The organism is Streptomyces sp. SAI-170 (assembly GCF_049739565.1).
Taxonomy (GTDB): domain Bacteria; phylum Actinomycetota; class Actinomycetes; order Streptomycetales; family Streptomycetaceae; genus Streptomyces.
The window spans coordinates 1-57,671 of the sequence record NZ_JBMGQD010000002.1 but is presented as its reverse complement, the minus strand read 5'-3'; the positions used below and the strand labels follow the sequence as shown (position 1 = coordinate 57,671).

The window sequence follows — 57,671 nt, the reverse complement described above, 5'->3', positions numbered from 1 at the left end:
CATTCCTGCTCCAGGCGGGGGGCCTGCTCGGCGCGTAACTCCAGCGCGGCGCGCCAGTAGGCGATGGCGTCGTAGGAGGCCCGGTCGACCAGGACCACTTCGGCCCCTGCGGCGAGGACACTGATCTCGTCGGCATGCCCTGCGTGATGATCCACTCGGTGGACTCGGCCGTGTGCCGTTCCATTTTCGGCAGTCCGGCCGCAGCGGCGCGCTTGCCCAGCCGACCGGTGCGAGCCACGGCGAGACCGTGTCCGCGCAGCTCCATCTCGATGCGCTTCAGGAGTGTCGTCTTGCCCGTGGAGTGGGCGCCGAGTACGCCGATGCGGACCGGCGAAGAAGGGGTGGTCACCACAGGATGGGGTCCTTTTCTGGTTCGGGGGCGCCGGGCAGGCCGGGCGGCACGGCCGCGGCGACCAGCTGATCCCAGGTGTCGTAGCGGGAGGCCATGTTGATGAGGAGCTGCGCCGTGGCGAAGGCGTCGAAGGTGGCTCGGTGCCGGGTGCCGGGGGCTTCACTCAGGTCGGGCTTCACGTGCTCGATGAGCTTGTCCAGGGTGTACTTGCCGAGGTCGGGGAAGGCACACCTGGCCAGCCGGAGCGTGTCCAGGACGCCGGCGGGCTCCCAGCCGGGCAGATGCGCGCTGAGCACGCGGTAGTCGGTGTGCGCGTTGTGCGCGCAGATCCAGGTGCTTCCGAGGAAGGCGCGCACCTGGTCTTCGACGTCGGCCCATCCCGGCTTGTCGTCCAAATAGGCGTTGGTCAGGCCGTGCACCCGGGCGGCGAAGGGGGTGACGGGGCGTTCGGGGCGGGTCAGCCACCAGCCCGCGGTGCTCTTGTCGGGGCGTCCGTCCCTAACGGGCAGCGCAGCGACTTCGACGAGGTCGGGAGGATTGTCGCCGTTGCCTTCGACATCGACGACGAGCAGCGCGGGAAAGGTGGCGGGGTTCATGGCGTGTCGGGTCCGTCCTCCGCCTCCCAGCCGATGGGGGCCCGGCCGTGCTGGCGGTAGTAGTGGGGCTTGCTCCGGTCGTGGCACTGGAAGCCGAACCCGTGCTGCAGGAAGTAGCGGGGCGGCTCGTCCAGTCCCTCCACGACAATGGCACGGTCAGTGACCTCAACGGCGCCGACCGCACCGACGGCCCGCGCTTCGCGGGTGACTTCGTCCAGGTCGGGCTTCCTCCACGCCCCCGCGCACAGGGCGACGTGCTGGGACGGGCAGATGTCGCAGAGCTCCCGGATGCCATAGTGGCCGTTGTAGTCGGCCTCCCCATGGGCGTAGGCGACGCCGCAACTGGTCTTGCGGAACAGCACGCCCCACGGCTTCGAGCCAGCACGTGCTGCGCTGAAGGCGTCGAGAATCCGCTGCTCCGCTCCCTCCGGCATGATCTTCCGCCGTGCCGTGGCGTCGTACGGTATCGGGATGCCGTGAGCGTCGTAATAGGCCCTGATCTCGTCACGGAAGAAGAGCCCGGTGAACACCGTGGCGTGCGCGTGCAGCGACAGCTCGCGGGCCTGCTCGATGTGCTGCTCGGAGTCGTTGAGGCCGGGGACGATGGGCCGCCAGTAGTGGATGACCCGGTAGCGGTCGGCGTGCTCGAACAGCATGCGCAGGCTGTCGGCGGCGATCGAGGAGTTGACCGGTTCGATCCGCTCCTCGTCGATGCCCGAGTGGGTGACCTGGACCGACGCTGACGGCACCAAGAGGGCCTCGGCGGTCGCCTACGACGAGCCGAGCGCCGACGCCAGCGAGTTGCGAGGTGAGAGTGCGGTCGATCGACGCCGCCTGGAGCTGGAGGGCGCCGACGCCGGCGACATCGCGGTCGTGTCCACAAGCCGGGGGAGCCGCCCGGCATGTGAGGTGACGCCTGGATGCGGGAGCCGGGGGCCGGCCTATGCGCGTTTAGTGCGACTGGTCATGTCCATCTCCCCCGCCAACTGAGCGCCAGTCACGATGTTGCATTGGGCCTTATCGAGCAAGGTCAAAAACCTCATCCCCGCGGATGCGGGCGGTGAGGGTGAGCCTTCCCTTGGGGAATCAGCTGCGAAGCGCGGTCGCGTCGCTCTTGCACGCGACCGGCACCGGCATGCGAGAGCTACCGGTATAGTCGGCGGCCTGCCAGGCGCGGCCCACGTGCGCTACCTGCCCGTGGTGCCTGAGGTGGTGGTTGAGATCGAGGTTGATCAGGAGCGGCTTGAGTTCGGCCGCTACCGGCACGGCCCCCGTGTCCGGCGGGTGCGCGGCGACCTGACGCCCGAGATGGTCAACCGACCGTGAGGGCCAGCCGCAGCCCCAAGGCCCCGCCCATCCGCCACGGGGGAGGCAGACGGACGGGGCCGACCTGTGGGTCAGGCGCTGGCGCGCACGATGAGGGTGCCGATGTGCCCCTCCTGCGGAGCGTCCAGCACCAGCGCCTCAGCCGTGGCGAAGCCAGCGCGTCGCAGGTGCCGTTCCCACACCGCAGGCTTGTAGCTGTAGCGGTAGGTGAACATCGCCTTCCCGGCGAAGCCACCCTTGTACATGCCCTGCGGACCGTAGGCGCCCGGGATCGCGGGCGGCTGCGAGAACACGAACACCCCGCCCGGAGTGAGGCGCCTGCGCACGAGGGGGAAGAGGCGGGACGGGTCCGTGAACCAGGCCGCGCCGAAGATGGAGTACACCGCGTCGTACAGGTCTTCATCCGCGGCGAGCCAGTCGAGGACTTCCGCCTGCTCGATCCGCACGCCGAGCGGTGCCCAGCGCTCACCGGCCAGCTGCGCCATGCGGGGCGACAGATCGACGCCGGTTGCCTTCACGCCCTGCTGGGCAAGGTAGGCCAGGGCGCGGCCCGTGCCGCAGCCGATCTCCAGAACGGACTCCGGTGAGTTCAGGAGTTTCGGCCCTGGGCCGTGGCCGGCGTACTGCGTCCAGCAGAACGAGGGCTCTGCCTCGGCGTCGAACGCGCTCTTGGCGTAGGTGTCCCAGAGTTCGGTCTCGGCGGGGATGTCGTGCGGTACGGGCACTGCTGGTCCTCTGGTCGTAGGTGCGAGGGAGCCCCCGCCCTCCGGGGTGCGTGAGGGCAGGGGCGACTGTAGCGGTGTCAGTGACTGTCGGGGACCTTGTCGTCGCACGGCGAGCAGTCCGCGCCGTCGATGGCCCACAGCTCCTCGTCGATGGCCCAGCCCTGCGCGCGAAGGAAGTCGCCCGTGCGCAGGCACAGGCCGTCGCTGCGGCGCTCGATGAACGGGGCGTGGTGCTTGAACCGGCCGCCGTTGTAGAGGCGGCAGATGCCCCACCAGACGGGCGTGTCGAGGATGAGCTGGTGCACGCCGATGTCGACGAGCTTGCCGACGCCGAGGTGCTGGTCGGGGTTCTCGATGGAGCCCATGACGTACATGACGGCGTTGCCGAGGATCCGCTCGGCCATGTCGCGCACCATGGTGTGGTCCCGGAGCAGCAGCGCGATCTCACGGTCCCACAGGCTCATGCCGGAGTCGAAGACGTTGACCGTCAACTCCGTGATGTGGGAGGCGACCGCGTTGAGGAGTTCCTGCGGGTCCCGCGTACGGGTGCCCGCGGGTCGTTCGAGTGCGACGGTCATGAACTGTCCCTTCTGAGTTGTCGTGCCGTACGAAGGCCCGCCCCAGGCTCGACCTGTCCAGGGTGGGGACCTGGGGCGGGGGCTTGGGACCCGTTTGGCCAGAGGCTTGCAGCGCTCCGACGAAACGGGCGTCTGGATGCGACCCTGCCCCTGCGGTCGGCATGGGGCCCTACCTGCGCGGATGGGCGGGGTTGGAGATACGGCCGCGCGCGGTGAGGTCCGTGCGCCTCCGAGCCGGGCTCCGTCACGGGCATGGGGCCCAGCGCCGGCCCGGAGGCGGATGGTGACCGCTCCCTCACCAGGCAAGGACAGACGAGGGAGCGGAGCCTCGGCCGGTCAGACCGCCGGGGCCGGTCTACGCAGCACCCGCTGCGGACCTTGCCGGCCCAGGTGCCGACGAGATGGGCTCGTCTGTCACGGCGAACAGCAGATGCAGCGAGTGGCCCGGCTCCTCAGGTGTGCTGACCTGGTGCGTCATGCCCTGCGGGAGGATCATCACGTCCCCGGTGCGCATGACCACGTCCTCGGGGGGATGGTCACGGGTCGGCCAGATCGTCCACCGTTTGGTGCCGCGCATCTGCACGATCAGGCCGAGCCACGCATCGTCGTGCGCGCCGAGGTTGGAGTCGCCGGCCTGCGACTCGTACGCCGTGCAGATCACCCGGCGGCGCAGCATCCCCGCCAGGTGCAGCGTGGCCAGGCTCCACCAGCCGTCGCTGCGGACATCCAGGCTCTCGTAGACCCGGGTGCGCGGCCGCTCCCCGTAGGCGCGGGCAGCCTCGGCCGGGTCGGCCTCGCGGTGGAAGTCAGGGCCGTCGACCAGGGCCACTGTCTGGCCCGGCCGCAGGCCGTCGGCCACCGGCAGGTACAGGCTCTCCACCCATAACGGATCGAACGCCCCGGCGTAGTACGACAGTTGCTCCGGCCTCACCCTGGTCCCAGCCAGGGCCAGGGGCCCCAGACCCCTGAGGAAGGCGGACGCCGTGCCGACAGACTCGCAAACCGTGCGCGCATCCATCGCGTGTCTGCCCCCCTAGATGTCCATGTAGAGGTGGCCGGTGGAGCCGTCGGGCCGGGTGGACGCCGCGCAGTAGGAGGCCTGCGCCTGGTTCGCGTAGTAGCGCAGGGCCTGGTCGGAGGGGTCGAGGACCTCGTGCATGACGTCGGCGTTGCTGAGCTCGGACAGCCCGCGCGGATGCAGCTCGACGACACCCGTCTCGGGGTTGAGCTTCTGCACGAGCACGGTGCCCGCCGGAACGTCCAGCTCCTGCGGCGCATACAGCAGCCGGAAGGCCCCTCCGACCGGGTGCCGTTGCAGAACCGCGTGGAGTTCCTCCATCAGCTCTGCCTGCTGCTGAACGAGGGTGGCGGTGGTCATATCTCTCCTTGAATCAGGGCCGGTACTACGAGCCGGCCGTTCGGGGTGAGCCGAGGCGTGCGTGCGTTTCAGCTGCGCCTGCGTCAAGAGCCGTCGTGCGTGGGCCCCTGCACCAGCACCATTCCTGCCACTCTCATCAGCTCGCGACGGACCAGGCCCTCCCGGGCGAGCCCGTTCAGCGCGGCCGACACTATGGGGCGACCCACCTTGTAGCCGCTTGCCAGGTCGCCGTACACGAGGCGGACACCGGGCGGAATGGCTCCGGAGATGATTGCTTCGCGCAGTCCCCGGTAGACCCGATTCGCCTGCCCGCGCTGCTGGAGCGGGAGATGGCAGACCTCTGCGTAGAGGAGTTCCGCTGCCATGTGCACTGGCTTCGTCACGGCTGCCGGTACTCGTTCCAGGCCTGTGCTGCGTTCTGCATGGGCTTCGCCCAGTCGTCTTCGCTCTGCTCGGCGATCGAGTTCCACACGCGCTGCTGGACGCGGGCAAGGACGTCCAGGCCTGTGGTCGGGGCCAGTTTCCACGCCGGGTGAGCAGCAGCGGCGTTCTCCGCCTGTTCGGGGGTGTGGCCGTGGGAGATGAGCCAGAGCAGCCACAGCGCGGGATCGATCCAGGCGGCTCCCAGGGAAGCCCATCCCCAGTCCACGAACAGGGCGCCGCTGTCGGTGATGAGGACGTTGTGCGGGTTCCACTCGGTGTGCAGCAGGGCGTTCCCGGCGAACCAGGACAGGTCTGCCGGGTCGTCGACGTACGTCCGCAGTCGGTGCGGCATCGTCTTCAGCTCGAAGCTGGGCGCCGGCACGTCGGCCAGCCGGGTCATGGTGGCCATGAGGGTGGGCAGGTGGGGGGAGCCGGGCGTGTAGTCGGCGTGGCCGCCTTCCACGTATTCGAAGCCGAGGAGGCTCCAGCCGTTCTCTTCGATGTGCCACAGCAGCTTCGGGGCGATGCTACGGACGTGCGGGGCGATCTGCGCTTCCCGCTTCTGGGTCCACACCCGCGGGTGGTCAAGGGGCAGACCCTTGACGAACATCGTGCGGTCGGCGGTGCGGACGCGGGCGGCGACGGCGCTGTTCAGGCCCGCTGTGATGGTGCCGACGTCGACCACGGGGCCGTTGACCTTCTCGATCAGCCGCCGCACGGCGTCCGGGAGCTGGGTCAGGCGCTCGGTGGGCAAGGGACTCTCCTGTTGCGGTCGGGGCGCCGGGGCCGCGCACGGGCGCGGGCCCCGGCAGTCGGGTGTTACTGGTAGGGGTTGTCGTCGTTGCAGCCGGGGACGGTTCCGATGACGAGCGCTTCGACGTCGGCGACCAGGGTGACCTCCTCCGGGTCCGTGACGACGGGCTCCGCCTTGCGCGTCAGCTCGGCCATGACAGCAGGCATGACTACCTCGTTCCGTGTTGGCAGTAGTTGACCAGTGGTGCCTTCGCCTCCTGGAAGACCTTCGCCATCGGCCTGCACACCCGGCACGTGCCGGACAGCGTGCAGCCGCTGCATCCTCCGGTGCGAAGCATGAGGGACTCGGCGATGCCGCCGAGCCGGGCCAGACCGTCCACGCCTTCGGCGATCAGGTCGATGTTCGGGTCGCGGCCGACCTTGCAGATCGACGCCCGCCCGAACGGGTCGGCGTGGAAGAACGTCACACCGGCCGGGCAGCCGGTGAAGGGCTGGCGATGGGTGAGGTACTGGGGCGACTGCTGCGGCAGCGGCTCAGCCGTGCCGTGGATCGTCGGCGAGATGTTCGCATACTCGCGGAACGGAACGCCGAGGCGGCGCGCCCAGTCGCGCATGGCCTCCGCCTCGTGTGCGTTGTCACGAGTGATGATCAGACTGAGGTCGATGTTCAGTCCGGCGGCCGCGGCGTTGTGCAGGCCGGCTGCGAACCGGTTGTACGCGCCCCGATTGCGGGTGACCGCGTCATACGTCTGGGCCGTCGCTCCGTACACGCTCAGCGTCAGCTTGGTCGGCGGGTAGGTGCGCAGCAGGTTCAGCACGTGGTCCTTGTGGAGCTGGGACCCGTTCGACAGGAGCTCCACCTGCATGCCCAGCTCGTGCGCGAGCCGGTAGGCCTCGGGGAAGTCGGGGTCGATCAGCGGTTCCCCGCCGGTGATCTGCAGCCAGATCACGCCTGCGTCCCGCATGACGTTCAGCAGCCGGCGCTTGCCGTCCATGTCCAGGCCATCGAAGCGCTTCTTGCCGAGGTAGCACATCGGGCAGTCGTAGTCACAGCCCAGGTTGATCTCCCACGTGGCCCGGCTGAACTCGTACGGTCCCGCATCGCGCATCAGCACCACATCACTGACCCGGCGCCCGGCCAGGTCCACCTTCCACTGCGCCCACACCGGGTCAGCGAGCCATGCAGGCGTGACGGCGGTGCCGGCCGCCAGAGCGCGCAGCTCCTCGAACCGGGCGCCGGGCAGTTGCACAGCCTTGACGCTGCCCGGCCGCAGGACCAGGCGCCGCTTGCCGAACGGTGTCGCAACGAGCTCGTGCACGTCGTGTTCCCTTCTCTTGATACCCGGCGTCGAGCCGCTACGGGGGAGCGGCCCGACGCCGGGCGTTGGAGCCTGCTTCTCACCAGGTGCAGGCACGTCCGGTGAGAAGCAGGGTTCATGGGGTGCTCGCGCCTTGACTGGGGAGGTAGGCCAGGAACACGTGGCGCTGGTAGAGGTGGTCCAGGACGTGCGCGTAGGTGTCGTTGTCGGTGGTGATGGCCGGCCGGGCGATGGCGAGGATGCCGTCGGCGAACCCCTGCGCCGCGTACCGGCAGGCTTGCCTGAATCCGGACCGTTCGACGAGGGGGAGCGGCTGTCCCATGTCGGCGAACGTGCTGGAAGCGACCTGCCAGCCCATGCGCGCCGCGTACTCGGCGATCGTTTCGAGGTCTGCCCTGCGCTCGGCGCCGGGCTGCACGAGCACGTACGAGGCGACACGCAGTGGACGGTCTCGACGAGCGACGTCGGCCATGACTGAGGCCATGTACTCCCGACGTAGCATTTCGAGACGTGCGGCGCGGGCCTGGGGTCTGAGAGCTGTGAACACGTCGGTTCCTAGGAGGTTTGTCCTGCCGCCGATGGGGAGGTTTCCCGGCGGCAGGAGGCGTGACCGCGTGCGGCGCGGTGCAGGGAGTGATGAGCAAGCGCCGCACGCGGAGTTCAGGCGATCGTGCTGAGCACGGATCCGAGAAGCGTCTCGTGCGGTGCAGGGCTCGGCTGGAACTGGTCGAGGAGTTGGCGCAGCGCTGTAGGCGGGACGAGCCGGTCACCGCGGAAGGGGCGCAGCCAGTACGGGCCGGGCGGCTCGGTCGTCGTCACCGCGGGCAGCGCTATCTGGTGCGGGCGGCCGAGGCACAGGGCGTGGCGGTGGGGCTTCCAGTGCTGGCTGGTGCCGGGCGGTACGAGCCAGATGAGCCACGAGCGGTGCGGGTCCTCGATGACCGGCCCGCATGCGTCTGGCTGCTCGTTGCCGGTGCGCTGGATGCCGTCCATGACCGCGACGGCGGCGTGAGCCTGGGCACCGCTGGCCGTGACGACGATGTCGAAGAAGTGCCCGCCGAGGGGCAGCTGGAGCACCTCCTGCCGCTGAAGCGCCATCAGGCTGCGCACACGGGCCGCGAGGTCGGCCATGTCGGAGGCGATGTGCCGTGGGTCGACGCTCTCCGTGGTGAGTGTGAAGCCGACCGGAGCCGGGGCCGGCGGCAGTAGTCGGTCGGGGGCGACATTGCGGCGGTGTAACTGCTCGGTGAGGCTCACTCCTGATCCCCTTCGCAGGCCGGGTACAGGACCGCGGTGACCGTCTTGCCCACCACGCGCCCGCCCTCGTCCACCTTCTCGTCCCACGACAGGTGAGCGCCGTAGTGCTGCACCCACCACAGGCCGCTGCCCTGCGGGGGCGTGGAGGTGGCCGTGTCGAAGTCGGCGAAGGCAGGGTCGGCGTCGTCGACCTCGATGCGGAGCTCTTCCGTCTCCGCATGCACCGTCAGCCGGAGGTCGATGCAGCCGTCGCTGAACGGTTTGCCGTGATGGGCTGCGTTGTGCACGAGCTTGTCGCTGACCTGTCCGGCGACATCCACGTCACCCGCCCAGCGGGCCATAGTAAGGCGGGGGCGTACACGGAGGCGGGCGTTGGGTCCACAGGCCGCGTTCGCCAGCAGCTTGGTGCCCCACTGGTACCGCGGCGTCTCCTCCGGCTCGTCCTGAAGAGCTAAAAGGGCGACCGTGGCGCTGACCGGATGCTGGTCTGCGTCGTGGCCGACGAGTGCACTCGGCTCGTCGGAGGGTGCAAGGTGGTGCTTCGGGGGGTTCAAGGGGAGGCTCCCTGGGTTTCTGCGCTCGATCATGGAGGTCCGGGCGCTCGGTGCAGAGGCCGCATTGGCAGCGGCGTTGCTGCTCTTGCGCAGTGCACTTGTCACCTCTGCTCCCAAGGCCGAGACAGTTCGCTTTACTCGTAGAGGTAATCGCGCGGTCACTGTCTGCGGGTACGGTTGTCAGCAGGTGGGACCGTGAACACCGTGAACGCCGTGGAACGGTCGGGAGTGATGGCATGGCCACGAGGAAGCGCACGCCCAACCCTGCCCTGGACAGGTTGCTTGAGCAGGCACGATGGACCCGTACGCAGTTGGCGCAGCAGGTCAATCGGCTCGGGCCTGAGGTTGGTTTGCAACTGACGTACGACCGGACGGCTGTTGCGCACTGGATCGCCGGTACGCCGCCGAAACCCGAGGTCAGGCCCTTGATCCTGGAGGCCCTGTCCGCACGGTTAGGCCGGCCGGTCACCCATGCGGAAGCCGGGCTTCAGCCCGCGCAGTCCGGCAACACCCCCCAACCGGTCGACACTGTTGAGGAGTTGCTCGACATCGGAAGGGCGGATATGGACCCATCCCGTCGCAAAATCCTGGCCACAACGCTGTTCTCTGCCGCGCTCACCGTGCCCGCATTCCAAAAAACTGCCCGAGCCGCAGACGAGCCCGTCAGCCCAGGCAAGGCCACCACCCGGATCGGCGCCGCGCAAGTCGCCTCCGTGCGCTCGATGACAGAGCGGATCGCAGACATTCTTGATGAGTTCGGCGCCGGCCACGCACGTCCTATGGCGGCGGCGTTCATTGTCAACACCGTGGGGCCGTGGCTACGGGCGCAGGCCTCCGAGCCGGTGAAGCGTGACATGCTCGCGGCCGCCGCGGACTTGACTTACCTCACGGGCTGGATGGCCATGTACGAAAAGTCCCACGGGCTGGGGCAGACGTACTACACCAAGGCACTCAAGCTCGCCGACGAGGCGGGCGACCACCTGACCTACTGCCGCACGCTGCGCGGCATGTCGCTGCAGGCATCGAATCTACGGCACGGGCGGATGGCATTGGAGCTGGCTGACTCGGCAGCTGAGGCCGCACCCTCGGCCGGCCCCCGTCTGGTGGCGTTCCTGCGCGGGCAGCAGGCCCACGCGGCGTCCATGGTGAAAGACCGCCGCCAGGCTCACATCCGGCTGCGTGAAGCCGAGGCCGCACTGTCGCAGGCGGACAACCGGCGCGATGCCATCGGCGGTTATGACCAGACCGCCTATCTGTTCCACGTCTCCCACGTGCTGATGGAGGAGGGTGATCTGCCGGGCAGCATCGCGGCCATGAAGCAGTCGATCCGCGTGCAGCCAGCACAGGAACGGCAAGGGCGCGTTCACGCTTACGCGGTCCTTGCACAACGGCAGTTGCAGCATGGCCACGTCGAAGCTGCGTGCGACTCGTGGAGGCGCTTCCTGGACGAGTACGAGCACATCTCCTCGGTCCGCGGAGACGATCACTTCGCCACCATGCGCACCGACCTCGCGCCGTACGCCAAGACACGCGCCGTACGGGAGCTCGCCGTTCGGGTACGTGAAGTCGAAGCGGCCAAGACCTGATCGATGCGCGCCTGCGCGAGAGCTGTCAGCCAAGCTCCAGCGGCGCACTTCAACGTATCGGTGCCGCAGCCAGCGCCTCACGCGCTGCCTTCCCCGTATGGAGGTGCGCCTCATGCCGATGGGCGGGTGACCGGGACGCGGCCGTCGAGCGCATGGTCGCCGCAACGCACCTACGCCTGTCCCGGGACCCCGTCCGTCGAACTGCTCGCGTGGCTCGACGCGGTCGAGGCCGAGTGCGAGACCCGCTGCGGCCACACCCGGACGGCCCTGCACCTGATCGTTCACGCCGAGGACGTCCTCGCCGAAGGCGGCGAGCACTCCAGCCCCGAATGGCTGGACTGGTTCTCGCCCGTGCGCCTGGCAGCGTTCAAGGGGAACACCCAGCTTCGTGCAGGGCACCTGCCCCAGGCTCGCGAAACGCTCCTCCAGGCCCTCGATGCGCTCGGGCCGGGCGAGGAGAAGCAGAGCACCGTCGTCCTCGGCGACCTGGCTGCGGTCGAGACCGCAGCCGGCAACCCCGAGGTCGCATGCGGGTACGCGCTGCGCGCGCTCGACCAACTGGAGCGCACCTGGTACGCGATGGGCATGGACAGGGTCCGCGAGGTGCGGCGCGCACTGGCTCTGCACCAGCACGAAACGTGCGTGCGCGAGCTCGACGACCGGCTCTACGGCTGGTCGACGACCGTCAGCGCGCTTGCGCGTTGAACTGCTTGATGACGCCGCTCAGTTCAAGGAGGCTTTCGATGCGGAACGTCGGCAGCTTGTGAGCTTCCTCGGTATTCCACTGGATCGTCGCCCACGGCCCGCGGTGCACCAGAGCAGTGTGCATCCCGGCGGCGGCCGCGGGCCGGATGTCGTTGTCGACCCGGTCACCGACATACAGCATCTCGTTGACCTCGGCGGGTACGACCTCGGCGACGCGGCGGAAGAACGCCGGGTCTGGCTTGCTTGCACCCCAGTCGTCGGAGGTACCGATGAGGTCCACATCGTTGCTGAACAGCGCCCGCAGAATCTTCCCCGCCCGAACCGTCTGGTTCCCCGCAATGCCGAGCCACAGCCCATCAGCCCCCAGCATCGCGAGTGTGTCGCGGACATCCGGATAAAGATCGGCCTCAGTGAACGTCTCCGGAATGCCGGCCCCGGCGCGCTTCTCGCGCTCCTCATACAGGTCGAACCCGGGCCGGAACTCCTGGAAAGTCTCGCGGTAGTCACGGCCCTGGGCGATGACCGCTCCGAACATCGCGTGGAAGGTATGCCTCGGCACCGACAACCAGTCGGCCCACGCGCCGTACTCGGTCGTCTCGTCCACGAGGCATTCACCGACATCGAAGATCACAGCGCGAATCATGCCGATGACCCTACCCAGCAGCCGAAATGGTTTGGCAAGGAGCGGGTCGCGCGACCGGCTCTGGCAGCGAGTGCCCAGTCCCCGGGCTGCCTCGTGGTTGAGTGCCTCGAACTGCTCCCCGGCGTGTGCCCTCCAGCGCCGGGCCCGTTCGCACGCTTCGCTGGTCTGCAATGCGCTGTGCTTTGCCGGATCCGTCTATGCGTTGCGTCTCGCCCCCGGTCCTGTAGCGGGCACCGGCTCTGGAGCGCCTCCGCTCGCGCGGAGCCCACGACGGCTTAGATTCAGCCGCTTTGACCTGCAGCGGAACATCTCCGCTCACGCGGAGCCCACGAGATGCTGCCGCTACGCGGACAGGGCGCACCCGGAACACCTCCGCTCGCGCGGAGCCCACATCGACGGCACCGGCGTCGGCCAGCCCCTCGGCGGAACACCTCCGCTCGCGCGGAGCCCAGCGGACGAGGAACTGGACCGGATCGTGGGGGAGCGGAACACCTCCGCTCTCGCGGAGCCCACGAGGCGCCACGGTAGGCGAGTTCCCTGATCTGCGGAATGGACTCCGCTCTCGCGGAGTCCACGCACCGCCGTTGGCGGTCAGCCACTCGTCCAGCGGAACACCTCCGCTCGCGCGGAGCCCACTTCGGGGCAGCCGAGGGTGCAGGCCCATGGGTCGGAGCACCTCCGCTCGCGCGGAGCCCACCGCGTCGCCGATCATCCGGTCGAGGGCCGACGCGGAACACCTCCGCTCGCGCGGAGAGCACGTCGTCAGTCTGAGTCACGAGCCCTCCAACGACGGAACACCTCCGCTCGCGCGGAGAGCACCCATCCGCACTCTGCGAAGGAGACACCTTGACCGGAACACCTCCGCTCGCGCGGAGCGCACGCCGACGGGCTGTACGCGGTCGTGCTCGCGCTCGGAACGCCTCCGCTCGCGCGGAGCGCACGAGGTCGCGCGCTGCGTACATAACCCGCCACGCGGAACACCTCCGCTCGCGCGGAGCGCACGGCCCTGTGCGTGCTCGACGGCCCCTGCCTCCGGGGCACCTCCGCTTGCGCGGAGCCACGGGATGGGCCCGTTGCCGGTGAGCCGGCCCGTCGGAACACCTCCGCTCGCGCGGAGCGCATGGCTTGCAGTCCCAGCAGAAGACGATCGAAGACGGAATACCTCCGCTCGCGCGGAGCCCACTGGACCGTGATGAGCGGGGGCCCGTCACCGACCGGAACACCTCCGCTCGCGCGGAGCGCACAGCACTTCCATCTTCACGTCACCCTCGGCACCCGGGACACCTCCGCTCGCGCGGAGCGCACGAGCGCACCAGTCCGGGGAACGCGCACCAGCGTGGGACACCTCCGCTCGTGCGGAGAGCACAGTTTCTCCAGCGCCTCGGCGTACTCCTCGGCCGGGGCATTTCCGCTCGCGCGGAGAGCACCAGTTCCAGCAGTTCGCCGACCTGGTTCTGCGTGGGACACCTCCGCTCGCGTGGAGAGCACGCCCACGAGCTGTGGGTGCAGACGCCGCACGTCGGAACACCTCCGCTCGCGCGGAGCGCACGCCGCGACGAGGGCGGATGCCCAGTGGATCGGCGGGATACCTCCGCTCGTGCGGAGCGCACTCACAGCCGGGATGGATCGGTGCCAAGTCGCGCGGGACACCTCCGCTCGCCCGGAGCACACAGATCCCCGGCCCACAGGGACAGCTGCGTCGGTGGAACACCTCCGCTCGCGCGGAGAGCACTCGGCCCGGATCAGCGCCTCGTTCCGGTAGATCGAACACCTCCGCTCGCGCGGAGTCCACGAAAGCTCGTCGGACCACTCCCGGTAGGCGTTCGGAACACCTCCGCTCGCGCGGAGTCCACGAACTCGGCCGGACTGTAGGCCCGGTCGAACGCGGAACACCTCCGCTCGCGCGGAGTCCACCCCTTCGTGACCTGCAGCGTCAGGGTGGCTTGGTAATCGCTTTGCACGGCCTCGCTGCTGTGGAAGCTGGGCCGGTCATCGACGTCTTCTGTGATCGTGGCGCTCTGGGCGAGTATTGAGGGTAAGTCTCATGCCTCATCGGTGTCCCCGCGTCGTCGGGACGCCTCCATTCGTGTAGTGCGCACTCAGCCGTCAAGCTCGCCGACGAGCAGAACGACGGAACACCTCCGCTCGCGCGGAGCGCACGACGCAGCCAACGTCACCGACATGGAGGGCGGCGGAACACCTCCGCTCGCGCGGAGAGCACGGCGCCCCGCTCGTCGAGACGTTCCTCCCCGACGGAACACCTCCGCTCGCGCGGAGAGCACTCGACGTGCTGCGGGCTGGCGGGCCCGATCAGCGGAACACCTCCGCTCGCGCGGAGAGCACAAATGCCCCGAAGGCTGGCGCATGCGCGACGCCGGAACACCTCCGCTCGCGCGGAGAGCACCTTCGTGACCTGCGGCGTCAGAGTGACTTTGCATTCGCTTTAGACGGGATCGCTGATGTGGGAGCTGGGTCGGTCACCGGGTTCTCCTCCCTCGACCCGCTGCGTTCTGGCGGGTGTTGAGAATAGCTCCGTTGCAGCCTCGACGTCGGGGCGGCGGGGTCTGCGTCGCGTCTCGTATCCGGGACGTCTCGTGACGGAACACCTGGCTTGCTCGGAGTCACGCTCACGGTCATCAGTGGCGACCCGGTAAGCACGGGACACCTCCGCTCGCGCGGAGCGCACGCCGAGGCGGCCGGCGAGTGGCTGAGAGAACACGGAACACCTCCGCTTGCGCGGAGCGCACAGCCGCCGGGCGGTGTAGTCCTCGCCGCGGTACGGAACACCTCCGCTCGCGCGGAGCGCACGGCACCGACGCGAGGGGCGACGGCATCGGCAGCGGGACACCTCCGCTCGCGCGGAGCGCACCACGCGTCGGTAGTTTCTGTGCAAATACACACCGGGACACCTCCGCTCGCGCGGAGCGCACTTTCAGCGCTTTCACGATGTTCTCGGCCAGGTCGGGACACCTCCGCTCGCGCGGAGCGCACAGGATCTTAGACCGTTCGACCGGGTTCTTCCGCGGGACACCTCCGCTCGCGCGGAGCGCACGGGGCCCAGTCATGCCGGAACTTTGGATGCCCGGGGACACCTCCGCTCGCGCGGAGCGCACGTGCGTTCCTGGGAATTGGTCGGCTCACTCAACGGGACACCTCCGCTCGCGCGGAGCGCACGAACGTCCCGAGGGGGCCGCGCACGGTCGCTACGGGACACCTCCGCTCGCGCGGAGCGCACTGAGAAGCCGACGCTCACGACCGGCCCCTCGTCGGGACACCTCCGCTCGCGCGGAGCGCACCGCGACTTCGGCCTGGAGCCGGAGCGGGTGTTCGGGACACCTCCGCTCGCGCGGAGCGCACAACACGGGCGGCGGCGGGAAGTTGAGCACGCGCGGGACACCTCCGCTCGCGCGGAGCGCACCATTGCTCGGGCGGGTAGTGCTCCCGCCAGGCCGGGACACCTCCGCTCGCGCGGAGCGCACGCGGGGCCGAGGGCGTACTTGCCGCGGATGGGCGGGACACCTCCGCTCGCGCGGAGCGCACACCTTTCCTCTCGTTCGGGTCTCCCCGGTCGGCGGGACACCTCCGCTCGCGCGGAGCGCACGCGCTGCTGCTCCCCGCGGGCGAGCTGCGCGCCGGGACACCTCCGCTCGCGCGGAGCGCACCCGGACTGGTATGCGGCCCTGAGGGGCCAGCACGGGACACCTCCGCTCGCGCGGAGCGCACGTGGCCGGCTTCTCCTCCACCGGTCCCGGCTCCGGGACACCTCCGCTCGCGCGGAGCGCACTTCCGCCAGGGGCCCAGCTCGACGGCGCCGGGCGGGACACCTCCGCTCGCGCGGAGCGCACCGGTAGCACTTTCCCGAGGGAAAACGCTACCGCGGGACACCTCCGCTCGCGCGGAGCGCACGGTGTTCAGGGTGGAGGCCAGCTTCCCGAAAGCGGGACACCTCCGCTCGCGCGGAGCGCACGTGGCCGTCGACGAGCGCGCCGATCAGGATCTCGGGACACCTCCGCTCGCGCGGAGCGCACGAACCCCCGAACCCGCGCGCCGACTGGGGGAACGGGACACCTCCGCTCGCGCGGAGCGGACGGGGACCAGGGAACCGGTCCTGCGGGACCCGTCGGGGACACCTCCGCTCGCGCGGAACCCACTCCAGCGAACCGATCCGTGACGTCAGGGTGAGCGGAACACCTCCGCTCGCACGGAGCCCACGCGGGCGGGGGCCGCGGCGACCAGACCAACCACGGAACACCTCCGCTCGCGCGGAGCCCACATCTGCTTCGCGTACACCGCGTCCGCCGTCGTCGGAACACCTCCGCTCGCGCGGAGCGCACCGTACTCCACGCCGAGGGACGCGGGCACGTCGAGGGACACCTCCGCTCGCGCGGAGCGCTCTCTCCTCTCAGAATTGACTTCAGCGGCTGCCGGAACACCTCCGCTCGCGCGGAGCGCACGGCGTGGCGGTGGTCTCGTCGCGCCGGTCGATCGGGACACCTCCGCTCGCGCGGAGCAACGGGGTGGGCACGTTACCGGTGAGCCGGCCCGCAGGGCACCTCCGTTCGCGCGGAGCGCACTCATCGAGCGACACCGTCTCGCCGTCCTGCGCCGGGACACCTCCGCCCCTGAGGAGCGCACTTCAAGGCGTCCTCGGTCACGGCCACGTGGAACGGAACACCTCCGCTCGCGCGGAGCCCACACGCTGGCCGGGCACCGGCATGTGGCCACCTACGGAACACCTCCGCTCGCACGGAGCCCACAAGTCCTCGCCCTGGATCGGCTGGTTGAGGAACGGAACACCTTCACTCACGCGGAGCCCACCCGCCCACGAGCGCCACGAAGGCCGCCCAGCTCGGGACACCTCCGCTCGCGCGGAGCGCACGGACGGTGCCCGCTACGGCAGGGTCGCGGGCGAGGGACACCTCCGCTCGCGCGGAGTGCACAGCGGCTGCTCGTCGTACACCGTGTCGGCCGGCGGGACACCTCCGCTCGCGCGGAGCGCACGCGACAAGTTCGACGAAGGCCGGGTCAAACCCCGGAACACCCGCTCGCGCGGAGAGCACAAGGAGATCCTTTTCGGCGGGTACACCAACTACGGAACACCTCCGCTCGCGCGGAGCGCCACGGGCTGAGGTCGACGGCGACGCGGTGGCACCGCGGAACACCTCCGCTCGCGCGGAGCGCACGACCCCGGCCGCCTTCAAGGCCTCCCTGATCGCGGGACACCTCCGCTCGCGCGGAGCGCACAGGCTCATCTCGACCCCGTGGTCCCCGTAGACCGGGACACCTCCGCTCGCGCGGAGCGCACCTCGGCATCGCCGCCGAGTCCACCTACGGCACCGGGACACGTCCGCTCGCGCGGAGCGCACGACGCCACGCTGCTGATCGACCAGGCCAAGTACGGGACACCTCCGCTCGCGCGGAGCGCACACCGTGTGCGTGCGGGCTAGCTGGAGGTCCGTCGGAACACCTCCGCTCGCGCGGAGCCCACCTCAGCGTCGGACTTGGGCATTGCGTCTGCTCCGGGACACCTCCGCTCGCGCACCTCCGCTCGCGCGGAGCCCACCAGTCCGTGCCGGTTGCGCTTGCTGGCGTCGCCGGAACACCTCCGCTCGCGCGGAGCGCACGTGGGCGGCACGGAGTGGACCCGGGTCGACGCCGGAACACCTCCGCTCGCGCGGAGCGCACCCGCACCCGCACTCGGCCAGGTCCGCGGCGGCCGGAACACCTCCGCTCGCGCGGAGCGCACCGGCGGCAGTGCGGGCACTGGAACCGCACCACCGGAACACCTCCGCTCGCGCGGAGCGCACACCCTGGAGCGGCAGGCCGGACGGGTGCTGTTCGGAACACCTCCGCTCGCGCGGAGCCCACGACGGCCTGGTGCGCGCCGAGAATCTGCTGCACGGAACACCTCCGCTCGCGCGGAGCCCACGACGACCAGGACGAGAACGCCGGCACCGTCTACGGGACACCTCCGCTTGCGCGGAGCGTACGGTCCCTGTGCGTGCTCGACGGCCCCTGCCTCCGGGGCACCTCCGTTCGCGCGGAGAGGACCAGTGGGGCAACGGCGTCCGCGTCGCCTACGGCGGGACACCTCCGCTTGCGCGGAGAGTGCTGATTGGCGCGGTCGTAGCCAACCAGGTAGACCGGGACACCTCTGCTTGCGCGGAGGGGGCGGTCCGCTGGTGCTGCGGCAGCTTACCCCCGGGGCCGTTGTCTGGTGGCCTGTGTGCCGGGCAGGGGTGGACCGGGGTGGTGGGGTGGGGGAGTTGGGTTTGTGCTGGTCGCAGGGTGTTGTCAGTGGGTGGTGCTAGAAGTTCGCGCTATGAGTGAGTGCGAGTGTGCGGGCCGGGTGGATGTGCGGTTATGGGGTAAGGAGCTGGGGCTGCCGTGGCCGTATCCGGTGATCTGTCATCTACTGGATGTGGCGGCGGTGTTCGGGGCGTTGTGGGACGTGCTGCTGGAGGATCGGCTTCGTGGGGAGATCGCTGCGGAGTTGGGGCTGGGTGCGGTGCAGGCGCAGTCGGTGTTGTCGTTCTGGGCGGGGTTGCATGATCTGGGGAAGATCAGCCCGCCGTTCCAGGCGCAGGTGCCGGCCGCGTTCGCTCCGGTAGCGGCTGATCCTTCGTACCTGTCGGCTGCGGGGGCGCAGAGGCTGGGGTTGCGGCATGAGCTGGCGACGCACTGGTCGCTGGTGTCGTTGCTGGCTGAGGCGGGATATGCGGCGGGGCGGGTGCAGGCGCGGAGTCTGCCACACCAGGTGGCCCAGTTGCTGGGGGGTCATCATGGCTGTTTCGCGGATGTGGTGCCGGCCCGGCAGGCCGCGTCGGCCTCCCGGTATCAGCCAGGTTTGGGGGCGGGGGGCTGGCAGGAGCAGCGGTGTGCTCACCTGCAGGCGCTGCGGCGGGTGGTGGGCGCGGGTGCGGTGCCTGTGGGGGAGTTGTCGTCGGCGGCTGCGGTGCGGGTCTTCGGGCTGGTGGTGCTGGCGGACTGGCTGGCCAGTGACGTCGATTTCATCCGGGAGCTGCTGCCCGAACCGGGTTGGGCCGGGGAGCCGGAACAGCTTCAGGACCACTACCGCCGTGCGGTGAAGGCTGCCGGTCCGGTGGTGCGGACGGCCCGGCTGGGCCGGGCCGGCTTCCCGCCGCTCGAGGGGCTCTCGTTCGAAAAGTTGTTCCCGTTCACTCCGAACGATCTGCAGGCAGATGTGGCCGCGCATCTGCCGGCCGCGGTGGCTGGTGAGGGGTCGGGGCTGGTGGTGGTGACGGCGCCGACGGGGGACGGGAAGACGGAGGCGGCCTTGTTCGCGGCGTCGGTGCTGGGCGCGGCGTCGGGGGCGCGGGGGCTGTATTTCGCGTTGCCGACGATGGCGACGGCGGATGCGATGTTCGGGCGGGTGGGTGCGTTCGCGGAGCGGGTGCTGACGGGGGAGCGGGCGCTGCTGCTCCTGCACGGTGCGGCCTGGCTGAGCACCCTCATGGACGGCACCGGCCAGAACAAGCAGCAGGACGCCGACCGGTGGCGCCTCGACGGCGCCCCGCCCACAGTGACGGCGGACGCCGCGGACGCCGCAGACGCCGCAGACGCCGCAGACGCCGCAGACGCCGCAGACGCCGCGGACGTGGCGGATGCCGGCCAGCCAGGCGCTGGTGGCGAGGGTTTCAGTGCGGGTGCGGCTACGGCGTTGGAGGCGGACGCGTGGCTGCGGCAGGGCAGGCGTGGTTTCGCAGCTCCGCTGGGTGCGGGCACGATCGACCAGGTGCTGGCCGGGGTGCTGCCCCTGCGCTACAACGCCCTGCGCTTGTTCGGGTTGTCGGACAAGGTGCTGATCGTGGACGAGGCGCACGCCTATGGGCCGTGGATGCAGACGCTGCTGGTGCGCCTCCTGGAGTGGCTGGGGGCGTTCAGGGCGCCGGTGGTGCTGCTGTCGGCGACTTTGACGGGCCGCACCGTCTCGGCACTGGTGGACGCCTACCGGCGCGGCGCGGGGTTCACCGACCCCTCCCGGGTCCAGCCGGCCTACCCGGGCTGGCTGTTCGCCGGTGCAGCCACCGGGACCGTGCGGCAGGTGCGGGCGGTGGCCTCGGCGCGCGAGCGGACGGTGGATGTGTCGGTGCGGCGTGTGGCGTGGGACGTCGCCGACACGACTGCGGTACCTCGCTTGGGCGGGCGGCGGGCCGCGCTGCGCGAGGCGCTCGCCCCGGTCGCCCGCGACGGCGGTACTGCTCTGGTGTGCTGCACGACGGTCGCCGAGGCGCAGCAGACGTTCCGTGATCTGCGTGAGGCGTTTCCCGCGTTGGCCGCATCCCCGGGTGGGATCCGTCTGCTGCACTCGCGTTTCCCCGGCCTGCTGCGCCAGGAGATCACCGCCGCCTGTGAGGCCGCCTACGGCAAGCCGGCGGCCGGCGAGGACGCGCGGGTGCGGCCCGCGTCGGTGCTGGTGGCCACGCAGATCGTGGAGCAGTCCCTGGACTTCGACTTCGACCTGGTCGTGAGCGATCTGGCCCCGCTGGCGCTGCTGCTGCAGCGTGCCGGCCGGGGCCGGCGTCATGCCCGCGGCCCTCAGGGCCGGCCGGCCTGGGCAGCGGCCGAGGACCGCCCGCCGCTGGTCGTCCTCGAACCCGTCGACCCGCACGGCGCGACCGATCCGCCGCGGTCGTGGGGCGATGTCTATGACCACGGCCTGCTGCTGCGCAGCGCCGCCCTGCTGCGGCAGAAGACATCGGGCGGGATCGCGGTGCCGGGGGATGTGCAGGACCTGGTGGACGCCGTGTACGCCGATGACTTCACCGAGCACCTTGAGGGCGCCGGGCGGGCGGAGAGTGAGGAGGCGGTGCGGCGGCTGCAGGATCTGGACCGGCGCCGCGAGGGCACCCGCATCGCGGAGGAGTCCCTCGCCGCGATGACGGGGATCAGCCCCCCGTATCAGGTGCACGGCGACCTCTCCCGCCTGAGCCGGGGCCTGCTGGAGGCGGCGGGGGAGTTGCTGACCACGCGGCTGGGCGCCGACACGGGCCGGGTGCTGCTGCTGTTCACCCAGGACGACGGCACCGCCAGCCTGGACGAGGCCGGACGGCTGCCGTTCTCGGACTGCCACGCCGGCGCCGACACGGTGGGACCGGCGCAGGTGCGGAGGCTCGTGGCGCGCACCGTGCCGGTGCCGGGCCGGTGGCTGCCCGCCGAGAGCGAGCGCCTTGAGGTGCCCGGCGCTTGGCGCCGCCAGTCCCACCTGCGTGACATCGTCCTGCTGCCCCTGCACCGCACCACCGGAGACAGCGGTGAAGCGGTCTGGGAGGGCCAACTCGCAGAGAGGGCAGTGCAGTTCACGACCCTGACAGGTCTTGAACGAATCTGATCACTTGCCCCGAACCGGTTGCCGCTGGTTCATCAGGCGCCCTTCACTTTGAACACACGCCTTTCCCGGCGACGTGCTCGCCGGGAAAGGAACGTGCCGCCCGCTCGCGCGGGCCGGAAAGGGGGGGGAGGTCGCCGCGAGGTCCATCACGCGCCGGGGACACCTCCGCACACGCGGAGCCCCTGCGATTCATTGTGTCCGAACACCTTCAGGAGTGTGACGATTACGGTGCCTGTTCCCGCTTTCCCTCTCGACACGGCCGGCTGGCTACCGGTGCTGTGGACACCGCCCGCCACCGCCACCGCCACAAGCGCCGGCGGCGGCGGCTCCCTGCCGGGGCGGGTGGGCCTGCGTACCGTGCTGGAACGCAGCCATGAGATCAGTGCCCTGGCCATCGCCGAGCCGCCTGCCTACGCGGCGGTGTTGCGGGTGCTGTATGCGCTGACCGCCCGGGTGTGCGGCCTCGACGTCGACGACGACAGCTCTGGCAGGGACTGGTCCGAGCGCCGGCTGGACATCCTCGACGCAGGCCGCTTACCTGCCGACGGCATCGACGCCTACTTCTCCAGCTGGGCCGGCCGTTTCGACCTGTTCGACCCCGGCCGGCCGTGGATGCAGGACCCCCGTCTCGCCGAGCAGTGCGATCCGGCACGCTCCGCCGGTGTCAACAAGCTGACCCCCACCCGTGCATCGGGCAACAACCACGCCTGGTTCTCCAAGGTCCAAGACACCGACCCCGACCCGGTGCCCGCCGGCGAGGCAGCCCTTTCTTTGCTCACCTGGCACTACTGGGGGCCCTCCGGGCGCGGCTCGGCCCGAGAGGCGGGCGGCGAACGCACCGCCAGCATGATGGCCGGCCCCCTGCGCGGCGCCCTGTCCTACCACCCCGAGGGCGAAACCCTCTTCGAATCACTCCTGGCCGGCCTGCTGCGCCCCGATCCCCGTGTGCGCAGGGAGGAAGACGCCTGCATGTGGGAATGGGACGCCCTGCCCGACCCCACCGCGGCGCCCGCAGCGCCTACCGGCCCGTGCTCGCGGCTGACGGCCGTCTCCCAGCACGCCCTGCTCCTCGTCCCCGACCCGCACGATCCCGGCCTGGTGGGGGATGCGTTCATCACCTGGGCCTACCGCGAGCGTCTGCCCCGTAACGACCCCTACCTGATCTGGCAGATGAGCCAGCAGGGCAACGCCTACCCGCGTCCGGCGGATGCCGGGCGGGCGCTGTGGCGCGACATCGACGCCCTCCTGCTCACTCAGCCCGGCGGCACCGCCCAGGTCCACCGCCCCGAAGTCTTCGCCACGGCCGTGGAGATCTCCGACGCAACACCGAGACCGCTGGCGGTGCGCGCCCTCGGCTTCGACCAGGACGGCCAGGCCAAGGACCGCCAGTTCGTCACCGGCCTGACCCCGCCCGTCCTGGACAGCGTCGAAGAGGAAAACCCCGCAACAGCCCCGGCGGTGGGCTGGCTGCGCCGCTGCGGCGAGATGTACGGGCGCCGCGCCGAGTACGCTGCCCGCCGCGCCTGCGCCCTGTACATGCGCGAGAACAAACCCAAGGAGGCCGAGGCCTGGGCCGCTCAGGCGGCCGCCCTGTACTGGCCGCGCGCGGAGGAAGAGTTCTGGGTCCCGCTTCGCGCGTCTTGACCGCACCGGCGCGCCCGTCGCGGAAGCAGGCCTTGACCGGCAGGCGGCGACGGCCTTCCTCAACCTCGCGCAGCACGCGTACGAGACGGTCACCGAGCCGGTGGCGCACACCCAGCGGGGCGCCCGCGCCATCGCCGATGCCCGCATCGAGCTGTACGGCGGCCGCCGCACCCCCACCCGCTGAACCCCACCACCCGGCCCGCGCCGCCTCCGCGACGACGACCGGGCAGCACCGCCGCGCCCCCGGGCCGGCCACCGCCTTCGAACCCCGGCCGGGCCCCGGGAACGGACAACCCGCCCTGCCCCGTGCCATGGACACGATGCCAGCCGGGACTACGACTGCCAAGGAGTAACGCTGTTGACGACCACCACCCCACCCGCCCCCGCTCGCACAGGCCTGTACCGGGCCTTCGTGGACCGGGTCGAAACGTTGTGCGCGCGAGACCCCGGTGTCCGCGTCGCCTTGCGCAAAGGGCTGCGTCGTGACGTCGACGACGTACGCGGCCTGCACCGTGTCGTGGCCGAGTGGCTGCCGGAGAACTGCCCGCCCGCGGAGGAACGGGCCTTCTACGCCGTGGCCGCGATGATCGCCGACCGGCCCCGCCACACCTTCCACTCGGCCGGCCACGACGACCCACCGGACAGTCCCCAGCCGCCTGCTGGCGCCCAGGACACCGAACCTTCCGGCACCGCCACAGCTTTCACCGCCTCCGCCCCCGGCACACCCGACGCCGTCGCGGTCACCGACACCGACGCGGACGCGGACGCCGATGCCGGCGCAGGCAATGCGGATGAGGAGCCCCGCCAGCGGCGCGTGCGCCGGGACAGCCTGGGTGCCTCGTTCGCCCGCGCGGTGCTGGCCCAGAGCGGGCGCGGGGTGCGGGAGGACACCGCTGAGGCCCGGCTGAACCTGCTCACCCGGCAAAGCCTTCCCGGCCTGCACCGGCATCTGCCCGGCAGCATCCGCCTCCTGCGCGATGCAGGTACCGGCATCGACTTCGCCGTCCTGCTGGACGATCTCGCCACCTGGCCCTACCGCTCCAAGACCATCGCCCGGCGCTGGCTGCAGGACTACTACCGCACCCGCCGCGCCCCCATCGACAACGCCGCCCAGCAGCGCGACACCGACGGCGAGGAGGACACCGCTCCCGCCAACTGACCTACCCCGCGCTCCTTGACCAGGCGGCCAGAGCCCGGGCCAGGACAACCACCAGGACACCCACATCCCTGGCCCTGCCACCACAACCGCAGGCCTGGGGCACCACCCCGGCCGTCCCTCCGTCTTTCACAACCATCCCCTAACGCACCGCAGATCTGGAGACAGCCATGATGCAACCGCGAGCCCGTTTCATCGACGTTCATGTCCTGCAGTCCATGCCGTTCGCCAACCTCAACCGCGACGACACCAACTCCGTCAAAACCGTCACCTACGGCAACGCGCTGCGTACCCGGGTCTCCAGCCAGTGCTGGAAGCGCGCCACCCGAGGCGAGTTCGAGCGGATCAGCGGTGACAGCACCCTGCGCACCCGCCGCATCGCCGCCGCCGTCACCGCCGAACTCGCCCGCCGTAACTGGCCGCAGCCCCTTGCCGACCGGGCCGGCGCCCATGTCGCCGCAGCTGTCGGCAAGTTCGAGCTCGAGGAAGCCGGCGAGCCGAAGAAGCCCGTGCCCAACCGAGTCGTGACCAACGCCATGATCTACGTCCCCCACGTCGCTGTGACCGACCTCGCTGACCTCGCCGACCAGCACCGCGAGACGCTGGAGAAGGCCAAGGACATCACGAAGAAGGGAGACACCAAGGCGTCCGTACTGCCCAAGGACAAAGTCGACGCGATCCTGCGCAGCCGCAACGCGGTCATCAACCTCTTCGGCCGCATGCTCGCCGAGGTCGACCGCGCCGGCGTCGACGGCGCCGTCCAGGTCGCCCACGCCATGACCACCCACGAAGCCGACGTCGACCTGGACTACTTCACCGCCGTCGACGACGTCACCTCCACCTGGCAGGACAGCACCGGCAGCGCCCACATGGGCCACGCCGAGTTCAGCGCCGGCACCTTCTACCGCTACGCCACCATCGACCTCGACGAACTCGCCGGCAACCTCAACGGCTCCGACACCGACGTCCGCGCCCTGCTCGGACACTTCCTGACCGCGTTCACCCTGGCCGTGCCGCAGGCGAAGAAGAACTCCACCGCCCCCCACACCCTGCCCCACCTCGTCCACCTCACCGTGCGCGCCGACCGGCCTGTCTCCTACGCTGCCGCCTTCGAACAGCCCGTACGAGCCGCCGCCCACGGAGGCAACGCCACCCCGTCCGTGACCGCGATGACCAATTACGCCGACGCCACCGCCTCCTTCCTGGGCACCGGCCAGCTCATCACCCGGTCCTGGACCAGCCCCGAAATCAAAGACCTGCCCGGCACGAGCCCCGACGCCCTGGGGGAGCGCTCCGACGGCCTCGACGCCCTGATCACCCTCGCGGTCGAGCAGGCCCTCCACTCCCGCCGACAGGACACCGACGCGTGAACACCACCCCACCCGCCCGCCCACCCGCGCCCGGCCTGCTGCTGCGCCTGGCCGGCCCGCTGCAATCTTGGGGCGAGCACAGCCACTTCACCGACCGCGACACCCTGTCCTTCCCCACCCGCTCGGGTATCACCGGCCTGCTCGCCGCCGCCCTGGGCCGCGCCCGCCACGAACCTCTCGGCGACCTCGCCGACATCAGCGTGAGCGTGCGCGTCGACCGGCCCGGCACCCGGCTGCGCGACTTCCACACCGTCGGCGGCGGCCTCACCGGCCCCCACACCGTCATCACCGCCGACGGCGGGCACCGCAGCGGCGACACCTCCACCCTGACCAGCACCCGCTGGTACCTGGCCGACGCCGCCTTCACCATCGCCCTCACCCGCCCCGACCGCACCCCCCCACCCCCCGGTTGGGCCGACGCCCTGCAACACCCCCGCTGGCCCCTCTACCTCGGCCGCCGCTCCTGCCCCCCGGCCCAACCTGTGCTGCTGGGCACCAGCACCGACGCCCTCAGCGACCTGCTCCACCTGCCCCTGGCCCTGCCCGCCCCCCGCACCCGCCCCCACCACGAACAGCCTCCCGGCAACAGCCAGGACGGCGAGCTGGGCAACCACTCCGGCAGCAGCAGCCAGGAGGCGGGCGTGGAGGTACTGTTCCTGTCCGACCAGCCCCTGACCGGCCTGTACCCACCCGGGCACGCCCCGCACCCGGATGCCGCACGGGAGCACTCCACCGTCCTGGACAGCCCCCTCAGCTTCACCCCCCACCAACGCCGCTACCAGGCCCGGCCCCTGTACCGCACCACCGTGTCCCTCCCGGCCCGCCAGTGCGCCGGCTACGGCACCCCCCACCTGGCCCGCCTGGCCGCCTACACCTCACCCACCTACACACCCGCCCTGCAGCCGGCCGGGGAAAGGAGCAGCAAATGACGCTGTGGATCACCCGCCTCACCCCCGGCCCCGCACGCCTGGCCCAACGCGAACTCGGCACCGGACAGACCTCCCTGCACCGCCGCGTCATGTCCCTCTTCCCCGACGAAGCCGGCGACCAGGCACGCAGCCACTACGCCGTCCTCTACCGCATCGAGGACACCCCCCGAGGCGCCCACCTGCTCATCCAGAGCAACCAGCCCCCCACCCCGGACAAGCTCCCCGACGGCTACGGCACTCTCACCAGCCGCCCCCTCGACCCGCTCCTCACAGCCCTCGCACCGGGCCGGGTCGTCCACTACCGCTGCACCGCATCCCCCGTCCGCAAACCCGGCTCCACGACCCGGACCCTCTACAACCTCCCCGCCGTCGTCCCCCTCAACGGAGCCGCAGCAGACGAATGGTGGCAACGCCAGGCCGACCAAGCGGGACTCAAACCCCTCACCCTGCACTCCCACCCCGTCGACGCCGTCCGCGACCACCAACAACCCACCACCAACCCAGGCGCCAACACCCGAGCCGGACGCGGCAACCCCATCCGCCACCACCGCGTCCGCTTCGACGGCACCGCCACCGTCATCGACCCCCAGCTGCTGCGCACCGCGATCCACAACGGCATCGGCCGCGGCAAGGCCTACGGCTGCGGCCTGCTCAGCATCGCCCCCGCACCGGACACCGCATGACAACCCCACCACCAGCAGCAGCAGGCGCCGGCGAAGCCCGCCGGCGCCTGGCCGCACCCACCATCGCCATGCTCCCGCGCGTCATCGACTCCCTGTCCTTCCTCTACCTCGACGTCGTCCGCATCCACCAGGACGACACCGGAGTCTGCGCCGAGATCACCACCGAAGCCCGCGGCCGCGAAACCGTCTACCTGCCCACCGCAGCCCTCGCCTGCGTCCTCCTCGGCCCCGGCACCTCCATCACCGCCCGAGCCCTGGCCACCTTCGCCCGCCACGGCACCACCGTCGTCATCTCCGGCATGGGCGGCGTCCGCAGCTACGCCGCCACCACCCCCGCCAACCTCACCACCACCTGGCTCGAACACCAGGCACGCGCCTGGGCCGACGACACACGCCGCCTCGCCGTCGCCACCGCCATGTACGAACACCGCTTCGGCCCCGGCCAGGCCCCACCCGGCGCCACCCTCCAACAACTACGCGGACTCGAAGGCCACCGCGTCAAAGCCCTCTACAAACTCCTCGCCACCCAGCACCACATCGGACGCTTCCGCCGCAACTACGACCCCGCCTCCTTCCACACCCAAGACCCCGTCAACCTCGCCCTCTCCGCAGCCAACACCTGCCTCTACGGCATCACCCACGCCGCCATCACCGCCCTCGGCTGCAGCCCCGCCCTCGGCTTCGTCCACAGCGGCAACCAGCAAGCCTTCGTCTACGACATCTCCGACCTCTACAAAGCCGAACTGACCATCCCCCTCGCCTTCTCCCTCCACGCCTCCACCAACCCAGAAGCCGAAGCGCGCCGCTCCTTCCGCGACAACCTCCGCCTCTACCGCCTCATGCCACGCATCATCCGCGACCTGCAAACCCTCCTCGCACCAGACAACGCACCCCAAACCGACGACGAACCCGACGAACAACTCATCGACCTCTGGGACCCCATCACCGGAACCATCCCCGGCGGCACCAACCACGCCCCCACCTGACCCGAAAGACACCCCTCACATGCCCGCCATGACCGTCATCGCCGCCACCGCCATCCCCGACCACCTCCGCGGAGCCCTCACCCGCTGGCTCCTGGAAGTCACCCCCACCCTCTACATCGGCACCATCTCCGCCCGCGTCCGCACCGAACTGTGGAGCTCTCTCACCGACAGCCTCAATGACGGAAGCGCCGTCCTCGCCTACCCGACCGACAACGAACAAGGGTTCAACCTTCACACTGCCGGCCCCCAACGCCGAGACCCCGTCGACTTCGACGGCCTCACCCTCATCGCCTTCCAACGCCTCACAGATAGTCAAGGGACTGCAAAGGCCATCTAGAATCCCAGGTCAGGAAGTCTGCTCTCCGCGCGAGCGGAGGTGTTCCGCCCTACCTGGCCCACCCGCACATCACCTCCCGCTGCTCTCCGCGCGAGCGGAGGTGTTCCGACCCGGGCACCCGGTCCGACCATCATGGCGGCCTGCTCTCCGCGCGAGCGGAGGTGTTCCGCGCCAGCTTCAGCAGGAACTCCGCGAACTGGCCTGCTCTCCGCGCGAGCGGAGGTGTTCCGATGCTGAACGAGCGCCTGGACAGCGTGGACAACTGCTCTCCGCGCGAGCGGAGGTGTTCCTTCGTGTGGTGCCGTTCTGACCCCGGACACCGTCTGCTCTCCGCGCGAGCGGAGGTGTTCCGGACTGGGAAGGCCGCACTTTCGAGGACATCCGCTGCTCTCCGCGCGAGCGGAGGTGTTCCGCGCCGTCAGGAGGACGAGGCTCAGCATGGACCCTGCTCTCCGCGCGAGCGGAGGTGTTCCTTCGCGGGAGTGGCAGCCGTTGGCGAAGAAGGCCTGCTCTCCGCGCGAGCGGAGGTGTTCCGGCATGGACGCGGCCGGAGGGCCGCTCGAATCCCTGCTCTCCGCGCGAGCGGAGGTGTTCCGGCGCTCGGGATCAAGGGCCTGCCCCGGACGTCCTGCTCTCCGCGCGAGCGGAGGTGTTCCGCGCACGTTGACACCGCGTGAGCTGCTGGAGGTCTGCTCTCCGCGCGAGCGGAGGTGTTCCGGTGGCGTACGCGTACTACTCGGCGCCGAAGGACTGCTCTCCGCGCGAGCGGAGGTGTTCCGACGGCCGCGAAGAAGACGGCCGCACGCACACCCTGCTCTCCGCGCGAGCGGAGGTGTTCCGTGGGCCCAGGTGACGACGAGAGTGCCGACATCCTGCTCTCCGCGCGAGCGGCGGTGTTCCGCGGACGTCCTCTTGCAGCAGGGTGGTGAGGGTCTGCTCTCCGCGCGAGCGGAGGTGTTCCGACGATGGCCGTCCCCGTCTCGCCACCACCCCACTGCTCTCCGCGCGAGCGGAGGTGTTCCGATGGCGCCGGCCAGGTCGACCTGATCCTCAGCCTGCTCTCCGCGCGAGCGGAGGTGTTCCGGAACTCCCGCCGGGCCCGCTCGATGTCGGCCTCTGCTCTCCGCGCGAGCGGAGGTGTTCCGCGCGGCGAGACCATCAAGGAATCCAGCGGATACTGCTCTCCGCGCGAGCGGAGGTGTTCCGCTGGCCGCGACCCTGAACACCACCCCGGAGGACTGCTCTCCGCGCGAGCGGAGGTGTTCCGTTAGGAGGGGCTGACCTTGGCGATCCCCGGCACTGCTCTCCGCGCGAGCGGAGGTGTTCCGAGCCGAACCACTGCTCCCGCTCGATGCCCTTCCTGCTCTCCGCGCGAGCGGAGGTGTTCCGCCGCGATGGCCTGGGCCCACTGAAATTTCAGCCTGCTCTCCGCGCGAGCGGAGGTGTTCCGGCCACCCGTTGCCCGGGCGTGACGGTGAAGGTCTGCTCTCCGCGCGAGCGGAGGTGTTCCGTACGAAACCCTCCGCCGCCAGGCAGCCACCCACTGCTCTCCGCGCGAGCGGAGGTGTTCCGCCGACCCGTGGCGAGGACTTCAACGCCCGCATCTGCTCTCCGTGCGAGCGGAGGTGTTCCGGTGGACGCCATCCGCACGGTGTGCCGGATGTTCTGCTCTCCGCGCGATCGGAGGTGTTCCGCCTGCTGGGGACGGGGGCCAGCCGTGACCGCCTGCTCTCCGCGCGAGCGGAGGTGTTCCGGGCTCTACTACTGGACCGACAACGAGAGGGTCCTGCTCTCCGCGCGAGCGGAGGTGTTCCGGCCGGTGGCCGGATGTACACCCTGTCCCACCGCTGCTCTCCGCGCGAGCGGAGGTGTTCCGATCCATACGGTGCAGGTGCGCGGCGCGTCCAGCTGCTCTCCGCGCGAGCGGAGGTGTTCCGAGGCCGACACCGCAGGCACGGACCTCCACTTCCTGCTCTCCGCGCGAGCGGAGGTGTTCCGCAGCTCGTCGACGACGGAGCCGTGCTCCGGGCCTGCTCTCCGCGCGAGCGGAGGTGTTCCGCCGCACCAGCACGCCCGGCCGGGCCGGGACCCCTGCTCTCCGCGCGAGCGGAGGTGTTCCGCCCGACGGCGTGTACGTCCTGCACTGGCTGGACTGCTCTCCGCGCGAGCGGAGATGTTCCGGCGATGGCCAGCGTGCCCATCGCACCTGCCATCTGCTCTCCGCGCCAGCGGAGGTGTTCCGACCAGGAGCGTGCTTGCACACGGCCTCATGGACGGCTCTCCGCGCGAGCGGAGGTGTTCCGGAACCCCCGTTGTCCGCACCGTGCGAACTGGCCTGCTCTCCGCGCGAGCGGAGGTGTTCCGAAGAACTCCGAGGCCGCGAACCTCCGCAAGCGGTCCTCTCCGCGCGAGCGGAGGTGTTCCAGCCCGCCAGGAACTCGATGAGCTCGCCGTAGCCGTGCTCTCCGCACGAGTTCCGCGAGGGCAACTTCCGTTCGGTCGACTTCACCGCGGCCAGCAGCTTCGTGGGCGCCACGTTCACGGGGAGCACGGACTTCGCCAGGGCGGAATTCCACGGCGACGCCTGCTTCGACAAGGTCGTGTTCGACGGACCCGTGTGGTTCGACGCCGTGGCATTTCGCAACACCCTGTCGGTGGACAGAGCCGTCGTGGAGGACTCCCTCTGCGTCGGCGGGGCCACGACACCGTCACCTGGGACCGGACCTTGTTTCACGGTGAGATCAGGTTCGACGCCTGCAGGTTCCGCGGCGCCGTGTCCTTCGCGCGTGCCGAGTTCTGCCGTCCGGCGCGCTTCACGAACTCGGTGTTCGCCGGGAGAGCGTCCTACGCCTGGTCGACCGGTCACGACACGGTCACTTTCGCCGGGAGCCGCTTCCAGGACGGGGCCGACTTCTCCGATTTCCGGGCGCCGGAACCCTGGGGAACAGAGTCTTCCAGGACGCGCTGACCGTCAACGCCGAGCCGGAGTCGGCACAGACAGCTGCCGAAGCGAGGACGGAAAGCGTGCGGCAACTGATCCGGAACGCCTGCCGAGGAATGGCCGGTCCGGCAGCGCCGTGCTGGACGAGGCGGAGGCCTTCCTGGCGGAAGCGGAGCTGCGAGCGGTGGACTCGGCCCTGCCCACCGAGCACGCCTCCTCTCTGCTGCGGGAGTGGCGGTCACGGGGCGTCAGATTGGCCGTTTGGAGCGTGTGTTTCCCCCGCTGGTCATGCACTACCTGTCCGGACACGGCCTGCGAGACGTGTTCGGACCGCACGTCTTCAGCCGCACATTGGGCACCGCGCACCCCGCGGCGGACCCCGAATCCCTGCACAATGTCTTGCGGAGCCTGTCCACTCCGCCGAACGCCACGCTGCTGATCGGTTCCACCCCGCCGAGTTCCGGGCGGCCGAGCGGGCTGGCCTGCGGTTCCTCGGCTATGCCCCCTACACGGAGCAGGCTCAGGCCCTGCTCGCCGCGGGCGCGCAACCGGTCCTGAACTCGTTGGAACCCGTCCTGTACCTGCTTCGGCAGACCCCGCCACCGCCCGCCCGCCTGCCCCGCCCCCGGGTCGCGGCGACTAGTTCGTCACCTTGCGGCGGCCCGCCGTCGCCGGGACCGCCCGCCCGCCGCGTGTGCGGACGGTCCGGACGGCACACGCGGCCGGATCAGGTGGTGGATTGTGCGTCGGGAAGCTCCGCGCCGAAGTCGATCTCCGAGTAGCGGCTCTTGAGGCCGGCGCTGGTTCCACTGATCGTGGTCGATGCGCCGGGTGGTCGGTCCCGCGCGGCGCTCGGGCCGTCCAGAGCAGGCCGTCCGCGTTCTCGCCGGGGGCGCCGACCACCAGCTCGGCCCTGCCTTTCTTCGTCACGTCGAGGTGGTGGACCGCCGAGGCGAACTCGTCGTCGGTCTCGGCGCTTCCGGGCGGGGTGGCGCAGGAGGTCCCCGGGGTGGGTGTCGGGGTAGGCGTGGGCGTGGCTGAATTATGCACGTAGTTGCGGCCACCCGGATCGCGGTCTGCTCTAACGGGCCGCGTCGACGGCGGTTCAGGATGCGAGGTCGAGGACGGCCCAGATCTGCCGGCCTTCGGGGGTGACTTCGGTGCCGCAGCTGGCCACGCCGAGTCCGCTCAGGTCGGCGAGGACCGACTCGTGCAGGACGGCGGGATCGGGCTGGTGGCTGAGGGCGATGATGAGAGCCTGGTGGTTCTGTTCGGCGAGGTGGAGGCTGATGTGGCGGCCGCCGTCGGCGACCACGGCGCTGATCAGATGCCGGACCACCTGCTCGAGGCTGCTGGGCTGGGCCAGTCCCCAAGCGGTGAGCCGCTCGGCCACATGCCTGACCGCCTGCTTGCCCGCCCAGGGCTGCGCCTCCAGGGACCAGGCTGCGCCCTGACGGTTCTTCATCAGCGTCCGGCCCCGGCCCGCCGGCACGCGCACGAGCTCGGCAGGCTCGTGTCGGTCCGGTACGGGCGGGGAGGGGGGCCGCTTCGGGGGCGGCGGGGTCTTCGGGGGGTAGTCCGGGCGCGGCTTGAGGGCGTCGCTGTCGGTCTGCGGCTGCTCCATGCCGGGCCTCCCGGGGTGCTGGGTGTGGGGCCGGTTCCTCATAGTAGAGGGGGAGTTGTGCACCTGAGACGGTTCTGTCGTATGTTTCCCCGGCCGGCGCGGCTTCCCGCCCGCGTCCAGTCACTTTCGCCGGGCGGGTAGCCGGGCAGGGGCCGGCGGCTCGTCGGGGGCGGGTTCTGGGTTGTGCTTCCACCAGTGCAGGATCCGGAACGCTCGTTCGCTGTTCTCTGCGGGCCCGTACAGGGCGGGTGAGGACCACCGTGGCGAAGAGGCCCAGGGCGACGGCAGCGACGACCGTCTGGAGGTTGGCGCCCACCGCGGGTTCCGCGGGCTGCTCCTAGGCGGTCTGGCGCTGAGGCACGTGCGGGTCCTTGTGGTCGGCGAGTGCGGGCATGCTACCCCCAGCCTGGGTGTCCCAGTAGCCGGTGTGGGCGAGGGTGTCGACGGTGACGGGCGGGTTGTGCTGGGCGAGGAGGGAGTGGGTGGCAGCCATCTGCTGGATGATCGTGTTGGGGTGGCCGGGGAAGCACTCGGCGCTGGCGATGGAGATCGAACTGATCGGCGCGTAAAGCCCGTCCTCGGCCCCTTGTGAGCGCTCGTTGGTGGGCTGGGGCCGTTCGTGGCTTGCGAGGGTGCGGTCTTGCGTACGCAGTCAGGGCAGACCATGGTCCCGCGCCGGGGCAAGCTGGCGCGGGGCGTTCGTGACGTCGCGGCTCGGCCGGGTTGTGACGGATGGGGGCCGGGATGCAGAGGTTTGACTGCTTGGAATGTCCTTCTTCACCGCCCTCTCCCCGAGCTATGCCTCGATGGACGAAGTCGCCCGGCCGGGTCGCACATCGGGGCGGCCTCATCAATCCCGGATGCCGGGTGCCCGGTCGCAGGTACGGCTTCCCCATGCCTTCGTGAGGTACCAGCTGATAGACAGCGTGGGCGCCTCACCGGTCTCACCTGCGCGGCGACGACCTGATCGACGAGGTGCTGATCACCCCCACGCGCTTTCGGCCGTGCGGACGACTCGGATCCGGCGTACGGTCCGATTGCTTCGCTGGACAAGACAGCGGGGCCTGCGGTTCCGTGCCTTCGCTTCGCACGCCGCACGGGACCGCACTCACCGCTGAAGGGCTGCTCCCGGCAGGGGACGCCCTGCTTGGTGCAGCACTTTGAGCACCGCCGGGCGCTTCACGAGGACTCGTCGTTTGGGAAATTTCTCCGTGACTACTGCCTGACCAAGGCGTTCACCACGCCATGCTCGGCATCGCCCGCCTCCACAACCTCACCCACACAGGATGAGCCGCAGTGTCCGATACGCGATCGGCGTGCCGTACATCATTTACAGGACAGTTCTCAGGACTGGAGCGCCGCGATCCCTTCGCCAGCCTCTGCTGCCTGCTCGGTGAGACCGAGCTCTTCAAACAGGCGCTGAGCGCGTCCGAAGTAGGCGACTGCCTGGTCCCTTTCGCCTGCGGCGGTGAGTGCTACGCCAATGCCGGACAGCGCTGTGGCTTGGAGTTCGGCGGCGTTCGCCCGTTCGCATGCCGCCTCCGCCTGCAGCAGATATTCGATCTGCTGTTGGGGGGTGAGGTCGTCCAGTTGGGCGCAGGTCATCAGGGTTGCTGCCTCGACGAGCGGATTCCCCGCGGCGAGGCTGGCCGTGAGGGCGCGTCGGCAGGCGACGCGTGACTCCTCGATCTTTCCCGATGCTTGCAGGGCGAAAGCCGTCGTGCAGAGGGCGCTTGCTTCGTCGGCGATGTTGCCGAGCCGGTGGAAAAGGGAGGCGGCCTCTTCCGCCGCCGCGCACGCTTCTGCGTAGTCCTCGAGATCCTGATGGGTCAGGGAGAGATTGTTTAGCGCAGCGGCTTGTTCGCGTAGGTCACCTGTGGCCCGCTGGATCGCGACGGCCTCCTGGTGGGCCCTCAACGCTTCGGCATGCCTCCCGGACTCCCGCAGGGCCAAGCCGAGCCCGTTGAGTACCTTGCCCCGCTCGTTGTCGTTGCCCAGCGAAGTGAACAGGTCGAGTGCCCGCTCGAAGGCGTGGAAGGCTTCCTCGTAGCGTGAGGCCTCGCTCAGCGCGATGCCGAGGTTGTTCCACGACCCGGCTTCGGCAGCAAGTGCTCCCGACTGATGGGCGATACGGCACGCGGTCGTCGTGACGGAGATCAGGTCGTCGTAGTACCCGCGCCAGGTGAAGTAGTCGTAGAGAACCACCGGAAGATTGACAGCGATGTGGTGGTGTCCGGCGTCCGCCGCAGCGGCCACGGACCCCGTCAGGTTGGCCCGTTCGTCGTCCAGCCAGGCAAGTGCCTCGTTCTGATCGGCGAAATCGCCAGGAGCAGGGGATGCTGCTTGCACGCGGAGGCGAGCACACGCAGAGACGGCGGTCGTCGCATAGTGCTCCAGCAGTTGATGGTGCCGGCGGGCCTGTTCGGCCGCAGCCTCCTGACCGCCGCCCTCGGCGGCGGTGTGCTGCAGCGGGTTCGAGACGCTGTGCGCGAGTTCGCTGGCGTAGTCGCGGACGAGGTCGTGCATCGACCAGCGCTGGTTCACGCAGTCGAGCAGGTGTGCCTGGACGAGATTCCGCAGGACGACCCGCACCGCCGGCAGCGGGAGGCCGGCGAGGACCGCCGCCGCGCCGAGCCCGATATCGGGGCCGGGGTTGAGCGCCATAAGGCGGAAGAGCGCGGCATGATCCGGGGGCAGCCGACGGTAGGAAAGATCGAAGGACGCGCGTACAGCCCGTTCGCCGTCGTCCAGGAAACTGAGTTTGGATTGGGCCGTCGACAGCTCCACGTTGAGCTCGGCGATTGTCTGGCAGGGATCCAGGATCAACAGGGCGGCGCTGATGTGCAGTGCCAACGGCAAGCAACCGCACAGACTCGCCAGTTCTTCGAGGGCCGTGCCAGCCTCGGTGGCGCGCCGGTCGGTGGGATCGGCCGTCAGCAGCGCATGACGAAGAAGCGCCACCGCCGCTTGAGGGCCGAGGACACCAAGGTCGAGGAGCCGCGCGTTCAAGGTCGCCAGGGTGTGCCGAGACGTGACCAGAAGCCGGTGCGCTCCGCCGCCGGGGAGCAGAAGACGAACCTGGTCGGCACTCGAGGCGTTGTCGGCCACGATCAGCAGGCGTCGCCCTTGGCCGGCCAAAGCGGCCAGCTCGGTCCGGTACAGCGCTGCACGCTCCTCAACTGCTTCAGGGACGGCGTCATGGGCGACACCGAGGGCCCTCAGGAACGCCTCCAGAGCCTGACCACCTTGAACCGGGTTCTCTTCGTACCCATGCAGGTCGATGAAGAGGCTGCCGTCGAAGTAGCCGGCATCAATCGCGGCATGTCCGGCCGTGAGCGCAAGTGCCGTCTTGCCCACGCCGGCGAGACCCCCGATCGACGCCACCAGCACGGGTGGAAAGGCATCCGGGTCAGGGACGGCGGCTGCCGGGCCGGATCCGGAGGAGTCCCGATCCGGCTGACGCGAGACGACGGGATGCAAGGCCGACAGGATGTGTGCAACTTCAGTCTCTCTGCCGCTCAGCATCGCGGGCGCCGCGGGAAGGGAAGCAAGCGCAGTGGGCAGCGGCGCCGGTTGGTGCATCACGACCGTTACGGGGCTGTAGTCGCCTGTGGTGGCTACGCCAATATCCCTTGAGGCCGCAACGGACCGGGTCCCGGAGGCGATCGCGGCACCGTCTGGTGTCCCAGGACCGTGGTCAGGGCGCGAGCTGTGCGAACCAGGTGCCGTTTCAGGCTTCTTTCCCCACAGGTTCATGCGTGCGCGTCGTCCCCGGTGATTGCCTCGCCGACTTCGCCGGCAGCTGCGATCCCGCGCTCACCGCTGGCCTGCGCCGACCCGGGAGCTCCCGCTGCCTGTGGCATCACAGGGCTGGCCGTGAGACGGGAACGATCGCCGGTAACGGCCCGTCCGATACTGCCGCCGGCCGCGACCGACCGTGTTCCCACCGCCGTCGCGGCGGGTGCGGCTGCGGAGGCGGCAGGCGGACGCAGGAAGGCGTATCCGCTCACCGCGGCGGCCGCCAAGCCGCCGACTGACCCTGCCACGGTCGCGATTTGGGCAGATGTATCGAGATCGGCGACCGTCGCGACGATGCCCAGCCCCAACGCTGCCAGACCCAGCAGCACCACCAACAGCCACACCACAACCCGTGCTAGTCCTGTCACATCTGCATTATCGCAAGGGGGGCTGACAGCCACGGCTTCATCGGGCTCGCCCCGGCCTAGGGAACCGCCGCCCGAGCCCGGGGCATCGTCACAAGACAGGTGGCCAGTGTTCGCCCCTCATGCGGTTCAGGGCGTTGGAGTTATCACCATGCGACAAACCCATCTGGCCATGCAGGGGGCGGTTAGACGAGCCGCTCGCCGTGGTGGGCAGCAGCTTCGCGGACGAGATAGGCGAATCGGGCACGGCCCTGCGTCTCACGCTGTTCGGCCCATGGTTGTTCCCCCCTCCTGGTCATCGCTGCTGGCTCCGTGCACTACGGCTCGGCCGCTCACCCCGGAGCCAGGCCGACGGGGGGCCAGCATTGGTTGAGGCAGCGTCCAAGCGCCCCGGCATGCTTTCCACCAGGGCCCTGCGCCGCATGGGTGTACCGACCCCAACTCTCCTACCACTTCGTTGGTTTGGCTGCGCTGCGCCTAGGGCATCACATGTGCTGTAAGCATCTACAGCACATTCGATGTGGGGAGTACAGCACACATGCATCGTCTTCAGCCGCTTGCAAACGGCCTGCACACCGACCACCCCGTCCCGGGTCTGCCCTTCGTCGACGACGGCCACATCTCGGTCGACGACCCCACCGCCGTCGAAGCCATCGGGCGCCACGAAGAGGGCGGCACCTGGGGCCGCTGGGACCGGATCTCAGAGTCGAAGGGATCCTGGATCGCCTTCACGACCGATCCCATCCGCCAGGACCTCGCCTGGGTCGTGCGCCACCATCCCGAACACGGCCGCACAGTTCTCCTGGTCCGAGACCAGGACGCCTCGCCGTGGCACAGCAGCTGGTGGGGACCCCAACTCCTCTTCCGGCAGGGCGGCTACTGGTGGGACGGCACCACCTGGTACCGGCCCGATCAGGTGTGGGACGCCGCCGGCGAGCGCTTCTACCGCCGGCCGGTCAAGGCCGCGACCACCATCACCGCCGCCGACCTCCTGGACGACAACGCCCACCCCGACGGCGGCCGCCTGCTGAAAATCGCCAACTTCGACCTGGAGACCCCGCCACCTGACCCATGGAACGACCACTTGGCCCTGTGGGCCGCGCGCCGGCCCGCTGACGCGCGCCCACTGTCGCAATGCGTGGTGCGTCTGTCAGCGCCCGAACTCGCCGCCGACCAGCTCATCGGCGTGCCGGAGATGGCAAAGATCGGCAACATCGCTGCCTCCACCCTGCGCGCCTACATCGCCCGCAACCAGCGCGACGTGCCACCGCCCCAAGCCACCATCAACGGCCGCAACCTCTGGGCGCGCCCGGTGGCCGAGGACTGGGCGGAGGAACGCGACCGCTCACCCGAGAGCGCGGCCGCCAAACTCAACTCCGGCGACGGTGACTTCTCCATCGGCCTGTCCGAGCTGCGACAGCGGCTGTCCCGCAGGTTCTTCGGCGCGCTGTGGGAACGACCCGACCGGCGCAAACGCTGGGCGTTGCGGTTCCGGACCGAGAACGCGGTGCACGAGATCGCTGACGAACTCGCCCTCACGGTGGCTGCCGACACCGGAGACATCATCGACACGCACGACCTGGCAGCCACCGTACGGCATGCCTTCCTCGACGAGTTCGCCTACGGCAAACACCTCGATGAAGCCACAGGCGACACCGGACCGACGACCTTCTACGGCATCACCACACCCGTGGCGCACATGCTCGACTGGCTCATCCGGCACCATCCCGTCACCGCCCACCACCTCATCAGCGAAATCATCGGCGACGCCGAGCGCCGCATGGACATCCCCCGCGAGGTCAGCGCCGAATCCATCCGCACCGCCCTCGGCCTGGACAGCAAACTCCCCCGCCAGGTCCGGCTCGACTTCCTCGAGCGCGCCCTCCCGCCCACCTCCCGCTGAGCGACGTCGACCCGGTCTGATCTGGTTGCTGTGGTCGGTCCTCAAGGCTCCCTGCAAGGACCGGCCATGAGCACCCGAAGGCGGTTTTCTTACACCGCTACGGCGAGCGGTCCGACAGAGCCCACCATCCTGTGGTGTGAGTGGGAGCAGAATGGCGGCGAGGCGTTCGCCAGGAGAGGAGGGCATATGGACGTGGGGGAGCGGTGGGCGTACCGGCTGGCGCCGCACCACGGACCCGTCGCAGAGGTCGAGGTCCTGAAGATGGGCACGCAACGCCCGGTGCGGGTCAAAGTCCGCTTCGTCGCGGAGGAAGCGGAGGGCCGGCAGGAGTGGGTGCCGCCGGCCCGGCTGCGCGTGGTCTGGCAGGACAAGGACGCCTGGCTGGCCCGCGAGGAGCGATGGAGCGAGCTGACGCGGGACAGCCCGGACGACGACAACACCACATTCCGGGCCGTCGTCATCCTGTTCGACGAGCATCTGTGGGAGGGGATGGTGTCCTTCGGCGTCAACTACCGTGACAGGGGCCTGCTGTACGTCGACGATGTACCCGCGCTGGCCGCCCTCCTCGACGTGCCCGAAAGCTTCTTCTGCAACGATCCACGGGCCTTCGCCGACAAAGACGGCGCGCTGACCGCGCCCTGGCCCACCACCGTTGAGGTGGCACGGCTCCTGGCCCGCACCCGGGCCGACCACCTGATGGCCGTCGTGGCCAAACACGAACGTCAGGCACGCCGGGACGCGATCTATGGCCGCTACTACCCCGGCCGTGGCAAGAATCCCGGCATCCACATCAGCGCTGAGATCTGCGCAGAGGTCGACCGCAGCAGCCAACCCGCCTACAACCTGCTGCGCCAGTGGTGCGGCGCGGACGTGGTCGAGAGCTTCGAAGAACTCAAGGCCCTGCGCGACGAGGTCCTTCGCATCGGCCAGCTTATGGAGCAGGCCATCGGCTGCCTTCGCCAAGCCGGACAGACCCGGGCAGCCGACCGCTTCGAGCGGGAACTCGGCATTCCCCTCGAGACGCTGCGCCAGGCCGAGCGCGCCGACTGACACTCCCGACCGACCGGGCACCGACGACAGGGAGATCCGTGTCCCGCACCAGGCTCAACGAGCGTCAACTCGACGTCCTGCGCGGCATCTGCCACGGTCAGACACCCATCACCTCCGACGACTCCGACCTCGCCACGACCATCCACGCCCTGCGCAATCGTGGCCTGGTCACCACGACCCGGGCCGACGGCCGCTGGAGCGCCACTCCAACCGAGGCTGGCCGCCAATACCTCGCCCACACCGACGCCACGACCGCCCCACGACCGAGCGCCCCGTCGACGGCACCCGAGGCGGCAGAACTGATCACCAGACTCCAGCAAGCCGGCGGCACCCTGCACATCGCCAATCCCACCCCGGACGAGCGGGCCCACTGGCGCCGCGCCCTGCACGCCGTACGCGCAGACGACCTGGTCCCCGACGGCCACCATCTCCAACACACCGGACGCGACAAAGGCGACCTGATCATCACCCTGCGCCCCGGGCCACCACCGCGACGCTCCACACCCCCAAGCGAGACTGTCCCCGTCCCCGACGACCTGCCCCCAGAAACCTTGCACCCCGCAGCCGCCGCAGCACACATCCCGGCCTGCCCCGCCTGCCAGCCCCGCGCCCGCCGCATCCTCCACGCCCTCTGCCACACAGCAGAAGCCAAGAACTACACCGTCGACAATCCCGAGGCCGGATCAGCAGCCAGCCTGGTGATCACCATCGGCGACAGCTCCTTCCCACTCACCTTCCACGAAGGTTCCTACGAAGTACCCGACCCCAGCGGCGCCAAGTACGCCTGGCAACGCGTAACCGCCCGCACCACACGCCCATCCCATCAACTCGAACTCAGCCTCGAGCACACCTACGCGCACCGAGGCCGACGCTCCCACTGGGGCGACCGGCAACGCTGGCGCCTGGAAGACAAACTCCCCGCCCTCTTTCGAGATATCGCCCACCGCGCACACACCGACTACGAACGACAGCAGGCCCTGCAGCGCAAAGAGGAAGAGACACGCCAACGCTGGCTGACCGCGATGCAGCAGGCGCGCACCGCCTTCTTGGAAGATCACCGGCTGAAAGCCCTGCACACACAGGTACAGGCCTGGCAGGAAGCCACCGCTATCCGCGCCTACTGCGACGCACTCGAAGATCAACACGCCATCCCGGAGGCGGCCAAAACCACTGCCTGGATCGCCTGGGCCCGGGCCTATGCCGACCGCATTGACCCAATACCCCGCAACCAAGGACTGCCGGAGCCTCCGGCGCCCACACCGGAAGACCTGCGCCCTTACCTGCATGGCTGGAGCCCGTACGAGCCCAAGCGGAAATGAGCTGGCTGGCTGACTTCGGCCGCCCGCCAGCGCCCGCACCACACCACCGACACCGACGGGACCCTCCTGGAAGCCAGGTGGGGCCAGTTCAACCCGTTCCTACCCGGGGCCAGATGAAGCCGTCCCAGCGGGGCCGAAGAGGACCGTCCTGGACAGGCCGGGGGTGGGGACGGTACCCGGGCCCGGGGCCGCGCGCTGCGCTGTCCCGGGCCCGGATGGTGTCAGGAGTCGCCTGGGGTGTCGGTGAGTTCGATGCAGGTGGCGGGGACTTTGGCGAGCCGGTAGCGCTTTTGGTGGTCGGGGATGGGGAACCGGGTGTTGCTGGGGTCGCGGCGTAGCTGTTCGGTGGAGGTCTCGTCGAGCAGGAAGTCGAAGCTGCTTTGCGTGCGGTTGGGCTGTTGGACGGTGCCCGTGAGCAGGCGCAGGCAGGCTGGGTGGATGGTGGTGGTGATCCCGCCGGTGCGGCCGGGGATGATGGCTGGGTGCTGGTTGGGGTCCCGCTGGAGCAGGCGGTGGGTGGCGGCTTCCTGGACGACAGCCACTGAGACGACGTCGGGCAGGTCGTCGATGAAGGCGTGGCTGTGTCGCTTTTTGCGGGAGTCGTTTCGGCGTGACTTCGGGGGCGTTTGGCGGCCAGCCGCGTGATCGATGTCGGCGACTTTTGATGTTACTTCAGTGCTGTGTGATGTCTGGCGGGCCGCGGTGTGCGAGTCCTGTGGCACTGCCAGGTTGTGGGCGCGGGCTGTTCCCGGTTCCCGCCCGAGCTGACTCGGGTGGGGATACCGGCCTTCGAATGTAACCGGCATGGTGAAATGATCAGGCGGTGACCGAACCCCGAGCGAGGCGATGACGGCCGCACGTTCCGGCGCGAGGCCGAGCGGGTTGTTAACGAGATCGCCCAGGCGCTGAGCCGCCAGGCGCGGAGGACGTCAAGCACTGCGGTATTTCTACCTCGGGCGGGGCTTCGCGATGGGAGCATCCTTCACCGTGGCCGGGACCGTGCTCTACCACCGGTGGAGCACCCGCCGCGCTGCTGCCGAGGCGATGACCGAGAGCGAGACGGAGCAGGCAGCAACGGAGCATCCGCCCGTACCCGGTGCCTCCCAGTAGCTCGGGTGCGCGCGGCCTCGGCGCATCACGTGACGTGAGGTCATCAGGCGCCGACGCTGGGAATCTGATCGACCGCCAGGTCCTCGCACAGACGAGGAAGCGGACCGGGTGCCGATAGAGGCCCTCATCGACGGACGTGTCGCCCTGGAATTCCGCCAGTAGTTTAGGTTGCACCGGCGAGTACTCCAGGTCGCCGCTGCAGCTCCACCAGGCGGATAGCTTGCACAGCCACGGATGGTCGGTGTCTGGCGCGTGGAGGCGCCCGGCGAGATCCCGGGGCGCAGGCGCAGGCAGGGGAGTGGTGCGGCGAGCAGCCACAGCCGGCCCGCGCCGTCATACCGGGCCAGCAGTAGCGACGAGGGCGACGACAAGCGGCCCGTCACCCCGGCGATGATGCCCTCGGCAGTCGTATGGGCACGCACCTTGATCCACGCCCTGCGGCCCGGCAGGTACCGCTGCTTGCTGCCCTTGACGACGACCCCCTCGATCCCGACGTCCCCCAGGCCGGATCGAGCCAAGTCGAGCGCGGTCGCTCGGTCCGTCGTCGCCGGGCACAGGGTGAATGGCGGCCCGAGGACGTCGCGGGCGAACAGGCCCTCAAGCACCGTACGACGCTCGTGGTACGGAGGGTGAAGCAGTTGCCCACTCGATGCCTCAAGGACGTCGAACACGACCAGGTAGGCCGGGATGCTCGGCAGCCGCCTGGACGGCACTGCGGCCGCGGGGCGCACACGGTTCTGCAGTGCCCCGAAGTGCAGCCGGCCCTCAGATGGGACGACCAGCTCGCCGTCCAAGCATGAGGGGCTCGGTGAGCGCGGATGCCGAGGCCGCGATATCGGGGAACGCCGGCGTCAGATCAGCACCGTGCCGGCGGACTGCACCGTGACCAGGCCGGCCGGGCGAAAAGGATGGCCCGGAACCCTCGCTTCCGCTCCGCCACCAAAGCTCCCGGCAGCGCCTCGCCCAGCGGCACACTCACCGCGCCTCGGCGAGCATCGGCTCAAGCAGCGGCGTCAACGTCACCCAGCCACATCTACGCGGAACCGCCCCATCCTGCCCGCTGAACCGCGACCACGGCAGGCGAACGGGTGATCACGACGCTGCTCTGAGGTGCGAAAGCGTCCACGCACAGCGCGTAGCTCGAAGGCTCACGCTGTCCGATCCGCTGTACGCACCGGAGCGGGCAGCGCCAAACTGGCACCGAAGCCGCTCCCCGGTCTCCAAGGATGAAGCGGGTTCATCGGGCGCGGAGGCGCCCACTCACTTCCGCCTACGCAGTCGCCCCGGCCTGGCTGGCATTCGCGTAATCCGGACGCCTGCACGCCAGGGCATGGTGAGGACCGGTGGCAGCCCTTGCCCGTCCCGTCACGTCTCGTCTGCTTCTTCTAGCAGAGCCTTCAGCCGCCGCTCGATGGCACTCTGCCGAGCCCTCTCGGCGGCATCAGGTTGTTGGTTCGCAAGAGCATGGCGCCAGGCGTACTGCGCAGCCACATCGTTCTGCAGGGCGTGCTCCAGCGCGTTCGATGGCGCGCCGAGCGTGTTGATGTACTCCATCAGCATCGAAACGGTGACCATCGGGGCTTTGGAGATCTCCAGCCGCTCGAACTCCTCCGGGTCGAGCGCGTGCGTGGGGTCGTGCCGAAGGACTGTGAGACGCGGATCGTCCGGGTCCGGCCTGAAGATCACGGATGTCGTCCAGGAACATCCAGCCGGCGCGAGGTGAGCAGTCGGTGAGTTGATGACGGCAGTGCCGCCGAGGTCCCAGCGGACAACCGCCGTGCACCACTCGTGCTCACCGATGCGGTATGTCCGCACATCCCGCACCGAGTGATAGTGAGCCTTGAGCGTCCACCAGGTGAGGGCTGTGCCGACCTCCAGTTCCTGGCCTGCGTAGCCGGTGAGGACGCTGCACTCGATCGGGCGGTCGTCGGCTGCGAGCCGCCTCTTCGCAGCCTTCTTGACCGACTTCAGAACGCCCGCGGAGCGGAGTGTCCTGTCGACCAGGTCCTCGTCTGTTTCGGCAGGCTCGGTGAAGCGGGTGATGACGTCGTCCATCTGCGTGAGATGCACGAATCGGTCCCCGAGGTCGGCCACGTCCGCGTCCATGGGCCACCTGTAGGTGGACCCGTCACCGAAGTCCCTGGTGTTCGAGCTAACGAAGAACACCGTCTCTCGCTGGTGTTCACGGGCGTACTCGATGGCGGACAGCCATATCGCAGCGTCCCGGGAGCCGACCTTCGTCGACTTCCCGCCGTCCGTCTCCTTGCAGGGCGGCAGGGCGTTGGCTTCCCGGAAGAGCGCCTCACGGAGTGCTCGTTCGCTGGTCGGCAGCATCTCGACGACGGTCAGGTACCGGTCGCGCCAGTGCTGGCGCAGCCGTTCCAGATTGCACGGCGGCAGAGTCGCCTGGAAGTCCCAGGGCGTCGCGTCTTCGAGGGTCGTTACCGCCTGGCTCGCAGCTTCGTACTTCTTCCGGTACGCCACCGCCTTCTGGGCGGCCAGCTCCTCGAGCACCATCCAGGGCGCGGCGACGCGTTCGACCCGAGATGTGCGGATGGTTCGCAGGAGGTCGGTGTTGCTGTCCTCCAAGGAGAGGCCGCGAAGAATGCACGAATCGAGAATGATCACCGTCTGTACTCCTGCTGTTGGACACGTAGGGGCAAGAGTGGCAGGAGCTGGTGCATCCGTGCACGGGAATACCGGTGAGTACGCTGCCGCGGTCAGGACCCGACTGCTCAGCGCCCTGGTGCCCGGTCTGCTGTACCCGGCAGGCCGGGCATCGGCACACTGGTTTGCGTGAAAATGCCCCGAGTCGAGTGCGAGACCTGTGGCCGGAGGATTCGCCGGGATAGTGACTGGACGGCCGAGGAGGGCCGTCTGTGGCGGCATGACCCACCGAGCAGCCAAGCGAGTTCAACGTCCTGGTGTCCTGCACGGGGTCGTTGGCGATCGTGGACCTCCCGTGACCGGCCAGCAGCTCGCCCTCCAGCTCGGTCTGGACGACGGCGCCGAGGAGGAGGCCGAGCGCGGCATCGACACTGGCTGCCCTCATCGACGGGCAGCCCGGATGCCCGTGCAGGTCCTGCGTCGTGCCGGGCACGCCGGCGTGGGACGACTGCGGCGGCGACTGCTCGGGCGGCACTCCGCCCGGGCAGCTCACGGTGAACTTCGTCAGCATGATCCCGAGCTCCAACTTCCCTGCCGATACTCGTGACGTCCTCGGCTCGACGAACCGCTCGCTGATCCGCCCCGCTGCCGAGTTCCTGATCACGCTTCTGCGCTGCGCCCCACCTCCGACGACCAGGGGTTGCCCTCCCACCTGCGAGGAGCTGGAGATGGCCGCGCGCATCCTGGCTATCGACGCCTCAACGATGGGGAACGCGCTCCAGTGCTGCTTCCCGGGCACGTCGCAGGCCCGGTGCGGGCGTTCACCAGGCCATGCTTGGCATCGCCCGGCTGCACAACATGGCCCTCACCGGATAACTGACACCCCATACGGGACAACCTCTAGGCGGCCATTGCGTCAGCACTGCCGAGGCGGTGAAGCAGGACGTGACGCCCTCGGAGACCAGGTGGTGAATCGCCCGGCGCAGTGGCTCGGGCATCGGGGTGGAGTTCATGGCCGCACGGTAGAGGTGCCGCGTCACCGGACACCGCAGTCGCGGCGCTCGCTCACCCGGTCGGCCCACGCTCGATACGACGAGCGCGCCACGCGGGCAGTGAGCTGAACCCCGTCGGCATCACACGCCAGAAAGCTTCGTGATGCTTATCACCAGCTCGGAGGCAGACGCGGACCCGGATCAAGCAGTGAAGCAAGACCCTGGCCTGCGGCTTTCCTCCAAGACCTGCGAGAGGGCAGACCTTGGAACAGAAGGTAACCCAACTTTCAGCAGTCGTTCCCCCGGGTCCCTTCTGAGGCCCCTATGGGTCCACCCTCTCCAGCAACTGACCTGCTGTGAAGGTGTGTTGAGCCCAGTACCTTGTCTCACCCAACGACCTGGAAGGGCGGGGAAGCTCGGTCAGAGCGGCCAAGCAACAGCCGTGCCTCCCCGCCACGTCACCAGGCCCGTTCCGGTACAACGACAAGGAGCCCAGCAAGGTGACCAACCTTGACATAGCTGATCGCAGAGAGAAACTCCAGCCCACGAGTGCCGCACTGGCATGGGCGCCGTACATCATCGCCGTCCTTGCACTGTGCGCGGCCGTCACCGTCGCAGCGGTCGGCGGTCCGACGCCGTTGGCCGTTGCACTTGCCGGAGCGGCGGTCATAGGCGGAGGGGTGCAGATCACTGTGAACATCCGCCGGTAACCCGCGTTCCTGAACGACGTTGTTGGACGTCGGTTATCTGGGGCGAGAGCGCCCGGAAGCCCCCGGTGCGCAGCTCAGAGCCTGGCCAATCGCCGGCCGCGGAACGGTGTTTCATGCCACGAGGCGGATGCCTGTTGGCTCAGAATCCGGAGCCTGCTCCGGCTGTTCGGTCTGGGGCGGTGCTGAATGACGATCTCTCGCAGAGACTGAGTCCATATATCGGTGTCTGTGAGGGTGCCTTACGCCCGCAGTAGAGTAGTCACAATGCGGGCAGCGCGTCCGTGGCGTCGTCGACGCCGAGGAGCAGGATGTGGTGGCCGACGGTTTCGGTGACGCCGTCGGTGACCCGCTCGATGTCGAGGCGCAGCCGGATGCGGCCGGCGCCTTCGCCGTTGGCCGCGAGGTCGTGTTCGAGTTTGTCGTCGAGGCGGTCCGCGGCGGCTTCGGCCGTGGCGTAGTCGGCGAGGTCGCGGGCGAGGAGCTGGCAGGTGGTGGTGTCGCGGAGCTGGTAGCTGGGCATCGGGGAGCGTCCTCAGGCTGGTTGGGTGGTCAGGCGGTGGGCTCGGCGATCCTGCGTGCCGCGTTCACCGCGCGGGACCAGACGTCGGGGCTTCCTCCGTGTGCGCGGGAGAGGGAGGCGGCGAGTCCTCGGATGTCGCCTTGTTCGCGCAGGGCGGCCAGGGCGATCTGCGCCCTCCGGTCGGCTTCGGAGCGGGCTGGCGAGGCTTCGGGGTGGTGTGCGAGGGCGTTGCGGACGACGTACTCCCAGGATCTTTGCGGGCCGCCGTATTGCACGCTGAGCTCCGCGGCCAGACCGGGGCGGTAGCCGTCGCGCTCGATCGCCTCGGCGGCGTACTGCTCGGCGAGCTGCGTGGCGGTGAGCCGCTCACCGCCGGCACGTGCACTCAGTTCGGCCGCGAGGGCCTCCTCGAGGGCGGAGGGCCGCCCGACGCGCGCCTCCGCCTGCGGCCCGGGACGGCGGCCAGCCTTGCCGAGCTTGTCCCCGGTGCGCTTGTTGTCAAAGTCCTGCAGGTCGCCGGCGCGGAAGCCGGGGATCATCCGGCCGGTCGGGCCCTCGACCTCGCCGACGGAGTCCGGGAAGTAGCCGGGGTTGTCCTTCACGTACTTGCGGATCGTCGAGGGCCCCTTGAAGCCCAGCAGCCGGGCGGCCTCGTTGATGGAGACGACGGACTCCGGGTGAAGCTTGTGCAGTTCGGGGTCGGCCTTGAGGACCTTGCTCTGCTTCTCGTTCTGGAACCAGGTGTAGAAGGCGCGGAACTGCTGCTCGTCGTAGAAGTCGGCGCCGTCGATGCGCTCCTTGTCCGGGTGGCGGTGCTCTTCGGGCTGCTCGAGTCGGATCTTGTACCAGCGGGCCGCGGTGCCGGCGCTGGCGCCGGTGAACTCGCGGATCCAGTCGCGGTTGACCACGGCACGGCCGCCGACGACTCGACGCTGAGGGTTCAGGGGGCTGGGCATTGCGTTCTCCGCTTCCGGCCGCGGTCCTATACTCGGGGCCTGCTCTTCTGTGTTCCTCCGGCGCTCACGCGCCGGCGGGCGAGTCGAGTTGGTGATGGTGGTCGGCGGGACGTTCGGCCGGGGTTGCCGCTCTGGGCCGACATCCTCGTGAGGGGGTGCCTTCCGCCGACCACCGCTTTGGCCGCACATATCGCATTATCAATAATGCGCTTTTGGTGGATTGGCTGTCAATCTCGCCGGCGCAGACCCCGTGACGAGTGCGCCGTCCAATGCCACTCGAAGTTGCGCACCTGCTGCCGGGGGAGGCATCAGCTCCTGCGTCGTCGGCTGCTCCGCCTTCCGGCGCCCCATCCGCGCCCATACCCGCCCGTAGGGTTCGCCCGGGGCGAGTGCCTGCAACACGGTGCGGGCCACCTCTGGTGTCCGTCGTCAGACGGGCTGCCATCACAGACTGCGACGCGGCGATCTGCCACAGCCGGTCCAGGCCGATCGGGCGGGCGCTGTGGGACGTTGTTGTGACGGCTGTGCCGTGGGCGCTGTCCCGCTTGCAGGCTGTACACGCCCGTCTCGATCCAGTTCGCCACGTCCATGCGTCCATTGACCGGCGGTCCGGTGAAGCGGTTGGTGCTACGCCAGAGCCTCGCCGAGATGGGCGCGGGGCCTGCCGTCCAGGTACTGGTGCAAGGCTTCGGCCCGCGACCGGATCAGCCCCTCGCGGTAGCTGGGCGGCAGCCGGTCGTAGACGTCCGCCGCCATCTCGGCGGCCGCAGTGGGGTCGCCGTCCAGGCGGAGGCAGGCCGCGGTGTCCATTGCCAGCAGTGCCCTGGTCATCACCGACGGGGAGTCGGTCAGGGCGAGCGCGTCTTCCTGCGCCTCGTAGGCGGCTGCCGTGTCGCCGAGGAGGGTGTACGCCTGGGACAGGTGCACGAAGTGCTTCTGCCCGGGGTAGCCGAACCAGGTGTCGGCGGCCTCCTGGCCGTCGAGCCGGTCGGCGAGGTGACGGGTGTCGGTGACGGCCCGCGTCGCGCCCTCGGTGTCGCCGATCGCCGCCAGCGAGCGGGCGGTGACCGCTGCTGCGAGTGCGGCCGCCGCAGTCGGCGTGGGCCCGGCCTCGCGGCGGGCCCGTGCGGCGATCCTGGCAGCGACTTCCGGGGCCCCGTAGTTGAGCGGCACCATCGCGTGCCGGGCCAGCACCCACGACGCCATACGCGGATCGCCGGACTCGCCGGCGGCCCGCTCGGCTGTGGAGAACCAGCCGAACGCCTCGCGCTGGTCGCCACGGTCGTGCTGGACGATCGCGACGAGCCCGGCGATCCCTGCCGTGGTGCGGGCCAGCTCCGCGCGGTGCTTCGCCGGATGCGGCCGGTTGAGGACCTGCCCGAGAAGCCCGAGGTCCTTGTGCATCTCGGCCAGCATCTGTGCGGGGGACCGGCCGTGGTAGCCGCCCCGGTTCCGCTCGAACACCGACGCCAGGTATTCCAGGTCGTCGGCGCCGCTGCCCTTGAGGCCGCCGTCGATGCCTTCCCGGGCCTGCGCGAGGCCGGGCAGCGCGGAGATTCCCGCTGCTGCTGCCGCTGCCTCTATGAATCGTCGTCGGTTCACGTCCGTTCTCTCCTTGCCCTGGCTACGCCGGTACTGCCGCGATGTGGTCACTGTCCTGCGCACGTCTTCGATGCTGAGCCCGTAGGCGGCGGCGATCGTCTCGTGCCAGGCCGGAACCGGCAGGCGCTTCTCCGTCTCCCACCGCTTGAGGTTCTTCGGGTCGAACCACTTGCCACCTTGCGCGGCCTCGATCAGCTGAGCCTGTTCCTCGCGGGTGCGGCCCGCAGTCTCGCGGATGCTTCGGAGTAACGCGCCGATCCCGTCCGGGCACAACATGGGCCGTTCCTCCCAGGGGAGTTGGTGTGGATTCCATCCTGGCCTCACAACCTGGCCCCCCGCCAAGGAAATGCACCCCTTCCGCCCCTCTTTCCCTGTGTGCCCCGGCCGTTCAATGGGCGAACGCCGCCCGGGCGCGGGGCTCTTCGGTCCAGCCCGTCAGGCCCGCGCGGCAGTGGCCTCGCCCACTTGTTGAAGGAGAGACATCATGCGCTTACGCCTCCCCGCCCGGCCGGCGCCGTCCTTGCCGCTCTCGCCCACACGCTCGGCCTCGTGGACGGCGTGATCGAACTGACCGCCCCGTGGCGGGACGACTGGTACGGAATGCCGTTGCGGTTCACCGCCGGCACTCCCACTGTGTGCCTTCCCCCGCTCGATGCGACGGAGGCCGTGCAGCTCCAGGCCGCCGCCAAACTCCGCACCGCGTACGACACCATCACCAAGGAGACCCAGCGCCCATGACAGCCCGCACTGCCACCCGCATCGCCACGTCCGACGGCCAGGCCGTCACCGTCACCAGCCACACGGCCGCGGTGACCGACTGGGCGGCCCGCTACTTCGGCTCGTGGTGGAACGCGGTCCCGTCGGAGCCGCCCGTCACCGGCCCGGTGGTGTCAGCCGACGTCGATCCCGGCGAACACGCGGCTCTTGCCGGAGCGGTTCTCGAGCGCGACCCGGGCGAGGCCGACTACGCGGGCTCGCCGATGCACTACAGCCGGAACGACGACGGCACGGTGACGGCCGTGCAGACCGCCGCCCAGCTCGCCTACCAGTGGAACCCCTCAATCCGCCGCATGCGAATCGCCGGTGTCGACGACACCGCCGTGGCGACCGCCGCCTCCCGGCTCGCCCGCGAGCTCGTACGCGGAATGCTCATCGTGGACGGCTGGCAGATCCTTCACGCCTCCGCCGTCACCCGCGACGACGGGGCGACGCTGCTGACCCTCGGCGACAAGGGCGCAGGCAAGACCACCACCGCGTTCCTCCTGGCTCGCGCCGGCTGGCGGCTCCTGGCCAACGACCGAGTCTTCGCCCGGGTAGTCGACGGCCAGGTGCGAGTGCTGCCGTGGCCATCGGCCGCCGCCTGCGGGTTCGGCCTCCTCGACGCCCTCGGCCTGTTCGAGCCCGTAGCCGACCGTCTGAGGACCGGACAGCTCATGCACCCCACCCAGGACCAGCGCGTCACGGACGCGCTCCTGGCGGGCCACCGAGAACCGCTGTGGAAGGCGAACGGCAAAGAGATGAAGCCGCAGTTCTTCCCCGACCAACTCGACTCGTGGCTCGGGATGACCCTCGCCACCGAGGGCACGGCCGCCGGACTGCTGTTCCCGCAGATCACCCCCGGCACCGAGCCCAGGCTGATCGGCGAGGCCCGCCAGCTCGGCGACGGCGACTTCTTCACCGCCGGCACCGAAGACCGCTACCCGGACGTGTTCGGCCTGCTGCCCCTAATCGGCCCGGTCCCAGGCCTGGCCGACCAGCTCGCCGCCCTGCCGCACCAGGCCCTCACCCTCACCCACGACACGGCCGCCAACGCGGCCCTGCTGGAGAAGACGGCCGCCCAGCTCCTTGCCTGACAGGAGCACCGGCCCCTCAAGGCCCGCCCCGAGCCGGGGAAGACCCGATCCGTTCCCCACGGTCCAAAGCCCCCGGCCCGGGGCGACACGCGCCGCCCGCCTTCCAACCATGCCTTCGCAGGCCCGAACCGTACGAACAGCCCCGGCCCGTTGGGCGGTCGCGGCCCTGCAGGTGGTGGGCGGTGGTGGTGCCGGAGAGGGGGGTGGGCGAGGCAGGTTGGAATGCGTGCGTGGCGCGGTCCAGCGAGGCAGTCGGTGCGGGTGTGCGGGTCGTGATGGTCAGCGGGTGATGACGGTTCGCGTGCGGTCGGCCTGGACGCGGATGGCGTCGGTGTGTGCGGCGGCGCGGATCTTGTCGGCCCAGTGGACGGCGCGCTGGGCGAGTTCGGCGAGGCGCATGAAGGCGGTGTCCTGGTGTCGGCGGGCATGGTCTTTCAGGGCCGCGTGTTCGGCGGTGAGTTCTTCGGCTGTGTATGCGGCGATGGCTTCAATCCCGTGGCGGCGGGTGATGCGCCCGAAGGGGCAGGCGCCTTCTTCCTGTTGGATGACGGCGAGGTGGGCGGTGGGCCAGCCGGTGGTCTGGTCGCGTGGGCCGAGCTGGATGTCGAGTACGCACTCTGCGTCCGGGTCGTGCAGGCCGTCAGCGCGGTAGCGGATGCGCGGCCGGGGCACGGGCCCGGTCTGGCGCTCGGTGTGGGCGCGCCACAGGTCGGGGGAGGGATCCTCCTCGTCCTGGTGGAGGCGGTGGAGGTAGGAGAGGAGGGCGGGCAGCTGCCAGGCGGGGGTGCCGAACGGTGCGGCCGGCATGGCGAGCCCGGTCCGGGCGATGAGGCCGGTGTGGTTGCTGATGGCGGCCTGGGCGACGAACAGGGGGGTGTGTAAGCGGAGTTCGGAGCGGAGCATGGCGAGACCTTCCGGGCGGGCAGCGCGCAGAGAGGGAAGGGCGCCCGGGCCGGACCTGTCGGGTCCGGCCCGGGCAGTAGGTCAGGACGCGTCCTCGGAGTCCTCGACGCTCACGGCATCCGGATCCTCCAGGGTGTCCTCGTCGGCTTGGTCGTCGGTGTCGGCCGGGTCCGGCTCGCCCTCTTGGTAGGGCTTGTCGTCGGTGATGGCCTGTTCGACGGTGGAGAGCGGGTAGCCGAGTTCGGCGAGGAAGGACAGCCACGTGCGGGCGTCCTCGCGGATCTCCTGCAGTTCGTACACGGCCGAGCGGGCGGCGTGGTCGGTGCGCCAGGTCCGCACCTCGCCCATCCGTTTCTCGAACGTCGCGGCCAGCACGGCGAAGTTGAGCAGGGTGAGCTTGGCCGGGGTCGCCGATTTGGCGCGTTCGGCGGGGTTGTCGTAGCCGGTCAGTTCCTTGACCAGGTCACGGCGGCCCGCGTCACCCACCCACTGGGCCACCGGCTTGGGGCAGGCAAGGAGCTGCTCGGTGACGAACGCGGCGAGCGGCTTGGGCGCGGTCTTGCGGCCGATCAGGTCCTTCAGCCACGCCTGCCGGGCCTTCTCGGCGGCGCGGTAGGCCTTGTTGCCCGCTTTGACGTACTCGCGGGACGGCTCCGACGGCGTGGTTGCCCCCGCCGCCTGCGGCTGCTCCTGGGCCTGGTCGCCGTCCGCCTCGGAGTCGTCGTCCTGGGGCGGGCGGTGGCCGAAGTGGTCCGGGTCGGTGCAGAAGTACTCGACCTCGCCCGGTTCGCGGGGGTTCTCGGCCCAGGTCGCCACGTGACCGGGGCAGGAGGCGTGGGCCTCGGTGGCCATGGGCTCGCCGTCCGGGCGGTGAAGCTCGCTGAGCGGCTCGGCGGTGGCCGGAAGGGTGTCGGCGTCCTCGGCCAGCCGCACCCCGGCCGCCTGCAGCTGCGGGCGGGTCTGCTCACGGGCGTGCTGCTCGGCGCGGTCGTCGCGCTCCCACTGCACCTGGAACTCGAAGCGGCCAGCACGGTAGGCCTCCAGCAGCCGGTCTACGGCGGCGGGGTCGTCGTCGAACTCGCCCAGCACGCCGAGCACTTCGAGGTCGAGGTCGTACGTGCCGGCCTTGGCGAGTGCGGAACGGGTCCGCTCGCCCACGGCCCTGGAGGTCTTGACCGCGCGGGAGACCTCGGTGCGGGAGCGGCCGGTGAGCTGGGCGACCCGCGCCTGCTTCATGCCCGCGCCCACCGCGCCGAACAGGGCGTCTGCTTGCTCCAGTTCGGTCAGGCCCCGGCGGTAGTCGTCGTCGTTCTCGATGAGCTGGTCGATGAAGTCCTCGCCTGCTTCGCGCAGGGAGGGGTCGAGTACGTACGCGGGGACCTCGATGGCGTCCTGCTCTTCCTGGGTCTGCTTGGTGGCCCGGGCGGCGAAGTAGCGTCGGTGGCCCATCTTGAGTTCGTAGGTGTCCTCGCCGAGCGGGAGGACCACGACGGGGACCTTCACGCCATTGGCTGCGACGGACTTGAGGAACTTATCGTCCAGGTTGAGGTCCTGGCGGACGTTGCTCTCGTTGACGCGGATCTGGCCGAGTTGCAGCGTGACCCGCTGCATCGGCGCCGTTGTTGTTGCGGTGTCGCTCACGGATTGCTCCTCGTGCGGGCGGTTGGTGTCGAGCAAGTTGCCGCTTGCTCTTAAGAATCAATTATACGCCCTTTTTTGGGTGATGGTCCTTACTCCTGGTTGGCGGCGGTGTGGTGCTGGCGGATTGCTTCCGCGATGGCCTCGGCGATCGCCTCGGTTCCCTCGGGCGTGTGCACCTTGCGGAACGAGGCGATTTCGCCGGCGGGGTTGAGGTTCGCCGACAGGCACAGTTCGTCGTGGTCGTCGACGTGGAGCGTGTAAGTGTCGGCGTCGGGGGCGTCCAGGCGGCCGTATGTCTCCCAGGGCCCGGAGTCGGCCTTCCAGCCGCCGCCGAGGATCTCGGCAACACGGGCGGCCACGCTGGCGGGGGTGGTCATGGGTGAGGGTCCTTCGGATCTGAGGGGCCCGGGGCTGGCGGGGTGATCAGTCCTCGTGGGGCTCCATGATGGTGATCACGGGCTCGCCCTGGTCGCCGGGACCGATCACGCAGACGAGCTGGACCGGGCGGGCCTGCTGCGTGCGCCCGTCGCGCGGAACCCGCCGCAGGCCGACGGTGACACGATCGCCGTCCCCGCCGCTGCGCCGGATCGCCACGCGACACATGGTCAGGACGTCCCACAGGCGGCCCTTCTCGTCCTGTGGCACCTGCCGCTCGCTGTCGCCTTCGTGCCAGGCGACGCAGCCTTCCCACACGGCGCTGGTCAGGGCGACCGGCACGCGGAAGCCGGCCTCCCGGGCCACGTCGGCTTCGACGGCGACCAAGACGCCGTCGGCCAAGGCCTGGGCGCGGGTGTAGGCGTGGATGATCTCGCCCTGGTCGGCGAGGGGGACCGACCGCATGGCGTCGTTGCCGACGGTGGGGTCCTCGACGACGGCTGCCTCGTGCGGGACGGGGTCGATGCGGGACAGCACGCCGTCACTTCCTGCGTGGCCCGTTCCGGGGGAATCGGGACGGGTCTCGTGCGGCTCACTGGGGGAGTTGCGGCCGGGATCGGCGGGTCCCGCTCCTCCTCCGTCAATACCCGGTCGCTGGTGACCAGGTCGTGCGCGGTTGTGCTGCTTGGTCTGATCCTTGCTCAGTTTTCCGGCCATGATCTTGTCGCCTCTCGGGTGGTGTTGTGCGCCGGTCCGGGGCTCCGAACCGACGGTGGGTGCTGGGATGGGGCCCGCGGCTTACCTGGCGCGGGCGGTGCGGAGGTCGGCGACCAGGGCGGTTGCGTTGTCGGAGTACGTCCCGGCGTGGGCGATCGCGGACTCGGTGATGTGGCGCGCGGCGTGGGCAGGGGTGCCGGTGAGGTAGTCGGCGATGTTGCGGGCCGAGTCCTCCAGGGGCTCGTACGCGCCGTCGCTGGCCAGCAGGAGACGGCAGTTTTCCGCGTCACGGGTGACGGACTCGATCGCGAGGTGGCCGTACCGGGCCTGCCTCTGCTCGTCGGTTTCCGTCGAGCCCAGGCAGGAGGTGACGCGGTTGCGGTTGCCTTGAAACACGCGGCGAAGGTTGTGATCTTCGGTGAGACGCTGGACGGCGCCGCGCGGGTTGAGGACGTAGGCGCGGGCGTCCCCGCACCAGGCGAGGGTGAGCGGCTTGCCGGGGGCGGTGACGGCCACGACGGCGCACGCGGCGGGCAGGTTGTAGCGGGTGTACTCGTCCTGCCGCTCCGGCTCGGCGGCGTAGACCTCGTAGACGACCCGCAGGCCGGCCTCGGCGTCAGCACGCAGGGCGGCAGCGTAGGCGAGACGGCGGGCGGCGGTGCGGGTCCAGGCGCGTACCTCGTCGCTGGAGCCGATGCCGTCGCACAGGACGAACGCCCGTGCGCCGTTGTGGGTGTAGGTGGCGGTGGCGTCGCACTGGTGCGAGCGGTCGCCGGTGAGCTGGAAAGCAGCGTGGGTGCGCATGAGGACTCCCAGGGAGGAAGGCCGGGCCGGGCGCCGCGGGCGCCCGGCCGTACCGTGGTCAGGCGGTGAGGGTCGGTTCGGGCTGCGCCGTCTTCACGGTCAGGTTGATGGCGCACAGTCCGGCGGCGACGGCGGCCACGAACCCGGTGTCGTGCCGAGGGCGTACCAGTACTGGTTCTTGCGGTGCCACTTGAAGCCGTGAGCCTTCAGCACGGCGGCGGCGCCGTCGCCCAGGCGCGTACCGGTGACCGTCGTCCCGTCTTCGTGCGTGTGCTTGAGAGCGAGTCCCTCCGTGCCGTCCTCGCCATCCTCCTGGGCCTTCGCCGGACGGGCGGCTTGGGCGGAGGCCTGCTCCTTGGAGGCGGCCCAGCGCCGGGGGAGGACGACGTCATGGGCGATCTGCCACACCTGCTGCGGGGCCCAGTTCTCCTGGATGACGTGGCCGTCGATGACGCACGCGGCGAGCATGCCGCCGGTGGGGGGCTCGGCGCCCTCGTGGGCCTCGGACCACAGCTCGGCGGCGGCCTTGAGTGCGTCGTCTGAGATGTGCTGGTGGGTGTTGATGCCGTCGACCAGCGGCTTGCCGGTGACCTTCCGGCCGTTGACGGTGACGGTGACCGTGTTGTCGGTGGACTCGTAGCGGTCCTCCATGCCGTTGAACTGCGAGCCCTGCAAGGGGCGGGTGAGCTCTTCGACGTCGGCCGGGCAGGGGCCGTCGGTCCAGTGGACGGAGATCCACGCGGAGGCGGTACCGGTGCCCCTGCGCACGCTGAACTTCACGCCGGGGAACACGCTCTTCAGGCGGTTCCGGAGCTCGGCGGCCACCTGCTTGGTGTCGATGTAGTCCATGCCGTGTCCTTCTGATGCGAGTTGGTTGGTGGCGGGCGAGTTGCCGCTCGCCCAGAAATTAATAATACGCTCTCGCGGGGTGTTCAACGCTTCTGCCACATCAGCCGTCACTGAAGACGCAGTCACCGTTGACGTTGATCGTGATTGGGATCGTTCCGTCTGGGCTGATCAGATCGGCGGGTACCTCGCCGGTGTCCAGGTGCACGGACACCACCAGGCCTCCACCACGTTCCCAGTAGGCGTAGACCTGAGTCCCGCCGGTCTCCAGGCACGGCAACGTCCCACACTGCTTACGGTGCTGGCGCAGAAACCGCGCGCGTCGGTTCAGGGCGGTCGCCCGGCGCTGGCTCATCCGCATAACTGTGTCTCCTCCAGGGGCG

General features: G+C 69.8%; 49 protein-coding genes, 2 pseudogenes and 3 CRISPR repeat arrays (1 of these 54 running past the window's edge). Of the genes and pseudogenes, 19 read left to right on the top strand and 32 right to left on the bottom strand.

The features are described from left to right. The 3 genes from RKD23_RS39590 to RKD23_RS39580 all read right to left on the bottom strand — a co-directional run. Positions 1-155, bottom strand: the 5' portion of a protein-coding gene (locus tag RKD23_RS39590; protein ID WP_424858495.1) for a hypothetical protein. The gene continues 1 nt to the left of window position 1, outside the view; only the first 155 of its 156 coding nucleotides appear in the window; the start codon lies at positions 153-155; only part of the stop codon is in view: it crosses the left edge, with 2 bases visible at positions 1-2. A 190-nt stretch (positions 156-345) separates the two neighbouring features. Further along, positions 346-948: an exonuclease domain-containing protein gene (locus tag RKD23_RS39585; protein ID WP_424858494.1), complete on the bottom strand. Its 603-nt coding sequence runs from the start codon at positions 946-948 to the stop codon at positions 346-348. Further along, the gene (locus tag RKD23_RS39580; protein WP_424858493.1) at positions 945-1,697 is read right to left on the bottom strand and encodes a hypothetical protein; all 753 of its coding nucleotides are present in this window, start codon (positions 1,695-1,697) and stop codon (positions 945-947) included. The genes RKD23_RS39585 and RKD23_RS39580 overlap by 4 nt, the downstream gene beginning before the upstream one ends. Before the next feature lie 433 nt (positions 1,698-2,130). Between RKD23_RS39580 and RKD23_RS39575 the strand changes: the two genes are divergently transcribed. After that, positions 2,131-2,274, top strand: a complete 144-nt coding sequence (locus RKD23_RS39575; RefSeq protein WP_424858492.1) for an ATP-dependent DNA ligase — start codon at positions 2,131-2,133, stop codon at positions 2,272-2,274. Between the two features lie 71 nt (positions 2,275-2,345). Here the strand turns inward: RKD23_RS39575 and RKD23_RS39570 are convergent, their stop codons facing one another. The 11 genes from RKD23_RS39570 to RKD23_RS39520 form a co-directional block, all read right to left on the bottom strand. Then, positions 2,346-2,999, bottom strand: coding sequence for a class I SAM-dependent methyltransferase (locus RKD23_RS39570; RefSeq protein ID WP_424858491.1), 654 nt, complete (start codon positions 2,997-2,999; stop codon positions 2,346-2,348). 77 nt (positions 3,000-3,076) lie between these two features. Beyond that, complete coding sequence (locus RKD23_RS39565; RefSeq protein WP_424858490.1) at positions 3,077-3,577, bottom strand: hypothetical protein; 501 nt, start codon at positions 3,575-3,577, stop codon at positions 3,077-3,079. Between the two features lie 355 nt (positions 3,578-3,932). Next, complete coding sequence (locus RKD23_RS39560; protein WP_424858489.1) at positions 3,933-4,508, bottom strand: hypothetical protein; 576 nt, start codon at positions 4,506-4,508, stop codon at positions 3,933-3,935. A 102-nt stretch (positions 4,509-4,610) separates the two neighbouring features. Then, a complete protein-coding gene (locus tag RKD23_RS39555) occupies positions 4,611-4,955 on the bottom strand; it encodes a hypothetical protein (RefSeq protein WP_424858488.1) in 345 nt (114 codons plus the stop codon). A gap of 83 nt (positions 4,956-5,038) precedes the next feature. Continuing rightward, positions 5,039-5,338, bottom strand: a complete 300-nt coding sequence (locus tag RKD23_RS39550) for a GntR family transcriptional regulator (protein WP_424858487.1) — start codon at positions 5,336-5,338, stop codon at positions 5,039-5,041. Further along, complete coding sequence (locus tag RKD23_RS39545) at positions 5,335-6,132, bottom strand: aminoglycoside phosphotransferase (protein ID WP_424858486.1); 798 nt, start codon at positions 6,130-6,132, stop codon at positions 5,335-5,337. The genes RKD23_RS39550 and RKD23_RS39545 overlap by 4 nt, the downstream gene beginning before the upstream one ends. A 65-nt stretch (positions 6,133-6,197) precedes the next feature. Further along, the gene (locus RKD23_RS39540; protein ID WP_424858485.1) at positions 6,198-6,338 is read right to left on the bottom strand and encodes a hypothetical protein; all 141 of its coding nucleotides are present in this window, start codon (positions 6,336-6,338) and stop codon (positions 6,198-6,200) included. 2 nt (positions 6,339-6,340) lie between these two features. Next, positions 6,341-7,450, bottom strand: a complete 1,110-nt coding sequence (locus RKD23_RS39535) for a radical SAM protein (RefSeq protein WP_424858484.1) — start codon at positions 7,448-7,450, stop codon at positions 6,341-6,343. Positions 7,451-7,565: 115 nt separating this feature from the next. Next, complete coding sequence (locus RKD23_RS39530) at positions 7,566-7,922, bottom strand: hypothetical protein (RefSeq protein WP_424858483.1); 357 nt, start codon at positions 7,920-7,922, stop codon at positions 7,566-7,568. 188 nt (positions 7,923-8,110) lie between these two features. Further along, positions 8,111-8,707 carry a hypothetical protein gene (locus RKD23_RS39525; RefSeq protein WP_424858482.1) on the bottom strand — a complete coding sequence of 199 codons (597 nt, stop codon included), beginning with the start codon at positions 8,705-8,707 and terminating at the stop codon, positions 8,111-8,113. Continuing rightward, complete coding sequence (locus tag RKD23_RS39520) at positions 8,704-9,261, bottom strand: hypothetical protein (RefSeq protein WP_424858481.1); 558 nt, start codon at positions 9,259-9,261, stop codon at positions 8,704-8,706. Before RKD23_RS39520 ends, RKD23_RS39525 begins: the two co-directional genes overlap by 4 nt. A gap of 236 nt (positions 9,262-9,497) precedes the next feature. Between RKD23_RS39520 and RKD23_RS39515 the strand changes: the two genes are divergently transcribed. Continuing rightward, entirely contained in the window at positions 9,498-10,847 is a 1,350-nt protein-coding gene (locus tag RKD23_RS39515; RefSeq protein ID WP_424858480.1) for a hypothetical protein, read from the top strand. A gap of 56 nt (positions 10,848-10,903) precedes the next feature. After that, positions 10,904-11,552, top strand: a pseudogene (locus RKD23_RS39510) (transcriptional regulator); the annotation flags it as partial. Here RKD23_RS39510 and RKD23_RS39505 read toward each other — a convergent pair. Beyond that, a complete protein-coding gene (locus tag RKD23_RS39505; protein ID WP_424858479.1) occupies positions 11,533-12,195 on the bottom strand; it encodes an HAD family hydrolase in 663 nt (220 codons plus the stop codon). The pseudogene RKD23_RS39510 and the gene RKD23_RS39505 overlap by 20 nt on opposite strands. A 606-nt stretch (positions 12,196-12,801) precedes the next feature. Beyond that, a CRISPR array of direct repeats spans positions 12,802-13,197; the repeat unit is 29 nt. Positions 13,198-14,325: 1,128 nt separating this feature from the next. Further along, positions 14,326-14,599: a CRISPR direct-repeat array (repeat unit 29 nt). 3,918 nt (positions 14,600-18,517) lie between these two features. On the opposite strand from RKD23_RS39505, the gene RKD23_RS39500 reads away from it, so the two are divergent. From RKD23_RS39500 to RKD23_RS39460, 9 genes are all read left to right on the top strand, one after another. Beyond that, positions 18,518-21,547, top strand: a complete 3,030-nt coding sequence (locus RKD23_RS39500) for a CRISPR-associated endonuclease Cas3'' (RefSeq protein ID WP_424858478.1) — start codon at positions 18,518-18,520, stop codon at positions 21,545-21,547. A 228-nt stretch (positions 21,548-21,775) separates the two neighbouring features. Continuing rightward, on the top strand, positions 21,776-23,191 hold the full coding sequence (gene casA / locus RKD23_RS39495; protein WP_424858477.1) for a type I-E CRISPR-associated protein Cse1/CasA: 1,416 nt from the start codon (positions 21,776-21,778) through the stop codon (positions 23,189-23,191). 358 nt (positions 23,192-23,549) lie between these two features. Continuing rightward, positions 23,550-24,350 (top strand): type I-E CRISPR-associated protein Cse2/CasB, encoded by an 801-nt coding sequence (gene casB / locus RKD23_RS39490; RefSeq protein ID WP_424858476.1) that lies wholly within the window; start codon positions 23,550-23,552, stop codon positions 24,348-24,350. 170 nt (positions 24,351-24,520) lie between these two features. Further along, positions 24,521-25,717 (top strand): type I-E CRISPR-associated protein Cas7/Cse4/CasC, encoded by a 1,197-nt coding sequence (cas7e, locus tag RKD23_RS39485; protein ID WP_424858542.1) that lies wholly within the window; start codon positions 24,521-24,523, stop codon positions 25,715-25,717. Next, complete coding sequence (cas5e, locus tag RKD23_RS39480) at positions 25,714-26,646, top strand: type I-E CRISPR-associated protein Cas5/CasD (RefSeq protein WP_424858475.1); 933 nt, start codon at positions 25,714-25,716, stop codon at positions 26,644-26,646. Before cas7e ends, cas5e begins: the two co-directional genes overlap by 4 nt. Then, on the top strand, positions 26,643-27,329 hold the full coding sequence (gene cas6e / locus RKD23_RS39475; protein WP_424858474.1) for a type I-E CRISPR-associated protein Cas6/Cse3/CasE: 687 nt from the start codon (positions 26,643-26,645) through the stop codon (positions 27,327-27,329). Before cas5e ends, cas6e begins: the two co-directional genes overlap by 4 nt. Next, the gene (gene cas1e / locus RKD23_RS39470; protein ID WP_424858473.1) at positions 27,326-28,315 is read left to right on the top strand and encodes a type I-E CRISPR-associated endonuclease Cas1e; all 990 of its coding nucleotides are present in this window, start codon (positions 27,326-27,328) and stop codon (positions 28,313-28,315) included. The genes cas6e and cas1e overlap by 4 nt, the downstream gene beginning before the upstream one ends. A gap of 19 nt (positions 28,316-28,334) precedes the next feature. Further along, complete coding sequence (gene cas2e / locus RKD23_RS39465; protein WP_424858472.1) at positions 28,335-28,652, top strand: type I-E CRISPR-associated endoribonuclease Cas2e; 318 nt, start codon at positions 28,335-28,337, stop codon at positions 28,650-28,652. A gap of 18 nt (positions 28,653-28,670) precedes the next feature. Further along, a CRISPR array of direct repeats spans positions 28,671-31,077; the repeat unit is 29 nt; unit sequence CTGCTCTCCGCGCGAGCGGAGGTGTTCCG. A gap of 33 nt (positions 31,078-31,110) precedes the next feature. Beyond that, entirely contained in the window at positions 31,111-31,620 is a 510-nt protein-coding gene (locus RKD23_RS39460; protein WP_424858471.1) for a pentapeptide repeat-containing protein, read from the top strand. A 1,078-nt stretch (positions 31,621-32,698) separates the two neighbouring features. Here the strand turns inward: RKD23_RS39460 and RKD23_RS39455 are convergent. The 4 genes from RKD23_RS39455 to RKD23_RS39440 all read right to left on the bottom strand — a co-directional run bounded on the left by RKD23_RS39455 (position 32,699) and on the right by RKD23_RS39440 (position 37,347). After that, positions 32,699-33,217, bottom strand: coding sequence for a hypothetical protein (locus RKD23_RS39455; RefSeq protein WP_424858470.1), 519 nt, complete (start codon positions 33,215-33,217; stop codon positions 32,699-32,701). A 337-nt stretch (positions 33,218-33,554) separates the two neighbouring features. Beyond that, positions 33,555-33,710 carry a hypothetical protein gene (locus tag RKD23_RS39450; protein ID WP_424858469.1) on the bottom strand — a complete coding sequence of 52 codons (156 nt, stop codon included), beginning with the start codon at positions 33,708-33,710 and terminating at the stop codon, positions 33,555-33,557. 851 nt (positions 33,711-34,561) lie between these two features. Continuing rightward, positions 34,562-36,697: a tetratricopeptide repeat protein gene (locus RKD23_RS39445; protein ID WP_424858468.1), complete on the bottom strand. Its 2,136-nt coding sequence runs from the start codon at positions 36,695-36,697 to the stop codon at positions 34,562-34,564. 272 nt (positions 36,698-36,969) lie between these two features. After that, the gene (locus tag RKD23_RS39440) at positions 36,970-37,347 is read right to left on the bottom strand and encodes a hypothetical protein (protein ID WP_424858541.1); all 378 of its coding nucleotides are present in this window, start codon (positions 37,345-37,347) and stop codon (positions 36,970-36,972) included. A 571-nt stretch (positions 37,348-37,918) separates the two neighbouring features. Here RKD23_RS39440 and RKD23_RS39435 point away from each other — a divergent pair. The 3 genes from RKD23_RS39435 (at position 37,919) to RKD23_RS39425 (ending at position 41,652) form a co-directional block, all read left to right on the top strand. Next, on the top strand, positions 37,919-39,283 hold the full coding sequence (locus tag RKD23_RS39435) for a hypothetical protein (RefSeq protein WP_424858467.1): 1,365 nt from the start codon (positions 37,919-37,921) through the stop codon (positions 39,281-39,283). Positions 39,284-39,469: 186 nt separating this feature from the next. Then, positions 39,470-40,333 (top strand): hypothetical protein, encoded by an 864-nt coding sequence (locus RKD23_RS39430; protein WP_424858466.1) that lies wholly within the window; start codon positions 39,470-39,472, stop codon positions 40,331-40,333. Positions 40,334-40,371: 38 nt separating this feature from the next. After that, positions 40,372-41,652, top strand: a complete 1,281-nt coding sequence (locus RKD23_RS39425) for a hypothetical protein (RefSeq protein WP_424858465.1) — start codon at positions 40,372-40,374, stop codon at positions 41,650-41,652. Positions 41,653-41,873: 221 nt separating this feature from the next. Here the strand turns inward: RKD23_RS39425 and RKD23_RS39420 are convergent, their stop codons facing one another. After that, on the bottom strand, positions 41,874-42,374 hold the full coding sequence (locus RKD23_RS39420; RefSeq protein ID WP_424858464.1) for a hypothetical protein: 501 nt from the start codon (positions 42,372-42,374) through the stop codon (positions 41,874-41,876). Between the two features lie 247 nt (positions 42,375-42,621). Here RKD23_RS39420 and RKD23_RS39415 point away from each other — a divergent pair, with 247 nt between their 5' ends. Then, positions 42,622-42,762 carry a hypothetical protein gene (locus RKD23_RS39415; RefSeq protein ID WP_424858547.1) on the top strand — a complete coding sequence of 47 codons (141 nt, stop codon included), beginning with the start codon at positions 42,622-42,624 and terminating at the stop codon, positions 42,760-42,762. A 479-nt stretch (positions 42,763-43,241) separates the two neighbouring features. Here the strand turns inward: RKD23_RS39415 and RKD23_RS39410 are convergent. After that, positions 43,242-43,556, bottom strand: a pseudogene (locus RKD23_RS39410) (ATP-dependent DNA ligase); the annotation flags it as partial. A 571-nt stretch (positions 43,557-44,127) separates the two neighbouring features. Next, on the bottom strand, positions 44,128-45,390 hold the full coding sequence (locus RKD23_RS39405; RefSeq protein WP_424858463.1) for a PIN domain-containing protein: 1,263 nt from the start codon (positions 45,388-45,390) through the stop codon (positions 44,128-44,130). 1,471 nt (positions 45,391-46,861) lie between these two features. On the opposite strand from RKD23_RS39405, the gene RKD23_RS39400 reads away from it, so the two are divergent. After that, complete coding sequence (locus tag RKD23_RS39400) at positions 46,862-47,071, top strand: hypothetical protein (RefSeq protein ID WP_424858462.1); 210 nt, start codon at positions 46,862-46,864, stop codon at positions 47,069-47,071. Between the two features lie 259 nt (positions 47,072-47,330). Here the strand turns inward: RKD23_RS39400 and RKD23_RS39395 are convergent, their stop codons facing one another. The 3 genes from RKD23_RS39395 to RKD23_RS39385 all read right to left on the bottom strand — a co-directional run bounded on the left by RKD23_RS39395 (position 47,331) and on the right by RKD23_RS39385 (position 50,425). Then, positions 47,331-47,591, bottom strand: a complete 261-nt coding sequence (locus RKD23_RS39395) for a hypothetical protein (RefSeq protein ID WP_424858461.1) — start codon at positions 47,589-47,591, stop codon at positions 47,331-47,333. A 29-nt stretch (positions 47,592-47,620) separates the two neighbouring features. Beyond that, positions 47,621-48,547 (bottom strand): hypothetical protein, encoded by a 927-nt coding sequence (locus RKD23_RS39390; RefSeq protein WP_424858460.1) that lies wholly within the window; start codon positions 48,545-48,547, stop codon positions 47,621-47,623. 627 nt (positions 48,548-49,174) lie between these two features. Beyond that, positions 49,175-50,425: a helix-turn-helix domain-containing protein gene (locus RKD23_RS39385; RefSeq protein WP_424858459.1), complete on the bottom strand. Its 1,251-nt coding sequence runs from the start codon at positions 50,423-50,425 to the stop codon at positions 49,175-49,177. 273 nt (positions 50,426-50,698) lie between these two features. On the opposite strand from RKD23_RS39385, the gene RKD23_RS39380 reads away from it, so the two are divergent. Together RKD23_RS39380 and RKD23_RS39375 are read left to right on the top strand one after the other, a co-directional pair. After that, the gene (locus tag RKD23_RS39380; RefSeq protein ID WP_424858458.1) at positions 50,699-50,887 is read left to right on the top strand and encodes a hypothetical protein; all 189 of its coding nucleotides are present in this window, start codon (positions 50,699-50,701) and stop codon (positions 50,885-50,887) included. Continuing rightward, positions 50,884-52,002 (top strand): hypothetical protein, encoded by a 1,119-nt coding sequence (locus RKD23_RS39375; RefSeq protein ID WP_424858457.1) that lies wholly within the window; start codon positions 50,884-50,886, stop codon positions 52,000-52,002. Before RKD23_RS39380 ends, RKD23_RS39375 begins: the two co-directional genes overlap by 4 nt. 279 nt (positions 52,003-52,281) lie before the next feature. Here RKD23_RS39375 and RKD23_RS39370 read toward each other — a convergent pair whose 3' ends face one another. The 7 genes from RKD23_RS39370 to RKD23_RS39340 all read right to left on the bottom strand — a co-directional run. Next, positions 52,282-52,905 (bottom strand): hypothetical protein, encoded by a 624-nt coding sequence (locus RKD23_RS39370; RefSeq protein ID WP_424858456.1) that lies wholly within the window; start codon positions 52,903-52,905, stop codon positions 52,282-52,284. 81 nt (positions 52,906-52,986) lie between these two features. Then, positions 52,987-54,546, bottom strand: coding sequence for a ParB/RepB/Spo0J family partition protein (locus RKD23_RS39365; RefSeq protein ID WP_424858455.1), 1,560 nt, complete (start codon positions 54,544-54,546; stop codon positions 52,987-52,989). An 89-nt stretch (positions 54,547-54,635) separates the two neighbouring features. Next, complete coding sequence (locus RKD23_RS39360) at positions 54,636-54,923, bottom strand: hypothetical protein (protein ID WP_424858454.1); 288 nt, start codon at positions 54,921-54,923, stop codon at positions 54,636-54,638. Between the two features lie 46 nt (positions 54,924-54,969). Continuing rightward, entirely contained in the window at positions 54,970-55,458 is a 489-nt protein-coding gene (locus RKD23_RS39355) for a DUF6573 family protein (protein WP_424858453.1), read from the bottom strand. A gap of 261 nt (positions 55,459-55,719) precedes the next feature. After that, positions 55,720-56,442, bottom strand: coding sequence for a PP2C family protein-serine/threonine phosphatase (locus RKD23_RS39350; protein WP_424858452.1), 723 nt, complete (start codon positions 56,440-56,442; stop codon positions 55,720-55,722). A gap of 99 nt (positions 56,443-56,541) precedes the next feature. Beyond that, a complete protein-coding gene (locus tag RKD23_RS39345; protein ID WP_424858451.1) occupies positions 56,542-57,291 on the bottom strand; it encodes an LPD29 domain-containing protein in 750 nt (249 codons plus the stop codon). A 100-nt stretch (positions 57,292-57,391) separates the two neighbouring features. After that, positions 57,392-57,671, bottom strand: a 280-nt coding sequence (locus tag RKD23_RS39340) for a hypothetical protein (RefSeq protein ID WP_424858450.1), incomplete at its 5' end; no start/stop codon positions are given.

Bases quoted from the DNA above. Each gene is read 5' to 3' on its own strand.
- RKD23_RS39500 (WP_424858478.1), top strand. From the start codon at position 18,518: ATGAGTGAGTGCGAGTGTGCGGGCCGGGTGGATGTGCGGTTATGGGGT.
- cas1e (WP_424858473.1), top strand. From the start codon at position 27,326: ATGACAACCCCACCACCAGCAGCAGCAGGCGCCGGCGAAGCCCGCCGG.
- RKD23_RS39430 (WP_424858466.1), top strand. From the start codon at position 39,470: ATGGACGTGGGGGAGCGGTGGGCGTACCGGCTGGCGCCGCACCACGGA.
- RKD23_RS39415 (WP_424858547.1), top strand. From the start codon at position 42,622: ATGGGAGCATCCTTCACCGTGGCCGGGACCGTGCTCTACCACCGGTGG.
- RKD23_RS39375 (WP_424858457.1), top strand. From the start codon at position 50,884: ATGACAGCCCGCACTGCCACCCGCATCGCCACGTCCGACGGCCAGGCC.
- RKD23_RS39350 (WP_424858452.1), bottom strand. From the start codon at position 56,442: ATGCGCACCCACGCTGCTTTCCAGCTCACCGGCGACCGCTCGCACCAG.
- RKD23_RS39370 (WP_424858456.1), bottom strand. From the start codon at position 52,905: ATGCTCCGCTCCGAACTCCGCTTACACACCCCCCTGTTCGTCGCCCAG.
- RKD23_RS39435 (WP_424858467.1), top strand. From the start codon at position 37,919: ATGCATCGTCTTCAGCCGCTTGCAAACGGCCTGCACACCGACCACCCC.
- RKD23_RS39540 (WP_424858485.1), bottom strand. From the start codon at position 6,338: ATGCCTGCTGTCATGGCCGAGCTGACGCGCAAGGCGGAGCCCGTCGTC.
- RKD23_RS39450 (WP_424858469.1), bottom strand. From the start codon at position 33,710: ATGGCTGCCACCCACTCCCTCCTCGCCCAGCACAACCCGCCCGTCACC.
- RKD23_RS39455 (WP_424858470.1), bottom strand. From the start codon at position 33,217: ATGGAGCAGCCGCAGACCGACAGCGACGCCCTCAAGCCGCGCCCGGAC.
- RKD23_RS39555 (WP_424858488.1), bottom strand. From the start codon at position 4,955: ATGACCACCGCCACCCTCGTTCAGCAGCAGGCAGAGCTGATGGAGGAA.
- RKD23_RS39565 (WP_424858490.1), bottom strand. From the start codon at position 3,577: ATGACCGTCGCACTCGAACGACCCGCGGGCACCCGTACGCGGGACCCG.
- RKD23_RS39390 (WP_424858460.1), bottom strand. From the start codon at position 48,547: ATGCCCAGCCCCCTGAACCCTCAGCGTCGAGTCGTCGGCGGCCGTGCC.
- RKD23_RS39345 (WP_424858451.1), bottom strand. From the start codon at position 57,291: ATGGACTACATCGACACCAAGCAGGTGGCCGCCGAGCTCCGGAACCGC.
- cas7e (WP_424858542.1), top strand. From the start codon at position 24,521: ATGCAACCGCGAGCCCGTTTCATCGACGTTCATGTCCTGCAGTCCATG.
- RKD23_RS39505 (WP_424858479.1), bottom strand. From the start codon at position 12,195: ATGATTCGCGCTGTGATCTTCGATGTCGGTGAATGCCTCGTGGACGAG.
- RKD23_RS39395 (WP_424858461.1), bottom strand. From the start codon at position 47,591: ATGCCCAGCTACCAGCTCCGCGACACCACCACCTGCCAGCTCCTCGCC.
- RKD23_RS39515 (WP_424858480.1), top strand. From the start codon at position 9,498: ATGGCCACGAGGAAGCGCACGCCCAACCCTGCCCTGGACAGGTTGCTT.
- RKD23_RS39360 (WP_424858454.1), bottom strand. From the start codon at position 54,923: ATGACCACCCCCGCCAGCGTGGCCGCCCGTGTTGCCGAGATCCTCGGC.
- cas6e (WP_424858474.1), top strand. From the start codon at position 26,643: ATGACGCTGTGGATCACCCGCCTCACCCCCGGCCCCGCACGCCTGGCC.
- cas2e (WP_424858472.1), top strand. From the start codon at position 28,335: ATGCCCGCCATGACCGTCATCGCCGCCACCGCCATCCCCGACCACCTC.
- RKD23_RS39530 (WP_424858483.1), bottom strand. From the start codon at position 7,922: ATGGCCGACGTCGCTCGTCGAGACCGTCCACTGCGTGTCGCCTCGTAC.
- RKD23_RS39385 (WP_424858459.1), bottom strand. From the start codon at position 50,425: ATGTTGTGCCCGGACGGGATCGGCGCGTTACTCCGAAGCATCCGCGAG.
- RKD23_RS39585 (WP_424858494.1), bottom strand. From the start codon at position 948: ATGAACCCCGCCACCTTTCCCGCGCTGCTCGTCGTCGATGTCGAAGGC.